Genomic DNA, 54,575 nt, shown 5'->3' on the forward strand with positions numbered 1-54,575 from the left:
TCCTCCGCCTTGCAGCTGCACGCACCAGCCCCCGCTCGGGTCGGCCGAAAAGCTCGCTCGGCTGGAGCGGCCTGATCCGAAAGACAGGCCCTAGTAGCCGTAGGCGGCGAGGGTCGTCTGGATAGCGGAGTTGCCGTTCCACTTGCTGAGCAGGTCCGCCCAGGCGGCCTCTGCGCCGGTGTTGCCGCCGTTCAGGGCGACGCCCCACTGCTGGATGTCGCCGTAGCCGGAGTACGCGCTCGGATCGACTTCGGTCCACGTGTTGGGATCATCGCCCGTGGTGCCGTTCAGCGAACTCGACGTCCAGCTCACGTGCATGATGTTCGACTTCGCGACAAGACCCAGCTGGGTGTTCCCGCCGGCATTCGCCGTCACCGCGCCACGCACCTGGCTGATCCCGGATTCCAGGCGCACCTTGCATGCCGTACCCGCGCTGTCGCACGCGCTTCCGGTGAACACGTTCTGGCCCGCCCCGCTGGTGACCCACGAGAAACCGTTCTGTGTCAACGCCTGCTTGGACGCCGCACCGAACGGCGCGGAAGCCGGGTCGGCTACCGCGATCCGGTGCCCACTCGTCGCGAGCCAGCTCACCAACCCCGACATTGTCGTGGGTGCACCGCCGGAGACCGGCGACGCGTCACACCGAGGCGACTGTGGCTTGCCGTTGCCGCTGCCATTGGCGTCCGCGCCGAACGCCAGCGGCGGACTCCCGGCGTTGGACGGGTCGTCACCGTGCGTCGAGCCCGCCCAGCTGCCGCTGCAGCTGTAGATCGCCAGGCTCCCGATCGCCACAGCGGTTTTGCTCGAGAGCACGCCGTTGCACTCGACGCTCCCGCTCGCCGTGCACGTCCCGCCGGCCGCGGTCGGGATGACCGCGTTCACGTTGGATTCGTCCGCCGACAGGAACGCGTCGATGTGCAACGGCCCGTTCACGCAGTTGTTCGACGAAGACGGATCGCACGTGGTGTAGGGGCCGGCGCTCTTCAGCTGCTGGCGCAGGCTTCCGGACGTGATCCCCCGCATCGTCGACGTATCGATCGCCGGCTTGTTCCAGAACCCGCCGGTCTGCGATGCGGCATTCGCCGTGAACGCCGTGAACGGCTCGATCGACTCGAGTGTGGCTTTCATGTCCTTCACCGCGGGATACATGTTGTTCGCGATCCCGACCTGTGAATTCGTCGTGGCGAACACCGTCGGTGCCGAGGCGGCGATCAGCCCCGTCGCGAGGGCACCCGCCACGAACGCGTTCCGTAACCGGCGCATCGCGGTGCGGCCGGAGCGCGGAGCGCTCCGAGTGCGTCTGGACCTTCGTTGCATCTGCTGCTCCTCGTCGATCCGGTTGGCGGCGACTGCCGCCCCGGCACCCTGCTGGCGGGAGCAGGCAAATGTCCGACAACTCCTCGGCATCTGCGAGGTTTCCCGGCGTGACGGTGCCTCACATGCCTAGATGGTGCTCACTCGGCCACCCAGTAGTCAATGATTGACAACCTGCCTTGCTGTGGATGTAATGCACGTATCCAGCCTGCAGTGGACCGGCGGGGGAACGCCGTCGGCCGGCTGCGGGACGCGAGGGAGGGGCCGGCGACGCAATGGTCAGAGGCGTGTTATGGCACTGTTGAGCAGACTGCCGCGCTCGCGCGTGATCAGGTGGGGTGCGTCGGTTCTCGCGGTGGTCGCGGTGGCGCTGGTCATTGTGGTGCTTGTGCGCGGTGGGTCGGATGCGGCCGCCCCGACCCAGAAGGCCGACCCCAAGTGGTGCACGCCGGGCACCCCGCGCAGCGCGCTGTGCCCACACGGCAAGGTGTTTGACGCGAAGGACTACGCCGTCCACGGCGACGCGTTCGAGTGCATCAATTTCGCCAGTCAGGCGGATGCCCAGGCGGTGCTGCGGGCCGACCCCGGCGATCCGAATCATCTTGACGACGGGGGCGGCGTCGCCTGTCGTGGACTGCCGGAACCGCGCGACACCAAACCGGTCGCCGGTAGCGCACAGCACTTCAAGTGCGGCCCTGACGACATTCGCAGCGCGCTCTGCCCGCAGCCGAAGCGGTCCTTCGACGCTCGCTACTTCCTGCGCTACGGCAATGACGCCTACGACTGCCCGGACTTCGCCAGCCAGGCGGACGCGCAGGCCGTCCTGCGTTTCGCGCCGGCCGACCCGAATCACCTCGATGACGACGGGAACGGCATCGCGTGTCCGGACCTGCCGAAACCGAAAGACGTCAAGCCGGTGCGGCGGGGAACACCGTGACGCGGCAAGGGCCCGCGCGTGCGCTCGGGCTGAAGGTGTCTCATCGATCGAAGGAAGCCCCGACTGCCATGACTTCGGATCATCGCCTGTTCTTGTTGCGTGTCAGACGTCAGGACGGTTTCACGCTGATCGAGCTGCTCGTGGTCATCGTGATTCTTGGTGTCCTTGCGGCCATCGTGGTGTTCTCCGTCAAGGGGATCGGTGACAAGGGTCGTAAGAACGCGGTCGCCGCGGATGCGGCTACTCTGCGGACGGCGGAGGAGGCCTACTGTGCAAAGCACGGTCACTACGGTACGACCGATGATCTGAAGGCTGACGGGCTGTTGTCGAGTGATCCGGTCTACAACATGGTGTCGGTCGGTGAGGAGAACAAGTGCGGCCGGGGTGAGAAGTCGTCGTTCGCGCTGTATGACACCTCCGCACCGACGGAGGCCGGGGCGGACGCGATCCCGGTGGGTCCGAATGCGACCGACGTCGCGGTCGACGAGAAGGTCAATCGTGTGTATGTCGTGGCCAGCGACAACAACAGCGTGACCGTGATCGACGGGAAGACCGACACCCCGGTCGGTGATCCGATCGACGTCTCCAGTGCGGTGACGAGTCCGACCCGTATCGCGGTCGACCCCGGCACGGGGCGGGTCTACGTCGGGGGCGTGGGCGGCGTCGCGATCATCGACACGACCAATGCCAATCAAGTGACCCGTGCAAGCGGCTTCACGGCGTCCGTCGTCGCCATGGCCGTCTCTCCCGAGAACGGCGACGTCTATGTCGGTGGCCGTGTGAATAGTGACGAATTGGCGGTCGCCTACATCGCGGCCGGCAGTTCGTCGGCGACGCCGATCCCACTGCCCGCCACAGCATCCGCGATCCCAGACCTGGACTTTTCCTTTGACACCGTGCACCACACGGTGTATTTCGCATACTCGTTCACCACGATAGGCCTCTTCGCTGTCTCGTCCCAGACCCACGACGCCAAGATCGCAGCGCAGCTCCCGACGACCTCGGTCTGCGGCCGCAACGCCGGGAACGTCCTCGTCATGAACAGCGTTCGTGGCACCACCGTCCTCGATCCCGGCCGCAACCTGGTCTACCTCCTTGCCAAGAGGTGCGCTCAGGATCCGGCAAAGCCCTCGGGCGTGTGGAAGGCCGTCGCGACGACGATCGTCATCAACCCCAGCGACGGCACTTCAACAGAGATCACCGACCCGGTAGGGACGCCCTACGGGACCCAAGTCGCGGTCTACAACTCCGCGGCAGGGGCGGTCTACGTCTACTTGTACGGTGGAACCAACTGCGGCGGTCAGGGGGGCCGCATCGACCGAATCGTCGGGACGAAGGTCACGGGGCAAGCACCAGCCTGCGCAAGCTCATCTCCCCTGGGGAACCCTGCGCACAAGGTCGCCGTGCTGAGAAACTTCAACAGGATCTTCGTCGCACAACAGAAGGGAGGCGCCCCCCAGGGGGGTGGCCCGCAGGGGGGCATCGGAGTGGTCGACGGCGGCACGCTGCTGCCGCAGTCTCCGCTCGGCACGCCTCGCCAGTTCTCCGCGATGGCCGTGAACAACACTACGGGGAAGCTGTATGCGGTGGATCAGGCGAACGCAGCGGTCGCGGTGTTCCGGACAGGATCGGCCTAGGATCATGCCGGAGCAGCCACGCAACTCCCGTAAGGGACAGGATCGCCGGCTACGACCGGGATGTCGTATCTCCCTCGCGGTGGTCGGTGTGATCGCGGCGATCACGCTGACCGCGTGCGGGGGCGACAGACCCCCGGAGCGTACGTTCGACGTCGCTCCGTACGTGCACAAGGGGCACGTGGTCGACTGCGACACGTTCAAGGCCCAGGCCGACGCGCAAGCGGTGCTGCGAGCGGACGCGCTCGACCCGAACGGACTCGACCGGGACGGCGACGGCATCGCGTGCCCGAACCTCCCCGAGCCGACGGACAAGAAGCCGGTCCACCGCGACTTCATGACCGACAAGGACGGCGCACCGATCATCGCGCCGGTCAAGCCGTCGCCGACGGGCAGTTGACAGAGCCGTTGGGCGGTGGCTCCGGGTGCGGCCGCCCGCGCCGGGGCCGGGCTTACATGTGGGCCGAGCCGGAGAGCAGCATGACCAGGACGTTGCGGACGTTCTGGATGGTGCGGAAGTGGCGGGCGCCCAGGACCAGTTCGTCAGATCGTGGCCAGGCCCTCAGTACCGGTCATGAAGCCGTCGGACTCGCTCTGCCAACTGCCGCTGTCGCTGGGGTTGATGAGCGACGGCGGCAGCGCGTTCTCGCTCCAGATGCCGTGCAGCGACGTCGTCGCGCAAGGCGGAGTTTCCGGTGCCGCACGCCGTTCGGCATCGCGCGGATGCCGCAGCTCGGCAGCGCTTTGCACGGAGCGCTTCAGCCGGCAAATCCTCGGAAGACGCCCTCGGGATCATTCCTGGCCGCATCGGCGAAATCGCCGAAGCCCAGGTTGGCGATCATCAGGTTCGCGTTCATCTCGTGAATCCCGGCCGGCGTCACGCGGAACGTGCCGCCGTACGCCTCGAACTCCTCCTCGCTCTCGCACTGATCCCTGGTCAGCAGGGACAACGCCAGCAATGTGACAGGGGTTTCCCGCATGGAGACACGGTCGGCGAGGTAGACGACGCCGTGGCCCTCTCCGTGCGCGGATGCCTCGGAGAGAGCCTGCGTGGGTGTGATTCCCGCCCACCGCGGATCGTCGACCACATGGACGTACGGCTCGAAGTCGTCGTGCTCTCCCCACGGCGTCATCAGATCCGCCTTCACGGCCGACCATGCTCGCTCGTCCGCATGGTCGGTCCTGATGATCAGCGCGGCGTCCTTGTCACGCCCCGCCGGCCACTCCATACGGTCACTCATGCCACTCTCCCCACCCATCCGTGCAGGCCGCTGCCCACGCTTTCGGCATGCACGCTACGGGAGGGCACCGACACACCTGCCGGCGCCGCAGTCGGCGAGGCCCGCCAACCGCGTCCCGCAGTCACCCCCTGGCGCAGGGCTGCCGGTGTCGACGTCGGTGAGGATGCCGAGCGGGGGCGTCGCCGGGCCCGCCCGGCGCGGGTGACGTCGGCGACGTTCACAGCTGTAGCCGTCTCAACTCCCGTCGGCGACCGGGCCGGAGAGACCCCAGGGGACGTGAGGCTTGTCGGGTGTTCCGCGGTTGGGCCACGCGATGTCGTCCACGGCGAGAAACTGCTCGTCGGCCACGGTCGCTGGGGTCGCCCCGGTGAACTCCATGACGTCACGATGCAGGTGGGACTGGTCGGCGTAGCCCGCGTCGGCCGCGACTCGGGCCGCGCCGTCACCTGCGACCAGGCGGTGGACGGCATGGTCGAAGCGGACCAGCTTCACGGCGCGCTTGGGCGGCAGGCCGAGCTGGGACCGGAAGCGGGACCAGAGCCGCTTACGGCTCCACCCGACCTCGGCCGCGAGCGCGTCGACCCGGGTCAGGCCATGACTGCGGGTGATCCGGTGCCAGGCCCAGGCCACCTCCCGGTCCACCGGAGGCCCCGCCGCGTGCCGACGGAGGAGCAGCGCGTCCGTCAACGCGAAGCGGTCCTGCCACGACGGGACTTCGCCGAGTCGCTCGCGGATTCGTGACGCTTCTCGGCCCCACAGATCGTCCAGCGACACGACGGTGCCGTCGAGTTCGGCAGGGGAGGCGCCCAGCAGCGCGCGTGCGATCAACGGGGACAGGCGCACCTGGACGCACTCGACGTTCTCGCCCCGCGCCCGGACCGCGCCACCGGAACCGAAACCGGGCCCGGCGACGACGCTTCCCCGCTCCCGCCGCCCGGCGGCCCAGTCGACGACGGGCGAGCCCGCGCCGAACTCCAGGAGCAGCGTCACGGCCGGGTGCGGGACCATCCGGAGCGCGTCCAGGTCACGGACCCGGAATCCGGCCATAGTGACACCCGCAACCCGGCTCGGCCGCTGCGGACACGCGACGTCCCATACAGCCGAACCATGCATGAAAGTCCGCACCGTTCCATGGTAGTTGAGTCGGCCGAGGGAACATTTATCCAATCCGTGGCTGGTCGCCGGCGGCGACAGTGAGCCCATGACTGCCTCCGACGACGGACTCGCAAGCTCCCCGATCCCGGGAGAGCCCTTGGGCGACGCACGCGGTATGGCCCACCACTCGCTCACCCGCGACGATGCCGGGCCGGTGGAGCGAATGAGAAGGAAAGGCGCCCCGCGGATTCTTGTCTCCGGCGCCAGTGTCGCGGGTCCGGTGCTCGCCTACTGGCTCACCAGGCACGGCTTCTCCGTCACCGTCGTCGAGCGCGCACCGGCTCTGCGCAGGACCGGTGGCCACGCGGTCGACCTGTTCCGGCCCGCGATGGACATCTCGGAGAAGATGGGTGTGCTCCCACGCGTCGAGGAGCGGGCCATCGCCACGAACCGGATGACCGTCCACCGGGAAGGCGCCCGGCGTCCCACCCGGGCGGACCTCTCCAAGATCTTCGGCGGCGCCTCCGACCGGCACGTCGAGATCATGCGCGACGACCTGAGCGAGATCTACCACGACGCCACGAGCGACGACGTCGAGTACGTCTTCGGCGACTCGATCACCGCCATCTCGCCCGACGGCGAGGTGCGGTTCGAGAACGCCGCGCCGCGCCGCTTCGACCTCGTCGTCGGCGCCGACGGCCTGCACTCCAACGTGCGCCGCCTGAGCTTCGGCGACGAGTCCCGCTTCAGTGCCTTCACCGGGGCCTACCTGGGGGTGCTGACCCTGCCGAACGTCTTCGGCCTCGACCGCGAGCTCCTGATGCACGTCGGCGTCGGCCGCACCGCCGGCATGTACGGTGCGCGGCACCTCGGCGACGCGCGGGCGTTGTTCCTGTTCCGGAGCGAGCGCGAGCTCGAATACGACCACCGCGACGTGCCCCGGCAGAAGGAGCTGCTGCGCGGCGCGTTCGCGGGCCTGCACGGCCATGTGGACCGCTGGCTGGACGAGCTCGACCGCACGCCGGCGTTCTACTTCGACTCGATCACCCAGCTCCGCATGGACACCTGGTCGCGGGGGAGGGTGACGCTCGTCGGCGACGCGGGCTACTGCCCCGGCCCGGCCGTCGGCGGCAGCACCAGCCTGGCCGTCGTCGGTGCGTACGTCCTCGCCGGGGAGCTGGCGCGGGCGGACGGCGACCACGAGCGCGCCTTCCCCGCCTACGAGCGCGCGATGGCGGAGCACGTGCGCGGCAGCCACGCGGCCGCGCTCAGCGCGGCGAAGACCCTGATCCCCACCTCGCGCCTCGGCGTGACAGGACTGGCCCGGGGCGCCCGCCTGATCTCCGCCCTGCCCGCAGGGCTCAGCCGGACCCTCCTGCGCCTCGTCACCAAGAGCGCACGCCTCTACGACTCCATGACCGTCGACGACTACCCACCGTCTCCCACCGCATCGCGCGCGGCCTGGTGACCCCCCACCGCGCTCCGGTGCCGATCAGCCCAGGAACTCCGCCAACCGGTCGTTGAGTTGCTCCGGCGCGGTGAGCGGCAGGGAGTGGTGGGTGGCTCCGGGGAGCAGTGCCACGTCGCTCTGCGGGAGCGTGCGGCGGGCCCTGTCGGCGACCTTGCCCGCGTGGTGGGCGCGGCTGTGCTCGGCGAGCAGGACCAGTACCGGCATGGAGAGGCCGGCGGTCCCGGGGCGGCCACCGGCGATCAGCTTGCGGCCGGGAACGGTGGTGGCCAGCGCGTAGAGGCGCTGCCAGGTCTCGTCCGGTTGGGTACCCGCCGTCTCCCAGGCCAGGAAGGCGCGGGCGCGGGCCTCGCTCGGGCGGAGCAGGTGGGGCAGGGCGCGCAGCAGGTAGCCGGGGCGGAACCCCGCGAAGACCTGGGTGGGGTCGACAAGGGCCAGGCGGTCGACCCGCTGCGGTGCGTGCAGTGCGTATCTGACGGCCAGCCAGGCGCCGTACGAGTGGCCGCACAGGTGCGTGCGGGCGAGCCCCAGCCCGTCGAGCAGCGCGTCCAGCCAGGCCGTGAGATCGTCCGCGCTCTTCAGGGGCGCGCCCCGGCGTTCGGTACGGCCCGCGTCGCCCAGCAGGTCGACCGCGTGGACCCGGTAACGCTCCCCGAGCGCCGGTGCGTTGGCGAACCAGGCCAGTCCGGTGGCGGAGCCGCCCGGCAGCAGCACCAGCGGGCGCCCGTCCGCAGGGCCGTACACATGGACGCGGGTACGCCCGTACGGCGTGGCGATGTCGCGTTCCTCGGTGAACTCGGGCCAGCGGGCGCGCAGTTCGGCGTAGGCAAGGTCGAATCGGGACGGTGGCACGGGTATCCCTCTCGGTGAGCGATAATCTCGTTCGGCGAGATAATACGCCGCAGGACGAGGGAGTACGCAATGGACGATCAGAGCCCGGCGATGCGACTGGTGCACCTGCTCCGCGCGGTCACCGTGGAATTCGACCTGCTCGGCGCCGAGTTCGCCGCGCGCCACGGGCTGCACCCCACCGATGTACGCGCGCTCATCCGCTTGCTCGACGCGGCACGGACCGGCACCCGCGCCACACCCGGCTGGCTCGGCGAGCAACTGCGCCTCAACTCCGCCGGGACCACCGCCCTCGTGGACCGGCTGGAGCGGCTCGGACTGGTCCGGCGCAGCAGGGACACGGCCGACCGACGCCGCGTCCTCCTGGAGGTGGAGGAGAAGGCCACGGAACTCGGGTGGAGCTTCTTCGGGCCGCTGATCGGTGAGGTGGTGGCGGTCTCGGAGGACTTCGAAGCAGGCGAGTTGGAGACCGTGGGCCGCTTTCTGGCCGCGGTGCTGGAGTCCGCCGGGCGGGCGCGTTCGGTCTGACGGGCGCAGATCGTGCCCGTGATCGCGCTGCGGATTGCGGTGGTTTCGCATGTTCCTCGGCCGAGGCTTCTCCGCAACCTTGATCTCTCACGGTCGCACATGGGTACGCTGTTCTTGAACACGTTCAATTCTGCGATCGGTGTGATGTCCATGGGCTTTCTGACCGGGTCTGCCGCTCCGGCCGCGCACCGCGCCGGTGCGTCCGGTGCTCCGCCTGCCGCGGATGCGCCCCCCGACGGGCGGCGAGACCGACCCGTAGTGCGAGGGTGGCAAGGGGTGCTGGCCCGTTGGGCTGTCGCTCTGGTGTGGTTCTACGAGGGCTTGTGGTGCAAGGTCTGGCCGGGGCGGGAAGACCAGCGGGCCATCGTCGGGGACGTTCCCCACATGCCGCCCTGGGCGGTGACGGCCGCGCTGATCGCCCTCGGTGTCGCGGAGGCGGCCGTCGGTCTGTGGGCGCTCTCCGGGCTGTGGGCCCGGACTGCCGCTGTCGTACAGACGGCGCTCGTGGTGGTGTTCAACGCGGGCGGGCTGCTGTTCGGCCTCGATCACATAGCGGAGCCGGGGCGGATGCTCACCCAGAATCTGGCGTTCCTGGCGCTGATCTGGCTGGTGGCGGGGACGTCGCCGAGAGCGGCGGTCCGGTGAGCGGCACACCATGGGCACGAGGCCGGATCATCAGCGGGTCGGGCGGCCCTCGCATTCTGTTCGGGCGGATGTACGAGGACTACGGGATCGAGCTCCGCGTCCTGCCCGGCTCGGGGGCCCGGGTGCTGTGCATCGCCTCTGCGGGCGACACCGCTGCCGCCCTGAGGCAGGCCGGCCACGACGTGACGGCCGTCGACGTCAATCCGGTACAACTCGCCTACGCGCGCGACCGGCTCGCGGGCGGAGCCATCACGGAAGGTTCCGCGGAGACGCTGATGCGGCTGGGCCGTGGAACGGCCGGCGCACTGCTGCCGGCCTGGCGCGGGCCCGCCCTGCGCGCCTTCCTGGCGCTCGACAACCCGGCGGAACAGGCCCGGCACTGGCGTACCGCACTGGACGGCCCGGGGCTGGCACGGCTGACGCGGCTCGCGCTGCGGCCGGGCGGGGCACTCGCGGTGGCGCTGCGCCCCTCGTTCGCGCACGTCGTCCCGGCGCGCTTCGACGAGGTGCTCAGACGGCGCCTGGGGCGAACCGTCGCCGGGCACCCCAATGCCCGTAACCCCTGGATGTGGCGGTTGCTCGCAGGTTCCGAACTGCCCGGCACGCGGCCGTTGTTCACGCCGGACGTCCGCCTCGTCCACGCCGACGTGGTCGACGCGCTGGAACAGGCGCCGAGGGGCGCCTACGACGCGGTGACCCTCTCGAACGTGCTCGACGGACCCGGACCCGCCTTCGCCGCCCGGCTGCGCGCCGCCGTGCGCCGTGCCGTGCGACCCGGCGGCATCGTCGTCCTGCGCAGCTTCCGCGAGCCCACGGCGACGGGACCCGGCTGGGCGGCGCGGGACCGATCCGCACTGTGGGGCGTCGTGCGCGTGGTGCGGCTGGGCGCGGACCCGACGGGCACCCAGGACCGAAGGATCGACCCGTGAGATATCTGATGCAGCGTCATCCCATGGCGATGCGCACGCATTTCGCGCACTCGCTCGTCCTGTCGTACGCCCTGCCCGCCGAGGTGCTGCGCCCGCTGGTGCCACCGGGCCTGGAACTCGACACGTACCGTCGCGGCGAACAGGGCGTGGAGTACGGCTTCGTGGCCGCCGCCCTGGTCGACACCCGTGCCCTGCGACCGGCGTTCCTGCCCGCCCGACTGGGCCGCGACTTCCTGCTGACCGGCTACCGCGTCTTCACGCGCTTCCGCACCCCCGGCGGGCGCACCATGCGGGGGCTGCGCATCCTGCGCAGCGACACCGACACCCGGTTGATGCGGCTGGGCGGCAACCTGTTCACCCGCTACAACTACCGTCTGGCCGACATCGGTTCGCGCGTCACGGACGGCACCCTGGAATTCCGGGTCGACAGCGAGGACGGGCACGCCGACCTGGAGGTGCGGGCCGACCTGAGCGGCGCCCCGGCACCGCTGCCCCCGCACAGCCCCTTCACCGACGCCCGCGCCGCCCGCCGCTTCGCCGGACCCCTGCCGTACACCTTCGAGTACGAACCCCGGACCCGCTCCGTGATCGTGGTCAAGGCGTTCCGTACGCAGTGGGACCCGCAGCCCGTCCGTGTCGATGTGCGTCGGCTGACTTTCTTCGACCACGGCCCGCTCGCCGGAACCCACCCCGTGCTCGCCAACGCCTTCCACGTCGCGGGCGTCGACTACGGCTGGCAACGCGGTGTGCGCCGTACCGAGAACGGCGGCATGCGATGACGCCCCGGCACTCCGGCGTCCGCGACGTCATCGCCTACAACTGGCCCCAGTACGCGGCGGGTGCGGCGACCGCGACGGCCGCCGCCCTCCTCGCTCCACACCTGCCCCGGACACTGCGCCCCCTCGCCCGGACGGGATCGGCCGCGGCACTCGCTCTCCTGTGCACCGCCACGGCGGCGAGTTGGCACGTCTACGACCGTTCCGGCCTGTACACCTACGACTGGCTGGAGTCGCTGCTGCCGCGCATCCCGTCGGAGTACGTGGTGATCGGCACCGGCCTGGACGAGGTGAGCGCACCGCTCGCCGCACGCTGGCCGAAGGCCCGGCAGACCGTCATCGACCTGTACGACCGGACCTTGACGGACGAGGGGTCCGTGCGCCGCGCCCGGCGCCGGGTGCCACCCCCCGCCCACGCCGTACCGGGCCGCCCGGGGGCGCTGCCGCACCCGGCGAACGCGGCCGACACCGTCCTGCTCGTCTTCGCCGCGCACGAACTGCGCCGACCGGAGGACCGGGAGCGGCTGTTCACCGAATGCGCCCGGCTGCTGCGGCCGGGCGGCACGCTTCTCGTCGCCGAACACCTGCGAGACGCGGCCAACACGGCCGTGTTCGGGCCCGGCGCCTGGCACTTCCTGCCGCGCCGGGAATGGCTGCGGCTCGCCGCCCACGCGGGGCTGGAACACAGCGCCGAGCGCCGCTTCGCGGGCCTGATCACGGCATTCGCCTTCACCAAGGATCGACGGTGACCCAACTCCTCAGCCTGACGGTCCAGTTGCGCCTGGTCGGCGTCGCCCTGATCCTCATGGGGCTGGTGCACGTCGCACTCCCACGCATCCTGGGCTGGCCCGCCGACCTGCGCTCCAGCAGCCTGCTCACCCGTCAAGTCTCCTACGCCCACCTGTTCTTCATCGCACTGACCTGCGCACTGCTCGGCTCCCTCCCGCTGGCCTTCGCACCGGCCCTGCTCACCGGCGCACCTCTGCCGACGTTCCTGCTCTGCGGCCAGACCCTGTTCTGGGGCCTCCGCTGGATCATGGAGTTCGCCTACTTCTCCCCCCGCATCTGGCGTGGCCACCGCTTGCGCACCGCCGGCCACGTCGGTCTGGCGGCGCTGTGGACCTGGGTGACGGCGGTGTTCGCTACGGCGACGGTGTATGGGCTGGGGTGAGGTGTGGTGCGGCAGTGGCTTGCCGGGCGACGACCGGCCCCGATTTCCGCGTCCTCGCCCTTCCTCGAAGCGAACCTGGGGCGACGCCGCTCAGCCCAACCCCAGCAGTTCGGCCAGGTTCCCCCCGAGCACCCGCTCCCGCACCTCCCCGCGTGGCGTCACCCGCTCCACCATCGTGCGGGCGACCACCGGATCGCCGTACGGCGCGTCCGAGCCGAAGAACGTGCGCGTGGGAAGCTCCTGGATCGCCAGCCGGACGGCGAAGGCGACCTGCGCGGTGGAGAGTTCGAGATGGAGGTTGGGTGTGTCACGGGCCAGCTCGATCGCGTCCAGCCAGTTCGCGCCGGCCAACTGACTGATCACCAGCGGAACATGGGGGTAGCGAGCCGCCAGCGCGGCCAGAGTGCGTACGTCCGCCGCCGTCGTGGGCGCGTATCCGTGGACGACCACCGGCAGACCGGGGTGGTCGTGAGCCGCCCGGAGGACGGGCTCGACGAGGTCCGCGCGGTCCGGGGGAGGGGTCAACTCCCCGATGCCGTACAGGCCGCGCCCGACCACGTCCCGCTCCACGGCGGCCATGGTCTCGTCGAGTGAACGGCCAAGCCGGACGGCCCCGAAGCCGATGAAGCGGTCGGGGTGCGCGGCGAGCGCCGCGTCGAACTCCCGCCACGCCTCGGCGTATCCGTCCGCCGCCCCACCGCTCAGCGCGCCCTCCAGCACGCTCATCTCCCGGCGGAGCGAAGCGGTATCCGTGGCCCGCTCCGGGTGCGGCCGGGTCAGGAAGAGGACGGCACGGTCCACCCCCGCGTCGTCCAGCGCGGACAACTGTGGGCCGAGCGGGTCGTGCACGTGGCTGTGGGCATCGAGAATCATGGGCACCTTCCTGGGGAGACCGCCGGAATGCGGCGCGGCCGGACCAGTGTTGGACCCTGACACCGTTGGAAGGTCAAACGAGAGGAACGTCCCGTGCTGATCGGGGAGTTGTCCAAGCACACCGGCACGAGCGAACGCCTGCTGCGCCACTACGAGCGCACGGGCCTCCTCCACCCCGACCGGCTGCCCAACGGCTACCGCTCCTACGGCCCCGAGGCCGCAGCCGACGTACACCGCATCCGCGCCCTCCTCGCCGCCGGGCTGCCGACACGCGTCATCCGCCAGGTGCTGCCCTGCACCACCGACACGGCCGCCGTACGACCCTGCCCCGGCGTCCTCGACACCCTGCGCGACCAGCTGCGCACGCTGGACCGGCGCGCCGAGGAGCTGACGGCGGCCCGCAGGCTGCTTCGGGAGACCATCGCGGGCGCGGAGAGCCGATAGGCGGAGCCGATGAGGGGTCCACCCCAGTCGGCCAGCCAGCCAGCCAGCCAGCCCGCCCGCACGCGCCGCCGTTGTCAGTGGTGCCTGTCACGATCTCCTCATGACGACGGAGACGGTGGACGGCTGGCGGCCTTTCCTCGAGCGCTGGAGCGGGGAATGGGCGGACGCGCAGGCGCCTGATGCGGGGAGCGGCGACGAGGAGGCCGTGCGGGCGCGGTGGCTCGGGTTCGCGCCCGCCTCCGAGGAGCGGATACGCGCCCTGGAGGAGCGGATCGGACACCGCCTGCCGCCCTCGTACCGGACCTTCCTCGCGGTCACCGACGGCTGGCGGCACGCGGGCGCCTTCGTCTGGCTGCTCGCCGGCACCGAGCGGGCCCGGCCGCACGAGGACGCGAGCGGCCTGTCCGAGTACTTCCCCGGCGAGTTGGACGACGACTCGACGCCCGAGGACGAGCTGCTCGCCGGGATGTGGCACCGTGCGCTGGAACTGCAGGTGGAGTCGGACGCCGTCTACGTCCTGCTCGACCCCGGGGACACGGGCGACGCGGGGGAGTGGGCCCTGTACACCTGGGCGCCGTGGCACGCCGCGCCGCCCGAACGGTACGCGTCGTTCCGCGCGTTCCTGGAGGCGATGTACCGCGAATTCCACCGCCTCCAGGGGGACCGGTCGCTGCGCGAGGGAAGGGAGTTCGTCAACGCCACGACGCGCGCGGTGGACGCGTCCGTCGAGACCGCCCGTCTCGACGCGCTGAGCGGACGGCACGAGGAGGCGGCAGCCGTGCTGGCGGACGCGGCGGAGTACGGCCGGCCCCGGGCAAAGGGGCTGCACGACCAGCTCCGCCGACTCCTCGGGGAGACCTCCCTGGTGAGCTTCGACGGCCTCGCGTCCGACCCGCTGTACGCGCCGGAGTTCCTGCCCGTGCTCCTGGCCGAAAGGGTGCGGACGCAGCGGAGCGACAGTGCGCTGGTGGGGATACCGGTCGCCACCAGAACAGCGCGGGAGTCGGCACAGGATCTGCTGCGGCAGCTGAGCGAGGGCACCTTTCGATACCTCGCCGACGGTCCCTTCGGCGAGGCCGTGGAGCGGGCGCGCGAGCAGGCCCGCTGGGGCGACACGGACGCCGCCTGGCACACCCTGCGCACCGCCCTGCCCGAATGGCGCCCGCTCGGCCCCGACCACCTCGCCCCCGTCGGCCTGTGCGCCGACCCGCTCCTCGGTCCCCTGATCACCCGGGAACGCGGCCGCGAACTGCTGGCCATACCCCGGGCAGCACGGGCAGGACAGGCAGGACAGCAGGGCGAACCCCCGGCTCCCACGGCCGACCTCGACCCACCGGGCCTGGCCTGGCTGGCCGACCAGGGCCCCGGCAGGTTCCTCTCCTCGTACCGTTTCGTCCTCGTGGAGGGCGTGGAGCCGGACGAGCTCCCGGGCCTGATCGGAGCGGAGGGCGTCACGGGTCTCAGCGATCCGGCGACGCCATGGGAGGCACGGCTCAGATCCCGTGGCGTGCGGCCGGACACCCCGTGGGCGGACGAGGCGGCGACCGTCGTCGGCCGGGCGGGTCCCGGATGGAGCTTCGCCCTGGAGCCGGGGCCCGGCGCACACCTGGACGAACGCCGCCTCGTCCCGCCGGGCATCGTCGCGTCCCGGGGCAGGCGGGCGGTGACGGTGTGGAGCGCGGCCGGCGGCGGTGGGCTCTCCTCCGGCGTCTTTCACCTCTCCGTCGCGGAGGACGGCGAGGAGCGGTACGCGTTCACGGTCCGGGGCGCCACGAGGACCAAGCGCGGCACCGTGCCGTACGAGCTGGACCCGGACCGCCTTTTCGCCGGTGGCGAGTCCCCGGAGGGCCGCCTCGGCGAACGCCGGACCCTTGAGGTGCTCGGAGACCGACTCGGCGTTCGCCTGCCCCGGTTCGCCCTGGAACACGGCCGTCTGCACAGCTTCCGGACCCGCCCCTGGAACCGCGCCCCGGGCCCCGGCGAGGTGTACCTGACCGTCCGGATGACCCCGCTCCGGCCGTAGGGACCACGCCGGACGGTACGGCCCGTTCAACACCCGCACGTCACGGACCCGACCGGCGCGGTCAGCCGGTCGACCGCGTGCCGTTCGACCCCGGCCGCCGTCTCCACCGGGAACCCCTCCCGGATCCAGTACTCGACGCCCCCGATCATCTCCTTGACCCGGTAGCCGAGCCGGGCGAGAGCGAGTGCCGCGCGGGTGGCACCGTCACAACCGGGCCCCCAGCAGTAGGTGACGACCGGCACCGAGGGGTCCAGCAACCCGGCGGCGCGCGAAGGGATTTCGGCGCCGGGCAGATGCACCGCACCCGGAATCCGTCCCTGCTCCCAGCCCGCCACGCCACGCGAGTCGACCAGGACGAACCCCGGGTCGCCGGAGTCGAGCGAGGCGTGCACATCGGAGACGTCCGCCTGGAAGGTCAGACGTGCGGTGAAGAAGGCGGCGGCTTCGGCGGCGGACGCGGGCGGTACCCGGAGAGCCGGGCTCGTGTCGATGTTGTTCATGGGAAGGACCCTACGGAGCGCCCCACCGGGCCGGAACCGACGAACCACGGCATGACAGGCCCTCACCCGGGAATCCCGTGGCGATAATTGCCCATGACCGTTGAATCCCTCGACGACACCGATCTGCGCATCCTGGCCGCCCTCCAGCGCGACGGGCGGGCCAGTTACGCCGAGCTGGCGCGGGCCGTCTCGATGTCCGCCAGCGCCGTCACCGAGCGGGTCCGCAGGCTCGAAGAGACCGGCGTGATCCGTGGCTACTCCGCCGTCGTCGACCCGGAGCGCCTCGGCCTCGGCATCCTGGCCTTCGTCCGACTGCGCTACCCGACCTCCCACTACAAGCCCTTCGAGGACCTGCTCGCCACGACCCCGGAGATCCTGGAGGCCCACCACGTCACCGGCGAGGACTGCTTCGTCCTGAAGGTCGCCGCCCGCTCCATGCGCGACCTCGAACGGACCACCGGCCGTATCGCCGGCCTCGGCTCCGTCACCACCAGCGTCGTCTACTCCAGCCCGCTCCCGAACCGCCCGGTCACGGCGGTGAGTTCATAGCGACACCGCCGCCGCGCCGCCCGCCCACTTGGTCCGGTCCTTCTTAAGCGCGGGTTAATCGGCCCTTAAACATCCTCGGACGCGGCACGCAATTGCCCAGGTAACCGCAGCTCAAGGGGATTTGGGCCCCGCGCTCCGGTTGGCCGGGGCAATGGAACGTGCGTATGGTCAGGGCCCACCGGCGGGCGCCCCCGCACACACTGGAGAGCGCTCTCAGGTCCCGGTTGGACCACGCGCCCGGTGTGCACCGGTACGACGCCCGAAGCCGCAAGCACCCCCAGGGCGGCCCGGACAGGCTTCCCGTGAACAACCCCCGACAAACAGCTCCCCCCAAAACAGTTCCCACAAGCGACTCCCCCCACAGACAAGGTGTGTCCCCGCCATGGCCGCTCATCGCGCACGCCGATGGTCGTTCGCAGGACTGGTGTGTCTGAGCACCGCCGCTCTCGCCTCGGCCGTCCTCTACACCACGACCGGTCCCGCCGCGCACAGAGCCGACGCAGCCCCCGCCCTGACCTGGTCCGACGACTTCGACGGCGCCGCGGGCAAGGCGCCCGACTCGTCCAAGTGGACGCTGGAGACGGGCGGCAACGGCAACGGCAACCACGAGTTGCAGTACTACACGAAGAGCACGGACAACGCGGCGCTCGACGGCAAGGGCAACCTCGTCATCACCGCCCGCAAGAACACCGACTCGGGCCTGCAGTGCTGGAACGGTCCCTGCCAGTTCACCTCCGCCCGGCTCAACACCGCGCAGACCTTCACCCAGAAGTACGGCCACTTCGAGTCCCGCATCAAGATCCCGCGCGGCAAGGGCATGTGGCCCGCCTTCTGGATGCTGGGCGACAACCTCGGCAGCGCCGGCTGGCCCAACAGCGGTGAGATCGACATCATGGAGAACGTCGGCAACGAGCCCAACACCGTGCACGGCACCATCCACGGCCCCGGCTACTCCGGCGCGGGCGGCATCGGCGCCCCCTACAACTCGCCCGACGGCAAGGCGTTCGCCGACGACTTCCACGTCTACGCGGTCGACTGGAGCCCCAACTCCGTCACCTGGTCCGTCGACGGCCACGCCTACGAGACTCGCACCCCGGCCGACGTGAACGGCAACAAGTGGGTCTACGACCACCCGTTCTTCATGATCCTCAACCTGGCGGTCGGCGGTGACTGGCCCGGCGGCCCCGACGGCAGCACCTCCTTCCCGCAGACGATGACCATCGACTACGTCCACGTCTCCGCCTCGGACCAGCCCGCCTCCGGCGGCGACGGCACCGCCCGCACCGGCGCCATCAAGGGCATCGGCGGCATGTGCGTGGACGTCGCGGGCGCCTCCGACGCCGACGAGACCCCGATCCAGCTGCACGACTGCAACGGCGCCGACGCCCAGAAGTGGACCCTCGGCACCGACGGCACCGTACGCGCGCTCGGCAAGTGCCTCGACGTGAAGGGCGCTTCGACCGACAACGGCGCCGCCGTCCAGCTCTACCGCTGCAACGGCAGCAAGGCCCAGCAGTGGGGTTACAGCTCCGCCCGCGACCTGACCAACGTCGGCGCGGACAAGTGCCTTGACGCGAAGGACGGTTCGTCGGCCGACGGCACCCGCCTGCAGATTTGGACGTGCGGCGGCAACGCCAACCAGAAGTGGACCGTGGGCTGAACCGAGCGAGCGACTATCGCTCGGCCGCCAACCCCCGTCTTTCCGGCGCGACTTCATCTCCCCCCACCGAGTACCCGGCCTCCGGGCCGGGCCCCTCACCGCAAGGAGCCCCTCACATGACGCCTCGTCACCAGCGCAACCTGACCCGTCGCAAGCTGATGATCGGCCTCGGCGGCGCCGCCGTCGCCATCCCGGCCGCGGCCGCCATCGCTCCCTTCGCGCTCGCCGACCAGCCCGCCAACAGGACCAAGGCGGCCTCCGGCGCGCTCCCGGTGACCGTCGTCAACAACACCGGCTCGTTCGACAACGCCAACATCCACGTCTACGTCGTCGGCAACCAGGACGGCAAGCAGGTCCGCCTCACCCCGGAGGGCACCCTCGCCCCCATCGCCGTCTCCGACAACGGCGCCGACGGCTTCACCGACTACGCGATCTCGCTCTCGGGCACCGAGACCAAGCTGTCCCTGCCCTTCATGTCGGGCCGCATCTACGTCTCGCTCGGCGAGAAGCTCAAGTTCAAGGCCGTGACCGACGGCAACGGCAACGCCGCGCTCCAGTTCCCGGCCGGCTGGGTCAAGTCCGACCCCAACTTCGGGATCCTGCACGACTGCGCCGAGTTCACGTACAACGCCAGCGGCATGTTCTGCAACACCACCATGGTCGACATGTTCAGCGTGCCGATGAACATCCGCCTCACCGGCGACAAGGACCAGACCACGGGCGCCATCCGCGACGGCGGCCGCGCCGCCGCCTTCGCCGCCGTCAAGCAGGTCGAGGACTTCGCGGGCCTGGTCATCGACGACAAGCGCATCATCGCCCCCGGCCACGGCCTGGACGCCGGCATCTTCGCCAAGGACTACTTCGCGCCGTACATCGACGAGGTGTGGTCCACCTTCACCGGCAAGGACCTGAAGATCACCACCAACGCCGGTACGTTCACCGGCCGGGTGCGCGGCGAGAAGTTCACCTTCGACGGACCGGCCTCGGTGTCCTTCGACAAGCCCTCCACCCGTGACGTCCTCTTCTGCGACGGCAAGCTCGCCGCCCCGAACGACGGCACCACCGGCCCCGTCGCCGCCGTCCTCGGCGCCGGGTTCAACCGCTCCACGCTGCTCACCGACACCGCGCAGCCCAGCACCGACGCCGCCGCCTTCTACAAGGCCGAGCTGACCAACCACTACTCCAAGGCGATCCACGAGGCCACCAAGGACGGCAAGGCCTACGGCTTCGCCTTCGACGACGTCGCCGACTTCGCCTCCTTCATCCAGGACACGTCCCCGTCGGGCTTCACCCTCACCCTGACGGCCTTCTGACAGGCCCCGCGCCGCACCCGACGGCCGGAACCCCGCACCCGGGGTTCCGGCCGTCCCCCGTGTCACTCGCCCCTGTGTCACTCCCCCTCGTGCCACAGCCCCCGGGCGAGCGCCGCGTCCAGCTCCCGCTGCAACTGGATCGCCTGCACGATGCTCCCGGTCAGCGTCCTGCGCAGGACCGGATCGGTGATCCCCCAGGCGTTCATCGCCTCGTCGGGGGAGAGGGACGCCAGCGCCGAGAACACGGCGGGGGAGAACGGGTCGATGCAGGGCCCCTCGTGCACATGGGGTGTCTCGACGTGGGACGCCTGGACGGCGGATGCCCGGACGTGGGACGCCGCCTGCCGATCCCCGTGCTCGGCGTCACGCGGTCCGCGCTGCGCGGGGATGATGCCGCTCTCCAGCAGCATCCGGCCGTGATCCAGGTTGAGTACGGCCGCCCAGGTCGCCAACTGCGCGGGCAGCGGCAGGGTCTTGCCGTCCAGCGTCCGGCTGATCGTCGTCAGGCTCAGCCCCGTCACAGCCGCCAACTGCGCCCGCCCGCCCTGCCGTCGGCGTACGTCGTACCCGGCCGCCGTCGCGACCGCGGTGAGGTACGCGCCGACGCGCCGCGCCTGGGCCTGCCGCCCGCCCCGGCTTCCGTGGAGATCCTCCGTGCTCCGCATGTCGGGAGGGTAGCGCGCGGGCGCGTGGGGCCCCGCGAGTTGCATGCGTGCACTTTCGCAGGTCAAGGACCTAGATCGACATTTCCGCAGGCCACAAGGTCAATCTCGCATCTGTGTGCGAATCAGAATGCCCTTGCGTCACGTGAGTTGGGCAACTTGCATACGTTGCGTGCGCGGGGGCCAGCCGCGCGGCGCACGTCCCTGAGGGGGTCGTTTGACCATGCTCCGTCTCCATATGACCAGACTCCTCGACAAGGCGGGGGAGTTCGGTGACGCGAGTGTCGCCGACGTGGCACGGCGCACCGGCATCAGCAGGTCGACGCTCCACCGCCTCGCGGCCGGGACCAAGCAGCCGAGCCTGCCGACGCTGTGGACGCTGCGCGGCGTCTACGGCGTCTGCCTGGACACCCTCGTCTACGACGACCCGCACCCGTCGCAGGAGCCCCCCGGCGCACCCCCGGCCGCAGCGACCGCCCAACTTACAGATCCGGGAGCAGACTTTGACCACTTCCCCCCAGACCGGCCCCGCCCCCGTCTCCCTCACCCCCAAGGAGCCGGCGCTCATCACCCGCGCCCGGCACGGTGATCCGGAGGCGTTCGGCGAGCTGTACCGATCGCACCGCGGTGTCGTCGCCGCGTTCATCGGCCGCCGGGTCAGATCCAACCCCGCCCTTGCCGAGGACCTGACCTCCGACGTCTTCGTGAAGGCCTGGTCCAAGATCTCCACGTTCCGCTGGACCGGCACCCCGATCCGCGCCTGGCTGTGCACCATCGCCCACCACGTGGTCGCCGACCACTTCAAGGTGGCCGCGACCCGCCGCCTGACCTTCGTCGACCAGATCACGCACATCGGCGACACCTGGGCCGTCCCGGTCAGTACCGCCGAGGACACCGTCCTGTCCACCCTCGACGTCGACGGCCTCCTCGACGCCCTCGCGGGCATCACGCCCCGCCAACAGGCGGTGATCCGGCTGCGGTTCCTGGACGAGATGTCGATCAGCGAGACGGCCCGCACGCTCGGTACGACGGACGGCGCGGTCAAGACGCTGCAGTGGCGCGCCCTGGGCTCGCTGCGCAAGGCCTACACGGGAGCGGCGGCATGACGGGCGGCTTCGACTTCAGCGGCGAGGACGGTGTCGAGCGGGAGCTCGCGGACCGGCTGGCCCGCCTCGCGCGCGCGTTCGTGGCCGAACTCCGGGCGGACGGACGGTTGGTGGAACCCGGTGCCGCGGCACTGGATGCGGGGCGCCGATTGGAACGGCCGCCTGAGCGGGTTGTTCCCCTGACACCGCGTCAGGGACCGGCTCATCTTCAATCGGTCGTGTCCGGCGCGGAGTTGGGGGTCGCGCAGCCGGAGGTCCGGCTCGCTGCCGATGCGGCATCGCCGGGTGTGCCCAAGGTGACCGATCAAGGGGCCGAGTCCGTCTCCGAGTTGGTGTCGCCGATCGTGTCCGCGGGCCACGATGCCGTGTTCGTACCGGACCCGGCCATGCCGGCGGACTCCGTGGACGGGCCCGTCCACGACACGGCGGTGCCGGTGGGGGTGCCGTACTTCGAGCCCGTTCCCGCCCCGGAACCGGCCGTACCGGTAATGGCCCCGGCGCTCGCAGCGGAGGCCCCGCCCGATCCGGCGGCGCGGCTGGAGCCGGTTCCGGCGCCGCCTGCCGGGATGTTGCGGGGTGCGATCACGCTTCCGCACACACGCCGCCACGCGCCTGCTCCGCCGTCGGAGGACCCGGCGCCGCAACCGCAGGCCGTGTCGGACCACCCGCTGCCCGAGCCGGTCACGGTCACCGACGACGACGTGCTCCCGGTCCCGGAGACCGTGGAGCGGGCCGGGGGACCGGTCCTGCTGGCCGCGCGGCTGAGGGTGGAGAGCGCGGGGCGCCTGGAGGTCACGCAGATCACGGCGGACGCGAACCGGGTGGGCGTGCACATCCACGCGCTGGGGCTGGCGGACTGGGAGTACTGGCTGACGGTGATCGGCGTGCCGCCGGACGTGCGGACGCTGCGGGTGGGTGACGCCGAGGTGGTGACGGGCCGTATCGAGGGGACGGAGATCCGCCTGACGGCCCACGAGGTACCCCGCCTGCTGGACGACGCGTCCCGCACGCTGGTGACCCCGTACCGGCTCGGCGGCCGCGTCTACGACCTGGCGCGCGCCCTGGCCGACCGTCATGGCCGGTCGTGGCGGTACCTGGGCCGCGACGGGGAGGACGGCATGCCCCTGCTGGCCCTGTCGGGTACGGACGGTCCGCCGATGCCGCTGGGCACGCTGGTGGCGACGCACGGCCCGCTGACCTGAGCCCGCAGGCGGGGAGGCCCGGTTCCCGAGCGGTCGCGGGGAACCGGGCCGGGCCCGGGCGGCGGGACGGCGTCCGGCCACCAGGTCAGCGGGTCAGCGGGCCGCCGGAGGCGCCCCTCCCTCACCGGTTCCGCCGGTTTCACCGGTCTCCTGGTCGAGGCGGTTCATGCGGGCGGTGACGTCGTCGACGAGTCGTCCGAGGAGTCGTCCGAGGTCGTTGCGGTCCTGGTCCGACCAGTCGGCGACGGCCTCGGAGAACCAGCCGACGAGGGAGGCGGCGTAACGGTCCGCGGCGTCGGCGCCGTCGGGGGTGGGTTCGACGAGGCTCGCGCGCCGGTCGTGGGGGTCGCCGATGCGCCGTACGAGGCCGCGCCGTTCGAGTTCCTGGACCTGGCGGGTGACGTGCGGGCCGACGACCTGCATCCGCTCGGCGATCTCGCCGATGCGCAGCGGCCGGTCCGCCATGTGGAGGGTGACGAGCACTCCCACGGCGGGCCGGTCGAGGGAGAGCCCGGCGGCCGCGGTGGCGCGTTCGGCCAGGCGGCCGCGGCTGAGGGCGTTGCTCAGCTGTGCGAGCCGCGGCATGACGGCGAGCACGTCCGCCGACGGCGTGCCCGAGGGTTCGGCGTTCACATCAACTCCACTTGCATACCTAAGTTAGGTATCTATATGCTCGGACCCGAAGGTGTCCCGGGGGTACCTGCACCCTCTAAAAGGATACCTAAAGTACGCATCTTTGGTTTGTTCCGGAAGGACCCCCGCAGTGAACCACTCCGCGAACCGCACCGTCCTCGTCTCCGGCGCCAGCATCGCCGGCCCCGCCCTGGCCTACTGGCTCGACCGCTACGGCTTCGACGTCACCGTCGTCGAGAAGGCCCCCGCCGTCCGGGGCGGGGGCTACGCCATCGACATCCGCGGCACCGCCCGCGAGGTCGTCTCCCGCATGGGCCTCCTCCCGCGTCTGCGCGAGGCCCACGTCGACACCCGCGAGCTGTCCTTCGTCGACGCCGACGGCACCCCGATCGCCTCCCTGCGCCCCGAGTCTCTGACCGGCGGCGCGGAGGGCCTGGACCTGGAGGTGCGCCGGGGCGACCTGGCCGACGCGCTGTACACCCCGATACGCGACCGGGTCGAGTTCCTGTTCAACGACTCCATCGCCACCCTGGACGACCGGGGCGACGCCGTGGACGTGGTCTTCGACAGCGGCAGCCACCGTACGTTCGACCTGGTCGTCGGCGCCGACGGCCTGCACTCCCACACCCGCCGCCTGGTCTTCGGCCCGGAGGAGCGGTTCCACCGCTACCTCGGCTACACCTTCGCCGGTTTCACCCTGCCCAACGACTTCGGCCTGGCGCACGAGGGCGTCATCTGGAACACGCCGGGCCGGGCCGCGGTCCTCTACGCCCACGAGCCCTCGGACCGCCTGCACGGCTTCCTCTCGTTCACCCAGGCCGTCCCGCCCTACGACGCGTTCCGCGACCCCGGCGCGCAGCGGGCGCTGGTGGCGCGGACGTTCCCGGAGCGCGTCTGGCATCTGCCCCGGCTGGTGGAGGCGATGGGGGAGGCCGAGGACCTGTTCTTCGACATCGTCAGCCAGATCCACATGCCGTCCTGGTCGCGCGGACGCGTGGCCCTGGCGGGAGACGCGGCCCACGCGACGTCGTTCCTGTCGGGTCAGGGTTCGAGCGTCGCCCTGGTCGGCGCGTACGTCCTGGCGGGCGAACTGGCCCGCCACACCGACCATGTGGCCGCCTTCGCGGCGTACGAGCGGCTCACCCGCGGTTTCGTCGAGCAGAACCAGGCCCTGGCCACGACGGGCGGCTCCTTCGTCGCCCCCAGCACCCCCGAACTCCTCGCCGCCCGCAACGAGGCCCTGCGCGACACGTCGGCCCTGACGGGCGCGGAGGGCCGGGCGGCGAGTACGGCGCTGCGGCTGCCGGAGTACGCGGCGGCGGGGTGACGCGGAAGGCCGATGGGCCGCGTTCGCCGGCGCTGTGGGGGCGATGGGCCCCGGCGGAACGGGTGTGCCGTTCCGCCGGGACCCCGTCGGGGCTCAGCGGACGGTGGTGACCCGCTGCTCCTTCAGGGAGGCGCAGTTGGAGCCGGTGACCTGCACGTAGACGTTGCGGATCTGGCCGCCCCAGTCGACGCAGTGGCCCTTGCCGTAGACGTAGGTGGGCCCGGCGTAGGAGGTGTACTTCCCGTAGTCCTGGTCGTAGACGTCGGTGTCGGGGACGTAGATCCAGGCGGCCATGTCGGTCGCGGTGCCGGGGGTGCTGCGGATGGTGACGACGCAGTTCTTACCGTTCGCCGAGTTGTAGGTCAGGTAGACCGTGCCGAGGGAGCCGACGGGCGCCGAGTTGACGGTCTTGTAGCTGGAGCCGCAGACCTTCTGCGGGGTGGTGTTGGGCGCGGCCGACGCGGGCGAGGCCAGGGCGGTCGTGGCCCCACCGGCCAGGGCCGCGACGCCGACGGCGGCCAGCGCGGAACGGCTGAATCGCATATTTCCCCCTTGTGTTAGTTGGAGTTCGTTGCTCCTGCCTGGTGTGACTCACGGCACATGCGGATGGTTGTACCGTCACTCCCTCGTACGGCGTGGTGTCGCTCAGGCGCCGAGCGCGGTGGGGCCGAGGCCGGACGGCAGTTGGCGTACTGCCACCTCCACGGCCTCCCGCGACGTATCGAATTGCCCGAGGTCCTGGCTGATGAAGCCGCGGCCCACGCCGTACGTGCCGTCGCTGTTGGCACTCAGGCACGGTCCGACGACGGTCAGGCGCGGGCGGGTGGTCGTCGAGAAGCGCAGTGCCCAGTGGCTCGTGAAGGGGTAGAGGGCGCACAGCGCGGGTTCGGCGTACGCCGCCTCGATCAGGCTCTGGTAGGTCTCCCGCCATGCGTATTCCAGCTCGGCCGCCTCCCGGCGCATGCCCTGCCATTCGGATTCCGTCAAGCGTGCGGGATCATCGTCGGGCACCTCGAACCGGCCGGTCAGGCGCACGAAGGGGGCCGCCTCGCGGATGCCGTCCAGGGGCGACCCGTCGCACCAGGCCCGGGCGGCCCTGGCGACCTCCGCCAGGTCGTCCGTGCTGCCCTCGATGAGGGCCATGCCCTGGAACGACTCCTCGCCGCGGATCGACCACCGTCGTTCATACGACCAGGCGCTGATCGCCAGCGGCTCGCGGTGCGGCAGGGTACTCGCGACGGCCGCGTGCCCCAGCGGAGCGAAGTCCGGGGACGTAGGGGAAGGGGCCCCGAGGCAGCTGCCCGCCTCGGCCAGGAGCGCGGCGGCGAGGCTGCCGCGGGCCGCGATGTCGGGGTACAGGACGGAGAGTTCGGGGGGAGTGGGCATGGCCCGTGATTGTGCCCGAGTCACCGATTCCCGGGAGAATGCGAAGCGGCGGCCCCGAGCGGTACAGCGCCTCCGACCTCCAGCACGTGCCCAACTGACCACATGGCAAAGGGTGTTGCGGACCGGCAGGCGGCGAAGGACTCAACCCGAGCCTGCCCCTGTGGCACTCCGGTCGCGACCCTCGCTGCGGACTGTTACGGGCCCTACGAACTGCACCTCGACCCCGTCCGGACGCGCACGCTCTCCCAGCGGGCCCACGAACGACCCCGGCCCGCCCGAAGCCGTCGGACAGCCCATCGCCACATCGGACAACCCATCGCCGCAGATGACAGACTCCACCTCGTGGAACTACTTGACGTCCTGGCCGAACTCGCCCAGGCGGGACACCTCGGGGCGGTTGAGAACGGCGCGGCCTGGAACGAGGTCACCGCGGCGCTTGGGGAACCATGGGAAGTGTTCGTCGACAGGCGTCGTCGGTCATGGCCACGCCTGTTCGCGTACGGCGACCTGGAACTCAGCGTCTGCCGCTGCCAGAAGATCATCCTCATTTGCCTCCAGACCTGGCACGACGTCATCGACCTCCCTGTCGCTCTGGTCGGCAGGGAGAAGTTCCCCGGCCAACCCGAGTACGCCGACGTGATCGCCTCCCTGGAACGCGCCGGTTGCGCCTGGCAGCCGTACACACCCCTCACCTTCGGCAATCAATGCGCGATTCAGGCCACGTCCTCCGGCGTCGTCTTCGTCTTCGAAATCCCGGACGGGGAAGGCCCGGTCCTGAACGTCGTGGGACCCCCACCTCATCAGCATGAGTGCCCGCCGCTACCGGGGTCGTCGTAACCCGCTGGACCGGCTTCGGGGGGGGCAAGGGGCAGGGGTGGCTCGCCGAGAGTCTTGACGGCGCTTGACGGCCTGTCCGGCTGCGGCCCCGGTCCTTGCCGCGCCGGACTGCCCAGTGGCCTCAGACATGAGGCGGCAGGACTTCGATGATTTCGGCGAGGCCGACGACGGATTGAGTCTCGTGCATGGTGATCACATCACCACGCCTCAGATGCCGCCACTGCTCGGGCTGCAAGGGAGCCAGGCGAACGTCGGCCGTCTCTCCTGGTCCGAACTCCGGCGCGAACTCCACCCAAAGCCGCGCGACGTTCAGACCCTGTCGCCCGTCCGCGCTGCGGTTACCGATGTCCCACAGAGGCCGGAGCCGACCGTCCCCCGAGAAGGCACCCTGGCGGCCGCCCTCGTCGGCTCCCAGCAGAGTCAACGTCGCACGGATCGTCCCGTGTTCGACTTCCCAGCCCCGCCACTCGCACCAACGCCGGCTCCGGTCCAACATCATCTGCCGAGCGGCCTCGGCGAGCATCTCCCAGAAGCCGACGGGCACCGGATGGACATCCGCGATCTCGATGAGCATGCCGAGCGCGACCTCCCATTCCTCGAACTCGATGTCCCCGCGAACATCTCCGGCCGTCTGGCCGTTCTCCGCCACGGCGTCCTCGGGCAGCAGGTTGACGGCCTGCCGAAGGAGTGTGAACGCGTCATGCATGCGCTGCATTGTCGCCCGGTCCGGGACGCCGTGTCACAGGGGCACTGCAGGACATGACGGTGTGCACGTCAGCGAGGTATCGCCCCGCTCCCGTTGGAGTGAAGAACGCGATGTACCGCCGCCGTTCACGCCTCGACACGTCATGGTTCTCCTGAGGCGATAAGTACCGAAAGGGGCAGATCATGCGTATGAGGCTTGTCGGAGCAGCCCTGAGTGCGGCAGCACTCACCGTGCTCACCGTTCCGGCGAACGCCCACGCCGCAGCAATCGCCTGCGGCGGTGGCGTGTCGACCGGTCGCGTGGCCGTCAACGGCTGCATCAGCGCCCAACGCGGCAAGGAGGGCAAGGTCTACACCCGGGAGATCACGGCGCACGTCAAGCTGCGCAACGCGGGGACGAGGGCGGTGAACGTCTCCTACGAGGCGTTCTTCCGCGTCGTCTCCGGCGGCCACTGGGTGAAGCTGGGCAGCGGTCGTGCCTACGTCCCGGCGCGCGCGACCGTCGGCCCCACGGAGGTGGGAAGCTCGACCCGGGTGTGCGGCCCCGTGAGGGTCGAGATCCGTGTACACGCCCGTGCCGCCGGGGGCGCCTGGAGCGGCTGGTCCACCGCCGGTACGGCGCAGTGCCAGACCTGAGCGGCTGAGCGGGGGCCCACCGGGTCCAGCCCGTTGTGCTGGGCGCGGCCGCCGGCTGCTGAGGTCAGCCATCGCCGACCGGCTCACGGTCGACGGCACCGCCAGCGAAACCGGCGAAGGCCGGCTGACCTCTGCCGAGGCAGCAGGTTAGTCGGCGTCGGCTGATCTGTCCGTCCGGCCCGGCACACTCAGCCTTCAGGCGACCTGATCAGGCCGGGCGAGCTCACCGTGTCGAAGCCCGGTGCAGCGGCACCGTCCCTCAACGTCAGCGAGGAGCGAGGAGACAGAACTCGTTGCCCTCAGGGTCGGCCAGAACCGTCCAGGAGATGGTGGACTGGTCGAAACCGGGGTCGGTGGCACCCAGGGCGCGCAGTCTGGCTGCTTCGGCTGCCAAGTCGTCACCGGGGTAGGGGCGGACGTCGAGGTGGACGCGGTTCCACACGCTCTTGGTGTCGGGGGTGCGGACGAACTCCAGGTAGGGGCCGACCCCCTTGGCGGATCGCATGGTCGCGTGGCCGTCGGTGACCTCGTGCAGCGTCCAGTCCATCGCCTCGCCCCAGAACTCGGCCATCCTCCGTGGGTCGGCGCAGTCGACCACCACCGCGGCGATCGGCCCGGTGTCCTGGTAGACCGGACGGGGCTCCAGGACGCAGAACTCGTTGCCCTCCGGGTCGGCCATGACCGTCCAGGGGACGTCGCCCTGCCCCACGTCGGCGAGCGTCGCGCCGAGGTCCTGCAAGCGCGCGACCAGCTTCTCCTTGTGGGCGGTCGAGGTCGTGGTCAGATCAAGGTGCACCCTGTTCTTCACCGTCTTGGGTTCCGGGCGGGCGATGATGTCGATGCAGACGGCCACGGGGTCGGGGTAGGAGAAACCCACAGGTTCGAGGTTGGTGACGCCGGGTCCCTCGCTGTCGACACCCCAACCGAGTACGTCCGCCCAGAACCGGCCGAGCGCGGAGTCGTCCTGGGCCTTCATGTTGATCTGCACGAGTCTTGTGGCCATGCCGCGGATCTTAATCAACGGCCAACACGATGAGGAGAGCTGTTGGTGGGGGATGAGGTAGCAGGTGATTTGCCGAGAAGCCTCGACCACCCACCGGGACGTTCCCGGCCCAGTGGCGTGCCGTGCCGTCCCGCTCCGCGCCGGGTGAGCGGGGCGGTGAGCCCGTCTCGTCAGAGCCCCGACGAGTGACTGGAAAGCCAGTCGGCATGCCGATCGCGCGTCTGATCCCGTTCCCCGGGCGCAGCCAGAAAGACATCGGCGCCGCCGTCGTAGGGGTGGTAGACACGCCGCATCCGGGTGTCGGTGACGAGGACTCCCGCCACCTTGTCGTCCGCGATTTCACGGAGCAGCTCGTCGAGGCAGCCGTATCGCCAGGGGTGGCGCGCGGCGAAGAGGTGGCAGTAGGTACGGAACTCCGTGTTTGGATCGTCCTCCACCAGCAGGGTCTGCCAGTAGCGGGCGTCTGGCCGGAATGGCGGAACCTCGGCTTCGGTCGCCCAGATCGGAGTGATCACGTAGACATCTTCACCGGCGAACAACTCGTCAAGGACGGTGTTGTACCGCTCCAGGACGACGGTGTACTCGCTCTCGTCCTCCGCGTATCGCTTCGACTCCGGCAGACTGTGGAAGCGCACCCAGCGATCCCTGTACGGGTCGCGGAGCTTGTACCCGACCGGAGGGCAGTCGGGCCAGTGCCGCTGCCACAGCTCGGTCAAAGCCGTTTGTACGCCGCTGGACATGTGCCGCACCCGTCCTCCCGCCATGGGCTTCCGTCGGCGACCATGATGCCCGGCACCGATCCACCAGCAGAAACGACGTCTTGGACCGGCCACCCGCAGGCACCGCAGAGTCGGCGGAAGCACGGGTCCATGTGAACCCTCCCTGAGGGCAGTGCAGGGTAGACCCATGACATGGACAGCACCGCCGGTCGAACGCGCCAAGCAGCTGAGCACCCTGGGTACCGTAACCGAGCGTCAGATGCTGGAGGGTTGGCTGCGCTGGCACCGGGAAACGTTGCTGGCCAAGTACGCCGGGCTGGAGCCGAGTCAATTGGCGCGGGCGACGGTGGAGCCGTCGAACCGGTGACTGAGCTTCGCACTCGGACCGGTTCGACAGCTCCGCGAGGGTCGGTGACAGCTCACTGGATCAGGTCGGTGTGCGGATGCTCGGGGGAGACGGGGCAGACGTAGAGCTGCATGTTGTCGGTGCTGCCGACTTCCACCTCGGTCGGCTGCGCGGGGTCCTGGCCGGCGCGATGGCCGGCGGCGTGGGCGGCGGCTTCGTCCTCGTACGGTGCCCAGCCGCGCCTGCCGTAATCCCATTCGAAGGAGGCGATGGTCAGCAGCGGGACCATCTGCACTTCGCAGACACCGCAGTATCGGGGGTACGGGTCGGTGCGGCCCCACGGGGGCCAGCCGCCGACCTTCCAGCCGGGAGCGTTCGCCAGATTGCCGTCGTAGAACTCCGCCGGACAGCTCGCGTACGAGCTGTCCACGTCGGCGTCGGCCGCCTGCCATCTGCTCCAGTCGGCCAGCGCCAGCCGCGTCTCAGGGCTGAGATCGAGGCTGTTGGGGTACTCGGTGATCGCTTCCGGCGCCAGTCGACAGGGCTCCGGCACATAGCCGTCCCAGTCCGCCTCGTACGGCTGGGGCGGCGCGGTGAGGACGTCGCCGACGTCCGCCGCGGACCGCCAGAACAGCGCGGTCGCGGGCTTGGCATCCGGTTCATGGTCGTAGGGACACCACAGCACTTGGAGTACGTCGGCCTGCCCGGGCGGCCGCAGGAGCGGGACATCGCGCACGTACAACTGGGCGACGGGCAGCATGGGGACCGGACTCTCCGCGGGCCAGGGAGGGCCGGCCTCGAGCCGCTCCATGAACGTCGCGGCGTTGCGCTCATGGATCGCCGTCTCCTCCGGCGTGTAATGAGGACCCTGGGGATCACGGTGAAGCCGGGCTCGTCGACGCCTCTCGAGTCGTATCTCGGCCGGTGACTTGCACCGTCCGGTGCCGGGGTGCATGGCTTCGCAGTGCGGCCATGGCTCCCCGGCGGGCCACAGCAGTGGGCCGCCCGCAGAACTGTCCCGGACCGAGGGCGACCCGGCACGAGGATGCAGCCGAATGGCCGCTCGCGCCAACGGAGTCAGCTCAGGAAAGACCGCGGTGACGTCGACAGGCCGTGGGGGAGTAGTACGTACGAACACCATGTCGGCGATCTTGCCACCAGCCACTGACAGTCCCCGGGCTGTGGGGCAGCTGTCGTGCTTCGGCAAGATGTGGACCGGCCCCGCACGCGGACCGTCACAGCGCTCCGGCGTCCCGGGCCGTCCAGACGCTCGGGTAGATCGGCCGGAAGCCGAGTTCCCGGCGGATGCGCTGGTTGGACATGATCCCGAACCACGGGTCGGGGTCCGGGAGTTCGTGGAGCCCGGCGGGCACCTCGACGCCGTTGAGCTGGTACAGCTCGACCGTCGTGACGGGTGCGTCGTCGGCGATGTTGTAGATCCGGCCGGCGATACCCGGCGCGTACAGCAGACGCATCAGACCTTGGGCGACGTCCGCGTGGTGGGCCATCTGGAGGCGCTGGTGCGGCGCCCAACGGGCTGCCCAGTGAAGAGAGTTGGCGAGGTGCGGGTCGCCCTCGCCGTAGACGAAGGGGAGCCGTCCGACGCGGACGTCGAGGCCCTCCAGCGCGAGCAGTTCGCGCTCGGCCTCGGCCTTGGACTCGGGGTACGCGCCCCACATCTCGCCGCCCGGCCTGCTCTCGTCCTCCTCGGTCAGCGGGCGGCCCCGTCCGACGCCGTACACATTGCCGGTGCTGACCTGCACGAACCGCTCCACGTCGGCGGCCCGCGCGGCGCGTCCCAGGGCCACCGCGGCGTCCCGGTTGACGGCCCACGCCTCCTCGTCGGGCACCCCGCGGAAGGAGGCGGCGACGTTCACGACGGCGTCCACACCGGTGAGCGCCTTGCCGAGTGTCTCCTCGTCGCGCATGTCCCCTACGGCGACCTGGGCGCCCAGCTCCGCGAAACGCTCGCCACGGGCCGCGTCCCGCACCAGGACCCGCACCTGCTCGCCCGGCTGCCGCTGGGCCAGCAGCCTCGGCACGAAGCGGCGTCCGACCTGTCCCGTTGTACCGGTCACCAATGTCAGCATGTTGTGCTCCTCCCGCACTCTGTCGCCAGGCGACTGTCGACTGTCACCTGGCGCCTGTCGTCGACCACCAGCCTCGGCCGGTGCGGGAGCGACCGGGAGAGACCTCCTCATCAGGGGATCGGCAGTCCCTGGATAAGGCTGCCGCCGTCCCGCACCCTGGAGAGGTGAACCGTGCCGAACTCGCCGACTTCCTGCGCCGCGGGCGCGCCCGCCTGGCCCCCTCCGACGCGGGCCTCACGGCCGGAGCCCGCCGCCGTACGCCGGGGCTGCGCCGCGAGGAGGTGGCCCAGCTGGCCGGCATGTCCGTGGACTACTACACGCGGCTGGAACAGTCCCGGGGCCCGCGCCCGTCCCGCCAGATGCTCACCGCGCTGGCCCGCGCCCTGCGCCTGACGGAGGACGAACGCGACCATCTCTTCCACCTCACCGGTGAGGAGCCGCCGCGCCGGAATGCGACCAGCACGCACGTGCGTCCGGGTCTGCTCCTGGTGCTGGACCGGCTGCACGACACCCCGGCGATGGTGGTGACCGACTGCGGCGAGGTCCTGGCCCAGAACGCGCTGTCGCGGGCGCTGACCGGAGACGTCCTCGCCCGCCCGCCCCGGGAACGCAACATGATCCGCCGCTTCTTCCTGGACCCGGCGGCCCAGGAGCTGTTCCCGCCCGAGGACCGCCCGGAGCGGGCCCGCGAGCAGGTGGCCGGTCTGCGAGCGGTGGCCTCGGCCCGCCCCACGGACCCCGAACCCGCCGCCCTCGTCGCCGAACTACGCTCCGCGAGCGCGGAGTTCGCCCACCTCTGGGCCGAACACGAGGTCGCCGTACGCCGCGCCTCCACCAAACGCTTCCGGCACTCCGCGATCGGCACCCTCGAACTCGACTGCGAGGTTCTCGTCAACACCGACCACAACCAGCAGCTCGTCATCCACACGGCCCGCCCGGGCACGGAGTCGTACGAGCGCCTGCGGTTGCTGCGGGTGGTGGGCCTGCAGGACCTGACGCCGACGAGCCCGGCACGGGATGGCGCGACGAGCGGTTCGGCAACGGGCACGGGAGCCGGCAGGACGGAACGCCCCTCCGCCGGAGGCTGAAGCCACCACGACCAGAGCCTGCCTCCTTGACGGCAGACTCGTCCTGGACGGCAGACCTGTCACTCAGCGGCCCTTCTGCCACCGGTTCCGCGACCAGCGGCTGGAGGGGTGCGCGGCCGTGGACGTTCTCCCTGCGGCCCGAACATGATCAGATACTCGACCGGCCCGTCGGATCCGGCGTTCGCGACTCCGTGGGGGGTGCGGGTGTCGAACTCGACGACGTCCCCGGCGGTCAGGACGAGGTCCTGGCTGCCCAGCGCGAGCCACAATCGGCCGTACAGGACGCACAGCCACTCGTAGCCCTCGTGGGACATCTGCCGGGGCCGCCCGGGCGGCCCCGAGACGGCGGGCAGGACATGCTTGTGGGCGTGCAGGCCGCCGACGTACCGGGTCAGCGGCCACACCGCCTTGTCGTCCCCGAAGCCGCGCGGCGCCGTGCCGCGGGGCTCGGCCGCGGGGGCGGTGCCGGCCAGCTCGTCCAGGGCGACGCCGTACTCCTTCGCCAGCTGCAGCACCACCTCCAGGGTGGGCTTGCGTCGGCGGGTCTCGATCCGCGACAGCGTGCTGGGCGAGATGCCGGTCGCGCGGCTGACATCGGTGAGCGTGACGCCACGGCGCTCGCGTACGGCCCGCAGCCGGGGCCCCATCGCCGCCAGCGTCCGGGCCACGTCGTCACCTGTCACCGTCCCGCTCCTTCCCACCGTGCCGCTTCACCGCCCTGTCCTGCGAGTTTGCCAGAGTGGCAACGGTGATCGCGCCGAGTGGCCGCCGCGTCGCATGATCGATGGGTACCCGTCGGACGCCCGCGAACCGAGGAGAAGCCCATGCAGCCCGAGCCGACCGCCGAGCTCCGCCACCGCACCGTCGAGTCCCCGGCCGGACGCCTGCACCTGGTCGAGCAGGGCACCGGCCCGCTGGTCCTGCTCGTGCACGGCTTCCCCGAGTCCTGGTACTCCTGGCGCCGCCAACTCCCGGCCCTCGCCGCGGCCGGATACCGGGCAGTGGCGATCGACGTACGCGGCTACGGCCGCTCCGCCAGGCCCGCCGCGACCGACGCCTACCGCATGCTCGATCTGGTGGAGGACAACGTCGCCGTCGTACGCGCCCTCGGCGAGGAGAGCGCGGTGATCGTCGGCCACGACTGGGGCTCCAACATCGCCGCCGCTTCCGCCCTGCTCCACCCCGAAGTCTTCCGCGCGGTCGGCCTGCTGAGCGTCCCGTACGCGCCGCCCGGCGGCCCCCGCCCCACCGACCTCTTCGGCCGGATCGGCGGCCCCGAGCAGGAGTTCTACGTCTCCTACTTCCAGGAGCCCGGCCGCGCCGAGGCGGAGATCGAGCCCGACGTGCGGGGCTGGCTCGCAGGCTTCTACGCGGCCCTGTCCGCCGACACCATGCCGGCCGAGGGGGAGCCCGCCCCGCACTTCGTCTCCCGCGGCGGCCGACTGCGCGACCGTTTCCCCGCCGGCCCGCTTCCGGCCTGGCTGAGCGAGGAGGACCTCGACGTCTACGCGGGGGAGTTCGAGCGCACCGGCCTGACCGGCGCCCTCAACCGCTACCGCACCATGGACCGCGACTGGGAAGACCTGGCCCCCCACCGCGGAGCCCCGATCAAGCAGCCCGCCCTGTTCATCGGCGGCGCACTGGACGCCTCCACCACCTGGATGGCCGAAGCCATCGACGCCCACCCCTCCACCCTCCCCGCCCTGTCCGCCTCCCACCTCCTGGACGGCTGCGGTCACTGGGTGCAACAGGAACGCCCTGACGAGGTCAACCGTCTGCTGACCGACTGGCTCGCCACGATTCGGGGCTGAACCGGGCGGGCCGACCGGGTTGCTCGGGCAGCTTGGCGGCGTGTTTCGGGTGGGCGGTGCCGAGGGTGGGCCGTGTCGAGGTGTGCCGAAGCACGACAGTTGGCACCATCGGCGGCCATTGACGTGCGGCTCTGGCGCGAATGAAGCTCGATCGTTGTCAGCAGGTCAGCACGCTGCTTGGCACCGGCAACGCGGACAGCATCGTAGTTGTCACCGGCTCCGGTGGCCCGTCGGACCGCTGAGCTGCATGGCACCGTGGCAGCGCCAGTTGGCCACCTTGCGCATCACGATTGGCGGAGGGCAGCGATCTGGCCTGCGTTTCGTTACGCGGCGGACAGAATCCATGTCCCGGCCGAGCGCACCTGGTAGTAGCCGGGGCCCGGCCACTGGAACGGGTGCTCCCCGGCGCTGCCCTCGGCCACCGTCACCCGGTAAGCGAGCCGGTCGTCCAGAACCTCCAACTGAATCACGCTCGGTCCCTCATACCTCAGAACCCCCGGCCCCGGCTCCCCTCGATAGTGCACGACATCGGACCCGGTGCCGTGGATCTCAGCGTGGAAGCGGGGGACTTCTCGCAGTGGTACCGCGGTCGCTGTCCACGGCTCCCGGCCGTCGGAGGCGAATACCCGAAAGGCGACTGCCTTCTTCACTTCGGGCAGCGGAACCCGGGCGAGGACGGAGGTACCGTTGCCCGACAGCCGGTAAAGCCGTGAGGAACGCCCCGTACTGTCCTCGAAACGCAGGTTGACCCGGGCCCGCCCAGTCGTCGAGAAGACCATGAGGGCCGGCCGGTACGACGGCATTGCCAGCTGATGCGTCTGCGCGTCGCTGCTTCCCTTCCCGCTGACCTGTGGCTGGGGCGCGCTCACCGGCGTCGTCCTGGGGAACTCGGCCGTACGCGGCTGTGCGCCGGAGAGCCTGCTGACCGGCACCGGCACCGGCCGCGGAGTGATCGGGCTCGGGTCCTCCGCAAGGCGCACCATATCCGCTGCGCACACGGCGATGTCGCGGGCGATGCCCTGGGGCGGCGCCCACCTCACCTGCCGGACGGCACGTCCATGCCGGGCGTCGAAGAAGCACAGCGGCATACGCTCGGGCAGCGGCCTGTCGGCGAGCAGGGCATCCAGACACGCCAGCGCGTACCTGCCCTCGTCCAGTGCGCGCAGGACATCGCCTGCGTCCGCCCCGGTATGGCCGCCGGCGAAGTCCCGCTTCGCCTGCTCGTACGCATCAAGGGCACGTGCCAGCTCGGCACGCATCGCATCTGTGGCACCGGGCTGGCCCGGGCTGAAGGAATGAGCGTTCAGGGCCTCACCGAAAGCGGTGATCTCGGCGTCGATCTCGGCAAGCGCAGACTCGTCGCGTGCGCGCCACGGCCACAATCGGCGGAGTCCCCCGCCCACTCCTCTACGCATGGCCGCCATCATGCCGTACGACTCGGCAAGCGTCGGCTCACCCGCAGGCACCCCCGGCGGGCAGTTCTGCCCGCCCGATCTGTGATCGTGGTGACGGCAAGCCTGCCTTTGTGGCAACCATCGTTCTTCGGCTCATGACGGGCAGAACCGGGCAACGCGGCCTGGCCGTCATCACAGGTCGAACTCCAGGTGTTCGATGTCCGTGAAGCGGACCTCTTCCAGGCTTCCGGCGCGGCGCCCGCTGTCCTGGAAGTAGACCTCCTTGAGTGCTTCGGCCGCGATCTCCTTGAGTTCGCGTTCACCGGCACCGGCTTCTCGGGCGTCGAAGAGGCGGGCGGCGTAGGCGGGTGGGAGGGCGATGGTCAGGTGCCGGATGCGGTCCTGGTCGGTGGATCCGATGGGTGCGGTGTAGCCCATGCGGGCGCGGGTGTCGATGACGATGCCGCCCGTGGTCGCCGCTTTCTGGCGGGCCCTGGCCCTGATCTGCGGTTGCCACCGCTTCTTCACCTCGCGTTCCAGGCGGGCGGCGAGGTCCGGGCGCGGTTTCCTGATCTGGTCCTTCACGTACCGTTCGACGGTGCGCTGGGAGATGCGCAGCATCTGGGCGACGGCCCTGGTGCCCCCCAACTGCTTGACCAGGTACCGCATTTGAGGGCCCGCGGTCTTGGGTGCCGGGCGGGTGAACGCCTTCTGTACGGCGGCGTCCAGGCTGTCCCCGAACAGGCTCATCGTCGCCTTCCCCTACTCTCCGTTGTCGACGTCGGTGATGGTGCCGTCCTTGATGTAGCGGGCGAGGTTGAGGTCCGGGGCGTCGAACCGCTCGCGGACCTCTTCGCCCCACAGGACGGACTGGGTGCCCTCGTGCTTGACGAGGCCGGGGTTGATGCCGAGCTTGAAGCCGCCGGGCAGCGGCTTGCCCTCCCGGTACGGCAGGAAGTCCAGCGGGCTCGGCCCGTTGGCGGCGTAGACGACGCAGTCGGAGAGGATCGCGACCGGGTACTGCCCGGTGAAGGCGGCGTGCTTGACGATCTTGCGGTGCAGGTTGATGCGGGTGCGGGAGATGACGGCCGCCCGGATGTCCGGCCGCCACGTCGGACGGGACAGGGCGCGCCACGGCTCGCCCGGCCGCCAGCCCTCGCCCCGGGGCCGCTCGCGCAGCTTGCCCAGACCGCCCTTGACCGTCGCCTTGACTGCGGAGACGACGATCGCCAGCTCCGGATCGCGCGCCTTGTAGCCGTCCATCGCCGCGAGGAAGTCGGCCGGCTCCGCGTCGGCGTGGACACCGAGGTCGGCCATCGTGGCGAGGTAGGCGTCGCGCAGTCGGCTGTACCAGCCGTCCAGGTAGCGGCCGTTGTCCTGCCGCACCCACGCCTCCACCGGCCGCACCTCGTAGCCGAGTTCCACCGCGTACGCCACGGTGGGCGTCGCGTACCAGGCCGGCCCTTCAGGCCGCTCGCCCTTCGGTGTGAACGGGCTGGGCAGCAGCGAGCCGTCCAGCTCCACCCACTCCTTGCCGGCCTTCACGTGGGACAGGTCGACGTGGGAGAGGTCGACCAGCCAGGAGCCGGGCAGCTTCGGGTCGAAGACCGGCGCCGTGACGTGCGTCGGGGCTCCGAGGCCGACGGTCAGGCCGTTGGCGCCCGCGGCGAAGGCCATGTTCACGTCGATGCCGACCAGGTGGCGCAGAGTGCACTCGGCATCGGTCATCGGCCGCGCCCAGTCGTACGCCTCCTCGAACAGCTTCTCGCCGGGGCCGCGCACGTGGAACCGGGGCAGGTCTTTGAGGACCGGGTGGCCGTCGGGGGCCTCGCACGGCGCCGGGTCCACCGGCTCGATGCCCAGGGAGCCGGGGTTGTGCGCGGAGTGCCGTTTGCCGTCGGCGTCCGGCTCGGAGGCGCGGGTCGGCGGGTGCAGCGCGGTCATCAACTCCAGGCCAGTCACGGCGGTCGATCCGCGCGGCGTCATCACACGGGACGCGTACACCCCCAGCACGCGGGCGAGTTCGGCCGGCGGGAGCTGCCCGGCCTCGCCCCAGTGCCGGGCGTCCAGCGCGTGCCAGGACGGGATGCACAGCTGGACACAGGCCCGCTCCGCACCCTGCGCCGGGCGGTAGATCCGCGCCCACGGCCCGAAGCCGCGCTTGGTCAGCTTCCACTCCGCACGCGCGAGCTGCTTGACGACCTTGTGGCCCTCCGGCAGGCGTCCGGCGAGCCGCTCCTCTTCGGTGAGAGTGGCGGGCAGACCGTAGCGTTCCAGCACGGCCTCGGTGAGCACGAGCAGCGGGTCGGCGTCCTTGCCGGGGCCGGAGAGCTTCGGCTGACCGAGCCGCGCCTCCCGCAACGTCCAGTCCACCAGGGCCGGGATGCTCTTGGCGGGCACGTCCAGGACCAGGCCGCCGGTGCAGTACGCCAGCACCTGCCCGTCCTCGACATCGACGACGGCCAGCGGCCCGTTCTCGAACCGCGGATCGGCGCCGCCCGCCGAGGGGCCGACCGGGGTCGCCTTCCGTGTGCCAGGACGACGCGACGCCGCCGACGTCCTGGTGACGGGCGCCGGGTGCGACGCGGCCGCCGAAACGGGGGCAGGGGGGCGACTGTCCTCGGCCGCAGGTACGACCGCAGCCTCGGCGGCCGGACCTTCAGCCACCGCCTGCGCCCGCACCGAGTCGGCCGCGCCGACCAACGTGACGAGCGTCGGAGCGGTCGGCTCCGGTGGCGCGGGATAGAGTGCCGCGAGCTGCTTCAACAGGCGCGCGTACGCCTCGCGCTCCGGACCGCGCGGCTCGGTCGGCTTCTTCGCCGACTCCCAGCCGGACACCGTCGCCCGCCGCACCTTCAGCGCGGCCGCGACCTCGTCCAGCGTCAGGCCGTGCGCGGTACGCAGCCGCTTGCGCTCCTCCGCCGACGGCAGCGAGGAGCGGGACGCGACCAGCGCGTCGACCGCATCGAACAACTCGGACATGGGACACCTCCGGCGTCCCAACCTATCTCAACAGTCGTACGGATGGCGTTCATTTGCCGTACGGAGTGCGTACGTATCGCGGACGGGTGGGCTAGGGGTGGGTCGGTGGTCGAGTTCTCGGGTCGCTCGCAGCGAAGGTCGACGCCGGGTCTTCTCGCCGAAGGTTGAGTGATCGTTCGGGCTGAGTGTCCGGGGATGCGGTGGGGGGACTTGACCCTGCCCCAAGGGCAGGGTTCGACGATGCTTCGCATGAACAACAACGCGCTGCACTCCGTCGAAGTCCACATCCGCGAGCAGGCCGCCGCGTACTGCGAGTCCAACAACGTCCCCGGGTACGTCGCAGGCGTCCACCATGCCGGCGAGCAGATCGTCATGGCCCACGGAACCGGCAACGTCGCCACCGGCGCGCCAATGTGCGACAACACCGGATTTCTGTTCGGTTCTGTCACCAAGATCCTGACCACCACGCTGGTCATGCGGCAGGTCGACCGTGGACTGTTGGACCTCGACATGCCCGTGGTGAAGTACCTTCCGGAATTCGCCCTGACCTCACCGGGAACGGCGAACAAGATCCTCGTTCGGCACCTGATCTCACACACCAACGGCATCGATGCCGACCTGTTCTTCCCCGACGCCAAAGGCCGCGACGCACTCAAGATCTACGTCGACGGCCTCGCGAGCAACTGCGGTGCTTTGTTCGAGCCCGGTGAGCAGCTCAGCTACTCCAACGGCGGCATGATCGTTGCGGGCCGCCTGCTGGAAGTGGTGACCGGCATGCCTTTCCCCGAGCTGCTCAGGCGTGACATCTACGCGCCCGTCGGCATGAAGGACTCCTGCGCCTCGGCGGAGGAGGCCATTCTGCGCAGCACGGCCGTCGGTCACTTCCTCGACCCCGAGACCATGGTCGCCACGCCCACCGGCATGTTCATGCTGCCCGACACCTGGGGTCCGGCCGGCGGCACGCCGATCGGCACCGTCGCCGACCTGCTCGCCTTCGGGCGCACCCACCTGGCGGGCGGCATCTCCCCGTCCTGCACTCGCGTCCTGTCTGCCGGGGCGACCGCGCTGATGCAGCAGGTGTCGTACGACATGGCGACCCCGAACGTCCCCCCGATGGGCTTGGGCTGGGTGCGGTACCCGTTCGGTGACACGACCGTCCTGGCCATGTCGGGCGCATCGCCCGGCGGAGTGTCCATCTTGTGCGTCGTGCCCGAACACGACCTGGTCTTCACTGCCTTCGGGAACACCTCGGCAGCGATCATGCTGCACGACCAGATCCTGCAGTGGCTCCTGAGCGAGCATCTTGGTCTCCAGATCCCGACTCTGGTCACCGGAGGGGAGCAGGACGTCGACCTCGCCCCGTATGTGGGCACCTACCGCTCCAACCAGCTCCGTATCGACGTCAGCATCGTCGACGGCCGGCTCGAGGAGCGGACGACCTACGAACCGGCGGACGAATCGCAGGGACTTGTTTTCACTCAGTTCGCCGGCGGCATGACCTCCGCTCCGCCGCGGCGCTACGTGCCGATCAGGCCAGGCCTTTTCGCGCCATCCGGGTACCCGCTGGAAACGTTCGACGGATATCTGCGACTACTGCTCGTCTCCTACCACGATGTCCGCGACGGCCAAGCGCGCTTCCGTAACGGTGGCGGCCGCCTGACCCGACGGACTTGACCGTTCCGACTGACCGTTCCGACTGACCGGCCCGGGTGGAAGGATGGCGGGCATGCTGAAGATCGGCCAGCTCGCGGACTACGCCGGAGTGACCATCAAGGCCATACGCCACTATCACCAGCGCGGCCTGCTCGCCGAGCCCGACCGCGACCCCTCCGGCTACCGTCGCTACACCGCCCAGGACGCGGTCGAACTCGTCAAGATCAGGACCCTGGCCAATGCGGGCGTGCCACTGGCCCGCATCAAGGACCTTCTCGACGCCGACCCGGACACGCTCACCGCGGCCGTCACCGAGATCGATCACGACCTGGAAGACCGCATAGCGCAGTTGCGGCGAACCCGCGACCAGCTTGCCCAACTGCGCGGTGGAGACCGGCTGTTCGTCTCCCCTGAGGTTGCCGACTACCTCGATGTCCTGCGTGGACTCGGCGTCAGCGAGCGCCAGAGGGAACTGGAACGCAACGGCTGGATCCTCATGCAAACGGCCTCCCCTGGGGACGTCTCCCTATGGATCGCCGAAAAGCGCGAACTCATGAACGATCCCGAGTTCCGCGCCCTCTACCTCGACCATGACGCCGCCCACGACTGGTCGCCCGAGGATCCCCGCCTCGCTGCCCTCGCGGCCCGCACCAGGAACTGGTTCACCAACCACCCCAGCCGGTCCGAGGCCCGCCCCGTCCGCAGTCCCACCATCGTCCGGTTGGCCGCGCAGTCCCAGCCCTCATCTCCAGCGTGGAACCGCCTCGCCCAACTGACCAGCGAGGGAGATGAGCGCGAAAACCAACGGTAGGTAGCGGGACGAGCGCGATTAGTCGCGCCCTTCAGAACCGCTCCTTAAAGTGGCAACGGGCGGCAGGCGAGGTCCGGCCATGGACGTCCTACCTCTATGACGGCCACGGCACTACCCCATGAGCGGCCGAAAGGAAGAGTACGAGCGCGAAGGGCGGTGGTCCGCTGGCCGGCCGACGCGGCCGGCCATGACGGCGCCCCGACATGCTGCTCGCCGACCGAGGCTATGACCACGACGAGTTCCGCCGCCCCGTCCGGGTCAGGGCGGCAAACCGGTCATGGCCCGCCGAGGCCTCTCACGCGGCTCCGACCTGGGAATTCACCGGTGGGTCGTCCAGCGGACGATCGCCTGGCCGCACGGCTTCCGACGCTTACGCGTCCGCCGGGAGCGGCGCGACGAGGATGGCTCTCCGCTCGAGGCTCTGCTTCGGGACCGATCCCGTGGGTCGTGGCCACTGCCGCTGTTCTGTCGGGTGTGGCGACGTGCTTCTTGTTCTGGCCGGTCCGGCTGGCTTCGTTGCGCAAGCGGATGTATGCGTTGTGTTGGTGCGGCGGTGATGGTGGTCATAGGGGGTGGGTCACGTCCTAGGGCGGGTCGTAGACAGGTCTGCGTCCTGACCGGCCCTGTAACCGCCAGATCGGGACATTTCGGACATTTCTCCGCGCTGGGGTAGTAGGTCACATGCTTGCGCAACCGTTTGTCCAGCTTTAATCATGTTTGTCGTCGCCGGATGACAGGCCGGACCGGGTGATTTCCCCGGTGTGCCTGTGTCTGTCCCGGCGGCCGCGGGGCCTCGCCCCGACGCCCACAGGTTCTCGGTCCATCGCGGCCGGTGCCTCAACGACGTCTACTGGAGAGACCCTCTTGACTGCGATCTTTGCTGCCCGCCGTTCTGCCCGCCTGCGTAACCTCGTCCTGACCGGCCTCGCCACCGCGGGTGCCGCGGCCGGCGCGGTGACGATGATGCCGTCGTCCGCCTCCGCCGCCGAGATGCCCCAGACCGCCCAGCACGCCCCCGCCGTCTCTCACCAGGCTCACACCGCCCCCCAGGCCGCCTCGGCCGCGTCGGGGAACCTGGACGGCTGGATCCGGCAGTCGCTGGCCATCATGAAGGCCAAGCACATCCCGGGCAGCTACGACGGTCTGAAGCGCAACATCATGCGTGAGTCCAGCGGTAACCCCAACGCGCAGAACAACTGGGACGTCAACGCGCAGAAGGGCATCCCGTCCAAGGGGCTGCTGCAGGTGATCGACCCGACGTTCAACGCCTACCACGTGGCCGGGACCGCCCAGAGCATCACCGACCCGGTGGCGAACATCACTGCGGCCGCCAACTACGCCGCCCACCGCTACGGCTCGATCGACAACGTCAACTCCGCCTACTGAGCGGAACTCTCGCACCCGTACGCGTAGCGGTAGCGGTAGTGGCCCCCCGACCAGACACGGTCGGGGGGCCACTACCGCTACGTTGCTGCTTGTGCTCCTGGTTGCGGGCCCTTGAGGTATTGAGCTGTGCGTCCGCTTTGCGGGCGGCGGGAGCGGGCGCCGCTGGTGCAGTTCGCCTCTGTGTACTACCGGCACGCGGCTGTGTGCACCGGCCTGGGTGACGGCGGAAGACGTGGTGGCGGCGTGGCGTGGCGGTAGTCGGCGCCGTCGACGGGCCGGGACGTGGCGGCGCCCGTGGACCGGCACCCGGTACTGCCCCGCGCCCACCTCGCTGATCCGGACCCGTCCGTGACGTCCTCGCGCAGCTCCCCGTCCGTACGGAGGACCGCACCGGCGTACTGAGGACCGTACTGGTTACCAGCGTGACCTCTTCAAGCGCTGGGCCGACGCCGATCGCGACGGCTGCGACACCAGAGCGGAAGCCCTTTGGGAGAAGCCGCTGTCGCTCCGGAGCGGACCGGAACCTGCACCCTCACCAGCGGCGAGCGCCCCCCGGGTACGACGAGCGCTGCACTCAGGGCCGCCGCGGTCTCGATATCGACCGCCTGGTTCCGTTCGCCGACCGATACTTCACCGTCGCCGAGATGGCCGCCCTGTGTGTTTCCCCGGGCGCCCCGGACCGGATCGAGTTCTACGAGTACATCCTGGCCGACGAGCCGGTGGCCGCCCGCGTCCGTACCGGGCGTCGACGCTGCGTCTTCCGTGTTGTGCTGAGCGGACCCCGCACACCGGGCGCGGTTGCCCCGTCGAACCCCGTACTCGACTGCGCACACTCGCCGAGGTCGTAGACCACCTCGGCCCCCAGCCGGGCCGGCGCGAATCGCCGGTACCGGCTTCGCCGCCTGACACCCCAGGACGGTCCGAATCGTCCCCGCAGCCGGAAACCCCCGTCACGCGTCAGCGCGCGACGCCCCCGGCCTTCCATCCCCAGGCGGTGAGCAGGCCGGCCGACAGCGCGGCGCAGTCGTCGCAGTCCAGGTACCGCAGCGCCGCGTCCATTCCGGCATCGTCGATCTGCCCGGTGGCGAGCATCGCCTGTCTGCTGCGTTTCCATGTATCAGCCCAGAAGCGGCTGATGGGGCTGCCGGGCAGCAGCGGCGGGACATGGATCTCGGCGGCGACGGATGCCAGACCCGCCCCACGCAGCAACCCCGGGTATGACACCACCCAGGACACATCGGTACCGATGACGGCTTCCAGTCCCTGCCACATCGCCCGCATCGCCACGGTGTACGGCGTCACCGGCGCATGGTCGCTCGTCGTGTCCACCGCGTCGCCGAGCACCAACACCCCACCAGGCTCCACGAGTTCGGCCAACTTCGCGATCAAGCGCTCGTGCTCGGGCAGATGCATCAGCACGAAGCGCGCGTGCACCAGCCGGAAGCGCCCCGGATCGAAATCCGGATCGGTGATGTCGGCCTCCAGCACCTCAAGCCCCGGCACCCCCCGCTCGCCGAGGAAACGCACATCCCGGTCGACGGCGAGCACGCTCGCCACCCCGGCCTCCTCCAGCAGCCGACGGGAAACGGTCCCCGTACCCGCCCCCACGTCCAGACAGCGCCACCCGGGCCCCACGCCCAGCGTCCGCAGCCGCGCCAAGGTGAACTCGTCGTACGCCAGGGCGCCGTAGTCGATACGTTCGCCTTCGCCCGCCGCCTCGGGCCGGAAGACCGCCTCGCCGTAGCGCCCGAAGCCCCCTGCCCCACCCGGCCCGGCGATCACGCCGCCGCTCCCCGCGGGACGCCGTAGCGTCCGAAGACGAACACCATCACGCCGAGCGCTCTCATGACCGAACCTCTCCACACGCCAGGGAGTCGGAGACGGCGCAAGCCGGCACGCCGCACCGCACCGATCCTCCACCGGCGCCCACTCGCACAACCGAGGCGCGCCGCACACCTGCCGAACGGCCCAAGGCTGGCGAGGGCACGAACTCGAGACGAACCCGGGGCAACGGGGGAGCGCGCAGCTCATCCGCACGCGGATGGAGGATGTCGTCGCGGACCTCCCAACGGCTCCGCAAGCGGCGGAACCAGTGCAGGTGGGCGAACGCGCTCTCCCGGACCCGGCGTTGGGTGTCCAGGCCGGAGCCGCATTCGGTGCCGCGGCGGTCGATCAGTGGCTTCGAGGTCACAGACCAGGCCGCCCAGCCTCATGTCCGGGTCAGAAGCCGGGCGGCTCCCGAAATCGGAGTGCGGGATCGCATCGCGCTGCGATACTGCACCGATGATCAACGTGCCTACCGCTGTGCTGGATTCGCTGCACGGGCTCGCCTTCGGCGACGCCTTCGGCGACCGCTGGTTCGGCATCCTGCGCAGGCACGGTACGGCAGCCCTGGAGGCGCGGGCGCTGCCCCCGGAACCGCTGTGGCGATGGAGTGACGACACCGCTCAAGCGCTGGTTCTGGTCCGGGAACTCGTCGAGGGCGGGGGCATCGTCGACCAGGACCGCCTGGCCCGGCGTCTCGCGACGGCCTACGCCGAGGACACGCACCGCGGCTATGGAGCCTCGATGCATGACGTGCTGCGCCGGATCGACGCGGGCGAGCCCTGGCAGGAGGTGGTCGTCGGACAGTTCGGCGGCCAGGGCTCCTGGGGCAACGGCGCGGCCATGCGCGCCGCCCCGCTCGGTGCCTGGCACGGCGCCGACCTCGATGTGGTCGCCGAGCAGGCCGCGCGGCAGGGTGCGGTCTCGCACCACCACCCGGAGGCGGTCACCGCAGCGGTGGCGGTCGCCCTGGCCGCGGCACTGGCGACCCGCAGCCGGGGCGGGCCAACCCCGGCCAGATCGGACTTCCTTCAGGCAGTCGCCGAACGGCTCCCCGACAGCGATGTCCGGTCGGGAGTGCGGATCGCGGCCCGGATGCCGGAGCGCACCTCGGTCCGGCACGCCGCGGAGGTCCTGGGCTCCGGCTACCGGATGTCAGGGCCCGACACCGTCCCGTACGCCCTGTGGTGCGCGGCGGGGCACCTCGACGACCTGCACGAGGGCCTGTGGGTCACGGTCGCCGGGCGCGGCGACATCGACACCACCTGCGCCATCGCGGGCGGGGTCATCGCGGCCCGCACCGGCGTCGCCGCCCTTCCTCCTGCATGGCACGCGGCCCGTGAACCGCTGCCCCCGGTCGTGACGTAGTACGAGCTCTTGCCGGGATGAATTCCGGCGCCGCCGACTGTCGAGTGCCTCGTCGAGGCGGGGGAGGGCGCCGGGGCTGTGGCTTTGCTGTGCGCTGTGCACGTGGCTGCCATGACCGGCACCGGCACCGGCATCGCCGTCGACGGAGGCTGGACTGTTCGCCGAGGCGGGCTCCCGGTGATGAGGGGACCGGCTGGGTGTCGGTCGCGCCGGGGGAGACGGTGCCGAGGGACGTCCCGTACGGCCCGGCCCTCGTGCGCCGACCGCGGTCAGCTGCTCGGCCGGCCCGTGCGGGCGGTGTACGGTCCGGTGCCTGGAACCGGCCGCACGGCGTCGGTGCCGGTGCCGAACAAACGTCGGGGTTCCGCGCGCGGGACTGCGAGACGGGTCCCGTCACCGGGGGGCCTTGGTCGGACGCGGACTGAGCGTACCGCGCGTGCCACAGCGCGTAGGCTGCGCTCGTTCGGCTGTCCTTCGACGAAGAGCTGGGGATGACTGAGAACCCGACCGCGCCCGGACCACGCCGGGACCTGGTGGTGCACAACGACTGGTGGGCCTCGGGCTGGGAGCATGTCCTGCCGCGCCAAGGTTTTCCCCTGATGATGCTGATCGGGACCGCGAGCCGGCCCGGCTTCACCGGCTCCCTGGACGATCTCCTGCGCGAGATGTTCGACGGCCACTGGCGCATGATCGGCGACGGTCTCGACGGCGCGCTCACGTTCTCGTGGCCCGACGAGGAGTGGGACGAGGAGGCGGCGCCCGAAGGCCGCGAGGCGAGCGAGGAGAGCCGCTGGAAGGACTTCGGTGCCCTGCTCACGGCGGCCGGGTACCCGGTGCCCGCGACCGTGCGCGACCTGTCCGAGCTCTACCTGGCATGGGGCCTGGCCAGCCGTGAGGAGACACCGGAGGGCACCCGGTGGTCGATGCCCGCCGTACTGCCGCTGCCCGGTGACCTGCTGCCCTTGGACGCCGGACTGACCCGGCGGCTCGACCGGATGCGGTGGAGCATGCGCACCGAACCTCTCGTCACCCGACTCGTCAACCACCTGGTCGACCAATTGGGTGAACCGCGGGAGATTCTCACCTCCCTGGACCGCCTGGCAGCCGCCACCAGCCAGGACGCCGAAGACCTTCGTATCGCCGTCGCAGCGCTCGTGGCATCCGGCGACGCCCGGGTGCTGCGCGGACAGGAGCCGGCCGACGCAGAACGCCTCGAAGCCCATCAGCGCTTCTGTCTGGTCATGGACTGGAACCACTTCCACGAGACCCACACGGGGCTGCGCATCGCGGACGAAGACGAGTAGCCGACCCCGACCCGTAGCCGATCCCGACCCCGACCGCGTGCCGTCCGACTCCCTGGAACCTGTCCTTCAGAAGAAGGCCCCAGGTTGAGTCCCGGCCGGGTGCGGGCGGCGGTACAACGCGGCCCGCACTCGGCTACGGGCCGAACGGCGAGCGGCCCCCATCGACGACCAGGCACCAGCCGTTGATGGGACCGGCCCTGGTGGCCTGATCGGGACCGGCCCCGACGGCCTGATCCCGCTGACCTACAACTGCATCCCGCACCTGTGCACCACCTGGCCTCGGCCTGTCCACGGCGCGGCCCCTTGGCTTGGCCGGTCCTCCCGCTGGCGACGACGCCCCAGGGCAGCTCCTGCACCGGCCGCTGCCCGAGGTGAACCGCCCAGCCATGACTGGGCGGTTCGTCCGGCGGGTTTTCGTCCGGTACGACCCTCTGCATCCGATCCGGATCATCGCCCGCACAGGGGTGGGTCACCCGGCGGCCAGGCGGCGCAGAAGCTCTTCCTGCGAGACGTCTTCGAGAGTCGACCGTCCGATGGTGATCTCGGCGTGCAGAATTCCGCTGCCCGGAGCGGGGATCCTGAACTGCTCGACGGCGCCGAACGCACGCTGGTAGAAGTCGATTGCCGCTGCGGCGTCGTCGACCATGATGTGCGGGATCACGGCGTAGCGGTAACGGTCGGGGATCTCCATGCGGGTTGTGCGCTCGGTCACGGCGAACCTCCTTGAAAGGGCACCGCTGGTTGGTTCCTGCGGCTCTGGAAGGAACCTAGGAAATCAAGCTTGGTTGAGGTCAAGAGCCGGTGTGCCTGCCCCTCGCAAGTGCCTGCCCGCAGGCTCCTGGGTCGTGTGCCGGAAGTTCTCCGAGTCAGCTCACCACCCGGCCTGCCTTGCGGATCGGCAGCCCGAGAACCCCGTCGACTTCCCCGGACACGGCGTCGAGGAGTTCCTCTCCGAACAGGCAGAGAGACCCTTCCCATGGGTGGCCAAAGTTGCCGAAGCGGAAATCTTCCGCGAGGTAGATGACGTAGTCACCGTCGGGGTACGGGCTGAGCGGCCAGGCCGGTTGCCCCCCACCGCCGACCTTCCACGGCGCGAAACGATACGACGGTGCTGCCAGTCGAGGGCAAGCAGTGTCTCTGCTGGGCCGACGCACGCGGTCAACCCCTGCTGGACCACCGCGACCAAGCGGTCCAGACGCTCGTTGCGCGGATCGTCATCAAGTGCCGAAAGTGTCCAGGTCGCCGATGCACAGGGCTCCTGGTTGGCCGACCATTTCGATGCACTCATACTCGGCCGGAAATCGAAAGCCTCGTAGAAGCGGTCCCACGCACGTCTGTATTCCGCCTCCGGCAATACCGCCAGATCTTCCATCATGGCGCGATCCTAGTGATCCACCTCAATGGTGGTCGCTGAGCGGACCGCTCATGGAAAGGTGGACAGAACCATGTTCGGGAGCCCTGACGTGCACGGGCTGTAGGGCACAGCCACTCCTTGATCGCTGCAATGAGAACAGTGGCCTCGTAGCGGACCGCGCGATGGTGTGAGCACGGTTCCTGGAAACGACGGCCGGACCGAACCGGCTTACTCCACTCTCGCCCGAGTCCGACGCAAGCTCAGAAACCTCCGCCCGGCTTTGTCCTGTTCGGCCCGGCCCCATCAGGCCGCCCGCCCGCCTTCAGGAACCAGCAGCCCATCACCCGCTTCGACATGCGCAAAACAGCCAGACGTCCCGAGACCATCATCGGACGCGGGCGGGCCGGATGCTGACGAGTGTCGTGGGACTCATTGGGGCTCTACGTGTCAGGTCGCGGTGGGGATGTGGCGGGCTGCTGCGAGCCTGGCCATCGTCCGGAGTCTCGCGAAGTAGCAGGCGTAGTACTCCGAGCTGATCAGGGGCACCGCCTTGTCGAGGTTGGCGATGCAAGCCCAGAGTATGGCGATGCCGCGGAAACTGTCCGGATACGGGGCACGCCGGTGTTCCTCCCACAGCCGGGGGAGCCGGTCTTCGGGCTGCGTTCCGTTCGTCTCGACGGCCGTCACGCTTGCCGCGGCTGGTGGGTGAAGGAGTAGGGAAACAGCATCGAAGACGGCCTGCACCATGGTGATGGCGCTGACCAGGCCGAGGGCGGCACTTGTCACAGTGTCCTGCGTGAGCTTGTCGCGCAGGGCTCGGCCGCGGTCGAGCTCGGCAGCGAGTCCGGCCGGGATGAGTCCGGCATCGGCGGCCCGCCCGATGAGGTCCTGGACCGGTTCGTGGACGGTTAGACGCCAGGCAAGGACGTGCTCCAGGGCTACCAGGGAATGAGTGACGGCGACCGTGGCGAACTCGTACCGGTAGTAGGAGTGCCGGATGAGCTCGCGGGACGTTTCCATCACGCTCATGACGTACATCGACGCGTCGCAGGGCACAATCAGGTCGGCCACCAAGGCGTTCATGCCCGCGTAGCCGAGTACGACGTCGCGGGCACGCGGGTCCGGCACGGGCAGAGGTGTGGGCCGTGCAGCGGCGGCAGGGCGTCCACCAGCGTAAGTCTTGTGGTCCCAAGGCTCTGGGTGCCAATGGTTTTGCCCGGAGCGGTCGGCGATCCAGTGCCGCACACCGCCACTGGCCTGGCCTGGCTCGTCGAAACGGCCTCGATGCCGGCTGTATCCAGCTCCCGCAGGTGCACCGTCGTGCCACACGTCATGGCGCGGTACCTCGGAGCGAATCATGTTTCGGCCGTGACAGCCCGTCGTGACAGCCCGTGCTCCCGAAGCGTCTGGGCCTCCTCGTGGGCGCCGCGCAGGCCCTGCGCTTCTGCCGGCCGGGGACGGATGCCCTCCCTGGGGTGTTCGTCAGTCGTGGAGGGATCGTTGCGGGCGCGGATCACGTCCAAGGGGTGAAGGGGGTCGGCATGGTGTTGCACGTGCGCGGGGTGGTGCTTCCCGAGCGGGAGGAGCGGAGCTTCTGGGTCGACGGGGATGTGCTGCGCTGAGCCCGTTGCCGGTGCCGAGACCGTTGTCGACGGTGGTTGGCTGGTGCCGGGGCTGGTCGACACCCATACCCACCTAGGGGCGGAGTCGCTCGAACGACCGTTCAACGAGCATGACTTGAGGCGGCACCTCGTTCAGCACCGCGACGCCGGGTGCTGCTCGTGCGCACCCCGGGGACCGCTGCCCGGATGTCCGGTTGGGTGGACGAGGATGCCGGGCTGCCCCGGGTGCGGTCGGCGGGGCGGTGGCTGACCACACCGGGGCGGTTCTTCCCCGGGTTCGGGCGGGACGTCGGGTACGACGGGCTGGCGACGGCCGCCGTCGAGGAGGCCGTCGCCTCCTCCGGCTGGTGCAAGGTCATCGGCGACTGGCGCTGGAGCGAACCCCCTGTGCCGCTCGACGTGTTGCGCGCGGCCGTCGACGCCGTGCATGCCGTCGGCGGCAAGGTGGCCGTGCACTGCCAGACCGCCGAGGGCAGCCGCAACGCCGTGCTGGCCGGGGCCGACAGCCTGGAGCACGGCATGCCCTCGACCCGGCGCTGCTCGACCGGATGGCCGCGCAGGCACCGCCCTCGTCTCCCCTGTCGGTGTTCGCGGCAAGCGCGAAGGACCGGTACGCGTCCGAGCCCGGACCCACCCGCGACTGGTGGAGCTCCGGCTAGGAGGGCATGGCGACCACTGTCCGCGCCGCGCACGAGGCCGGGGTCACCGTGCTCGCCGGCACCGACAGCCACCCCTGCGGCACCGTCGCCGACGAGGTGGCCTGGCTGCACCGCTCCGGCATACCCGCCGACCTCGTTGCGTACGACACCGACCCCACCCTCACCCCGCAGGCGCTACCTCACCCGAGCCGGATCATCCTCCGCGGCCAGATCGTCCGGTGAACCGCCCGACTTTCGTAGGACTGTTGGCCCGGCCGTCCTGCCCCGCTCGGCGGCGGCCACCAAGGCCAGGACCGAACATGCCCGACGCCCTGTCGGCGCCCAGGACAAAGCGGCTCCTGACGGACGATTTTCTCCGCGGACAGCCGCCCACGGCTGACGCGAGTCTTGCGAACACACGACACACCAGCCCATGGACCTGCGACTTCAAGCTGACAGAGACTTACTGGACGGAACCGCCTGACCGCGCTAATCATCCCCGGGCGGCCAGGCCAGAATGAAGCCTCATGAACGACGGATCGAGCTGGCCCGTGGACAAACTGAGCGCACTTCGCCTCGGCAGGAGACTCGTTGCGGAAGTTCCAGCATCGAGGCCGGGCCGCCAGGCCTTTGTGGACGTCCGACCCAAGAAGAGCCATCCCGACGCTCAAGCACAGGGCGAGGGATGGGTTCGCAGCGACGCTGAACGCAGTTTCCACCTTGAGCACTGGGAGTACGACCGCGCACGCACCGGCGGCTTCGACTACGACATCGGAGCAGTCCTCATCGGATCCGCCGACGCCACGGACGAGTCCGAACTGATCACTGTGCTCAATGCATGGGGGGTCCGTCCTGGCCTTTTCGTCCACCCCTGGGAGAGCGAGGACCCCAAGTAAGAGGACGGAGAGGCGGTCAGTTCATGCAGACGATCAGCGGGCGTTGCCCAGCCGAGCGTCTTGCGGGGGCCGATGTCCGCTGACACCTCTGAGTCGAGGTGTTGCAACGACCGTTAGAACCCGGATGGTTGGCTGACCGCGCCCTTTTGTCCCGCGCGTCGATGGTGCGGGGCCGGTTGGATGTGAGGCGACTTCCGATCCGACCGCTGGAGGTGCGGTGGCCGAGCCTGTCCGTGTGCGCAGACTGACCGACCAGGAGGGGCAGAAGCTGCAGCAGATCGTGCGCCGGGGCAGCACCACCTCGGTGCGCTACCGGCGCGCGATGATGCTGCTGGCCTCGGCCGGCGGAAACAGGGTCCCGGTGATCGCCCAGCTCGTGCAGGCCGATGAGGACACTGTCCGCGACGTGATCCATCGGTCCAACGAGATCGGCGTGGCCTGCCTGGACCCTCAGTGGGCGGGAGGCCGTCCCCGCCAGCTCAGTCCGGACGACGAGGACTTCGTCGTCCAGACGGCCACCACCCGCCCGACCAAGCTCGGCCAACCCTTCACCCGCTGGTCCCTGCGTAAATTCGCGGCCTTCCTGCGGAAGGTGCACGGCCGGGTGATCCGCATCGGTCGCGAGGCCCTGCGCTGCCTGCTCACCCGACGCGGCATCACCTTCCAGCGCACCAAGACCTGGAAGGAATCTCCGGACCCCAACCGCGACGCCAAGCTTGAGCGGATCGAGGAAGTGCTGGAGCGCTTCCCGGACCGGGTTTTCGCATTCGACGAGTTCGGGCCGCTCGGCATCCGCCCCACCGGCGGGGCCGGCTGGTCCGCCGCCGGTCACTCCGAGCGGCACCCCGCCACCCACCACCGCACCCACGGCGTCCGCTACTTCCACGGCTGCTACTCGGTCGGCGACGACACCCTGTGGGGCGTCAACCACCGCAAGAAGGGTGCCGCAAACATCCTGGCCGCGCTCAAATCGATCCGATCCGCCCGCCCGGACGGCGCCCCCCACCTACGTGATCTTGGACAACCTGTCCGCTCACAAGGGCGACAAGATCCGGGCCTGGGCCAGGAAGTACCGGGTCGAGCTGCGCTTCACCCCGACCTACGCGTCCTGGGCCAACCCGATCGAGGCCCACTTCGGCCCACTGCGGCAATTCACCATCGCCAACTCCAACCACCGCAACCACACCGTGCAGGCCCGGGCCCTGCACGCCTACCTGCGATGACGCAACGCCAACGCCCGCCACCCCGATGTCCTCGCAGCCCAGCGCAAGGAACGCGCTCGCATCCGCAGCGAAAAGGGCATCCGCTGGGGCGGACGCCCACTCACCACCGCAGCCTGATTCGCCCTGTCCGCGAACAGCCGAACCTGACGTTCAGATCCCCTGGACGATCAGCCTCTTGCTGTCCGTGTTCCGGATGCGCAGAGGTGCGATCGCCTGATATTCCGCCGACTCGTTCCAGGCCCGTGCGGCAGCCAAGCCCGGGAACTCCACCAGGATTATCTGCCCTGGTTCCCAGGCACCCTCAACGACGTCGACCTCGCCGCCCCGGGCGAGGTACCTGCCGCCGTACGGCTCAAGCGTCGCAACCACCTTCGATCGGTACTCGGCCAGTTCCTCGGCATCACCAGTCAGCTGCACGTCTGCGATCACGTAAGCGGTCATGGGGCCGACCCTATCCAGAACTCCCGGAGCCGTGATCAAGACCGCCCAACCCGGCGAGCCTTCCTGGTCAGAGCACTAGCGTCCCGACCGCCGCCGTCACCCGGATGTGCTCCAGGAGATGGTGAAGCCGCCTGGTGGGGTGGGTGTGTTGATCGGACGGCGCGGTTACGTGGGGAGGG

Annotated in this window: 55 protein-coding genes and 4 pseudogenes; 33 read left to right on the plus strand and 26 right to left on the minus strand. The window is 70.3% G+C overall.

The annotated features are described in order from the left end of the window. Nucleotides 1-90 precede the first annotated feature (90 nt). Complete coding sequence (locus tag AB0E91_RS30040; protein ID WP_361788323.1) at nt 91-1,239, minus strand: hypothetical protein; 1,149 nt, start codon at nt 1,237-1,239, stop codon at nt 91-93. A 367-nt stretch (nt 1,240-1,606) separates the two neighbouring features. On the opposite strand from AB0E91_RS30040, the gene AB0E91_RS30045 reads away from it, so the two are divergent. The 3 genes from AB0E91_RS30045 (at nt 1,607) to AB0E91_RS30055 (ending at nt 4,285) form a co-directional block, all read left to right on the plus strand. Further along, a complete protein-coding gene (locus tag AB0E91_RS30045) occupies nt 1,607-2,251 on the plus strand; it encodes a hypothetical protein (protein WP_361788325.1) in 645 nt (214 codons plus the stop codon). Nucleotides 2,252-2,319: 68 nt separating this feature from the next. Further along, a complete protein-coding gene (locus tag AB0E91_RS30050) occupies nt 2,320-3,888 on the plus strand; it encodes a prepilin-type N-terminal cleavage/methylation domain-containing protein (RefSeq protein ID WP_361788327.1) in 1,569 nt (522 codons plus the stop codon). An 88-nt stretch (nt 3,889-3,976) separates the two neighbouring features. Beyond that, complete coding sequence (locus tag AB0E91_RS30055) at nt 3,977-4,285, plus strand: excalibur calcium-binding domain-containing protein (RefSeq protein WP_361788329.1); 309 nt, start codon at nt 3,977-3,979, stop codon at nt 4,283-4,285. Between the two features lie 143 nt (nt 4,286-4,428). Here AB0E91_RS30055 and AB0E91_RS30060 read toward each other — a convergent pair whose 3' ends face one another. From AB0E91_RS30060 to AB0E91_RS30070, 3 genes are all read right to left on the minus strand, one after another. Beyond that, nucleotides 4,429-4,635 carry a hypothetical protein gene (locus AB0E91_RS30060; RefSeq protein ID WP_361788331.1) on the minus strand — a complete coding sequence of 69 codons (207 nt, stop codon included), beginning with the start codon at nt 4,633-4,635 and terminating at the stop codon, nt 4,429-4,431. A gap of 8 nt (nt 4,636-4,643) precedes the next feature. Continuing rightward, nucleotides 4,644-5,126, minus strand: a complete 483-nt coding sequence (locus AB0E91_RS30065) for a hypothetical protein (RefSeq protein WP_361788333.1) — start codon at nt 5,124-5,126, stop codon at nt 4,644-4,646. A 234-nt stretch (nt 5,127-5,360) separates the two neighbouring features. Continuing rightward, nucleotides 5,361-6,251: a helix-turn-helix domain-containing protein gene (locus AB0E91_RS30070; RefSeq protein WP_361788335.1), complete on the minus strand. Its 891-nt coding sequence runs from the start codon at nt 6,249-6,251 to the stop codon at nt 5,361-5,363. Nucleotides 6,252-6,327: 76 nt separating this feature from the next. Between AB0E91_RS30070 and AB0E91_RS30075 the strand changes: the two genes are divergently transcribed. Continuing rightward, nucleotides 6,328-7,689, plus strand: coding sequence for an FAD-dependent monooxygenase (locus AB0E91_RS30075; RefSeq protein WP_361788337.1), 1,362 nt, complete (start codon nt 6,328-6,330; stop codon nt 7,687-7,689). Between the two features lie 24 nt (nt 7,690-7,713). Here AB0E91_RS30075 and AB0E91_RS30080 read toward each other — a convergent pair whose 3' ends face one another. After that, nucleotides 7,714-8,541, minus strand: a complete 828-nt coding sequence (locus AB0E91_RS30080; protein WP_361788339.1) for an alpha/beta fold hydrolase — start codon at nt 8,539-8,541, stop codon at nt 7,714-7,716. Between the two features lie 69 nt (nt 8,542-8,610). Here AB0E91_RS30080 and AB0E91_RS30085 point away from each other — a divergent pair, with 69 nt between their 5' ends. From AB0E91_RS30085 to AB0E91_RS30110, 6 genes are all read left to right on the plus strand, one after another. Next, nucleotides 8,611-9,066, plus strand: coding sequence for a MarR family transcriptional regulator (locus AB0E91_RS30085; protein ID WP_361788341.1), 456 nt, complete (start codon nt 8,611-8,613; stop codon nt 9,064-9,066). Between the two features lie 276 nt (nt 9,067-9,342). Further along, a complete protein-coding gene (locus AB0E91_RS30090) occupies nt 9,343-9,711 on the plus strand; it encodes a DoxX-like family protein (protein ID WP_361788343.1) in 369 nt (122 codons plus the stop codon). Nucleotides 9,712-9,779: 68 nt separating this feature from the next. Next, the gene (locus tag AB0E91_RS30095) at nt 9,780-10,640 is read left to right on the plus strand and encodes a hypothetical protein (RefSeq protein WP_361788345.1); all 861 of its coding nucleotides are present in this window, start codon (nt 9,780-9,782) and stop codon (nt 10,638-10,640) included. Next, nucleotides 10,637-11,419 carry a DUF2071 domain-containing protein gene (locus AB0E91_RS30100; RefSeq protein WP_361788347.1) on the plus strand — a complete coding sequence of 261 codons (783 nt, stop codon included), beginning with the start codon at nt 10,637-10,639 and terminating at the stop codon, nt 11,417-11,419. Before AB0E91_RS30095 ends, AB0E91_RS30100 begins: the two co-directional genes overlap by 4 nt. After that, the gene (locus tag AB0E91_RS30105; protein ID WP_361788349.1) at nt 11,416-12,165 is read left to right on the plus strand and encodes a methyltransferase domain-containing protein; all 750 of its coding nucleotides are present in this window, start codon (nt 11,416-11,418) and stop codon (nt 12,163-12,165) included. The genes AB0E91_RS30100 and AB0E91_RS30105 overlap by 4 nt, the downstream gene beginning before the upstream one ends. Then, complete coding sequence (locus AB0E91_RS30110; RefSeq protein ID WP_361788351.1) at nt 12,162-12,587, plus strand: hypothetical protein; 426 nt, start codon at nt 12,162-12,164, stop codon at nt 12,585-12,587. Before AB0E91_RS30105 ends, AB0E91_RS30110 begins: the two co-directional genes overlap by 4 nt. A 90-nt stretch (nt 12,588-12,677) precedes the next feature. Here AB0E91_RS30110 and AB0E91_RS30115 read toward each other — a convergent pair whose 3' ends face one another. Further along, nucleotides 12,678-13,460 carry an amidohydrolase family protein gene (locus AB0E91_RS30115; RefSeq protein ID WP_361788353.1) on the minus strand — a complete coding sequence of 261 codons (783 nt, stop codon included), beginning with the start codon at nt 13,458-13,460 and terminating at the stop codon, nt 12,678-12,680. Between the two features lie 93 nt (nt 13,461-13,553). Between AB0E91_RS30115 and AB0E91_RS30120 the strand changes: the two genes are divergently transcribed. Both AB0E91_RS30120 and AB0E91_RS30125 read left to right on the plus strand, forming a co-directional pair. After that, complete coding sequence (locus tag AB0E91_RS30120; RefSeq protein ID WP_361788355.1) at nt 13,554-13,904, plus strand: MerR family transcriptional regulator; 351 nt, start codon at nt 13,554-13,556, stop codon at nt 13,902-13,904. 100 nt (nt 13,905-14,004) lie between these two features. Beyond that, nucleotides 14,005-15,927: an SMI1/KNR4 family protein gene (locus AB0E91_RS30125; RefSeq protein WP_361788357.1), complete on the plus strand. Its 1,923-nt coding sequence runs from the start codon at nt 14,005-14,007 to the stop codon at nt 15,925-15,927. A 26-nt stretch (nt 15,928-15,953) separates the two neighbouring features. Here the strand turns inward: AB0E91_RS30125 and AB0E91_RS30130 are convergent, their stop codons facing one another. Beyond that, on the minus strand, nt 15,954-16,427 hold the full coding sequence (locus AB0E91_RS30130) for a rhodanese-like domain-containing protein (protein WP_361788359.1): 474 nt from the start codon (nt 16,425-16,427) through the stop codon (nt 15,954-15,956). A 93-nt stretch (nt 16,428-16,520) separates the two neighbouring features. On the opposite strand from AB0E91_RS30130, the gene AB0E91_RS30135 reads away from it, so the two are divergent. The 3 genes from AB0E91_RS30135 to AB0E91_RS30145 all read left to right on the plus strand — a co-directional run bounded on the left by AB0E91_RS30135 (nt 16,521) and on the right by AB0E91_RS30145 (nt 19,949). Continuing rightward, entirely contained in the window at nt 16,521-16,976 is a 456-nt protein-coding gene (locus AB0E91_RS30135) for an Lrp/AsnC family transcriptional regulator (protein ID WP_361788361.1), read from the plus strand. Nucleotides 16,977-17,358: 382 nt separating this feature from the next. Beyond that, complete coding sequence (locus AB0E91_RS30140) at nt 17,359-18,636, plus strand: family 16 glycosylhydrolase (RefSeq protein WP_361788363.1); 1,278 nt, start codon at nt 17,359-17,361, stop codon at nt 18,634-18,636. A gap of 116 nt (nt 18,637-18,752) precedes the next feature. Beyond that, nucleotides 18,753-19,949, plus strand: a complete 1,197-nt coding sequence (locus AB0E91_RS30145) for a beta-1,3-glucanase family protein (RefSeq protein WP_361788365.1) — start codon at nt 18,753-18,755, stop codon at nt 19,947-19,949. 77 nt (nt 19,950-20,026) lie between these two features. Here AB0E91_RS30145 and AB0E91_RS30150 read toward each other — a convergent pair whose 3' ends face one another. Beyond that, nucleotides 20,027-20,614 carry a transcriptional regulator gene (locus AB0E91_RS30150; RefSeq protein WP_361788367.1) on the minus strand — a complete coding sequence of 196 codons (588 nt, stop codon included), beginning with the start codon at nt 20,612-20,614 and terminating at the stop codon, nt 20,027-20,029. 235 nt (nt 20,615-20,849) lie between these two features. Between AB0E91_RS30150 and AB0E91_RS30155 the strand changes: the two genes are divergently transcribed. The 3 genes from AB0E91_RS30155 to AB0E91_RS30165 are packed head-to-tail and all read left to right on the plus strand — an operon-like array spanning nt 20,850 to nt 22,919. Further along, nucleotides 20,850-21,200: a helix-turn-helix transcriptional regulator gene (locus tag AB0E91_RS30155; protein ID WP_361788369.1), complete on the plus strand. Its 351-nt coding sequence runs from the start codon at nt 20,850-20,852 to the stop codon at nt 21,198-21,200. Further along, entirely contained in the window at nt 21,115-21,717 is a 603-nt protein-coding gene (locus tag AB0E91_RS30160; protein WP_361788371.1) for a sigma-70 family RNA polymerase sigma factor, read from the plus strand. The genes AB0E91_RS30155 and AB0E91_RS30160 overlap by 86 nt, the downstream gene beginning before the upstream one ends. After that, nucleotides 21,714-22,919: a BN159_2729 family protein gene (locus tag AB0E91_RS30165; protein WP_361788373.1), complete on the plus strand. Its 1,206-nt coding sequence runs from the start codon at nt 21,714-21,716 to the stop codon at nt 22,917-22,919. Before AB0E91_RS30160 ends, AB0E91_RS30165 begins: the two co-directional genes overlap by 4 nt. A 93-nt stretch (nt 22,920-23,012) precedes the next feature. On the opposite strand, the gene AB0E91_RS30170 is transcribed toward AB0E91_RS30165, so the two are convergent. Then, nucleotides 23,013-23,504 carry a MarR family transcriptional regulator gene (locus AB0E91_RS30170; RefSeq protein ID WP_361788465.1) on the minus strand — a complete coding sequence of 164 codons (492 nt, stop codon included), beginning with the start codon at nt 23,502-23,504 and terminating at the stop codon, nt 23,013-23,015. 178 nt (nt 23,505-23,682) lie between these two features. On the opposite strand from AB0E91_RS30170, the gene AB0E91_RS30175 reads away from it, so the two are divergent. Further along, the gene (locus AB0E91_RS30175; RefSeq protein ID WP_361788375.1) at nt 23,683-24,879 is read left to right on the plus strand and encodes an FAD-dependent monooxygenase; all 1,197 of its coding nucleotides are present in this window, start codon (nt 23,683-23,685) and stop codon (nt 24,877-24,879) included. Between the two features lie 93 nt (nt 24,880-24,972). Here AB0E91_RS30175 and AB0E91_RS30180 read toward each other — a convergent pair whose 3' ends face one another. Together AB0E91_RS30180 and AB0E91_RS30185 are read right to left on the minus strand one after the other, a co-directional pair. Continuing rightward, the gene (locus AB0E91_RS30180) at nt 24,973-25,422 is read right to left on the minus strand and encodes a spore-associated protein (RefSeq protein ID WP_361788377.1); all 450 of its coding nucleotides are present in this window, start codon (nt 25,420-25,422) and stop codon (nt 24,973-24,975) included. Nucleotides 25,423-25,524: 102 nt separating this feature from the next. Beyond that, on the minus strand, nt 25,525-26,265 hold the full coding sequence (locus AB0E91_RS30185; RefSeq protein WP_361788379.1) for a DUF6193 family natural product biosynthesis protein: 741 nt from the start codon (nt 26,263-26,265) through the stop codon (nt 25,525-25,527). A gap of 342 nt (nt 26,266-26,607) precedes the next feature. Here AB0E91_RS30185 and AB0E91_RS30190 point away from each other — a divergent pair, with 342 nt between their 5' ends. Next, nucleotides 26,608-27,102, plus strand: a complete 495-nt coding sequence (locus AB0E91_RS30190) for a hypothetical protein (protein ID WP_361788381.1) — start codon at nt 26,608-26,610, stop codon at nt 27,100-27,102. Between the two features lie 121 nt (nt 27,103-27,223). Here AB0E91_RS30190 and AB0E91_RS30195 read toward each other — a convergent pair whose 3' ends face one another. Then, on the minus strand, nt 27,224-27,808 hold the full coding sequence (locus AB0E91_RS30195) for a hypothetical protein (protein WP_361788383.1): 585 nt from the start codon (nt 27,806-27,808) through the stop codon (nt 27,224-27,226). Between the two features lie 182 nt (nt 27,809-27,990). On the opposite strand from AB0E91_RS30195, the gene AB0E91_RS30200 reads away from it, so the two are divergent. Further along, the gene (locus tag AB0E91_RS30200; RefSeq protein ID WP_361788385.1) at nt 27,991-28,443 is read left to right on the plus strand and encodes a hypothetical protein; all 453 of its coding nucleotides are present in this window, start codon (nt 27,991-27,993) and stop codon (nt 28,441-28,443) included. A 265-nt stretch (nt 28,444-28,708) separates the two neighbouring features. Here AB0E91_RS30200 and AB0E91_RS30205 read toward each other — a convergent pair whose 3' ends face one another. Both AB0E91_RS30205 and AB0E91_RS30210 read right to left on the minus strand, forming a co-directional pair. Then, nucleotides 28,709-29,446 carry a VOC family protein gene (locus AB0E91_RS30205; protein ID WP_361788387.1) on the minus strand — a complete coding sequence of 246 codons (738 nt, stop codon included), beginning with the start codon at nt 29,444-29,446 and terminating at the stop codon, nt 28,709-28,711. A 170-nt stretch (nt 29,447-29,616) separates the two neighbouring features. After that, on the minus strand, nt 29,617-30,186 hold the full coding sequence (locus AB0E91_RS30210) for a hypothetical protein (protein ID WP_361788389.1): 570 nt from the start codon (nt 30,184-30,186) through the stop codon (nt 29,617-29,619). 166 nt (nt 30,187-30,352) lie between these two features. Here AB0E91_RS30210 and AB0E91_RS30215 point away from each other — a divergent pair, with 166 nt between their 5' ends. Then, on the plus strand, nt 30,353-30,532 hold the full coding sequence (locus tag AB0E91_RS30215) for a hypothetical protein (RefSeq protein ID WP_361788391.1): 180 nt from the start codon (nt 30,353-30,355) through the stop codon (nt 30,530-30,532). Between the two features lie 52 nt (nt 30,533-30,584). Here AB0E91_RS30215 and AB0E91_RS30220 read toward each other — a convergent pair whose 3' ends face one another. Both AB0E91_RS30220 and AB0E91_RS30225 read right to left on the minus strand, forming a co-directional pair. Then, a complete protein-coding gene (locus tag AB0E91_RS30220) occupies nt 30,585-31,652 on the minus strand; it encodes a hypothetical protein (RefSeq protein WP_361788393.1) in 1,068 nt (355 codons plus the stop codon). 94 nt (nt 31,653-31,746) lie between these two features. Beyond that, complete coding sequence (locus AB0E91_RS30225; protein WP_361788395.1) at nt 31,747-32,601, minus strand: NAD(P)-dependent oxidoreductase; 855 nt, start codon at nt 32,599-32,601, stop codon at nt 31,747-31,749. Between the two features lie 164 nt (nt 32,602-32,765). On the opposite strand from AB0E91_RS30225, the gene AB0E91_RS30230 reads away from it, so the two are divergent. Next, entirely contained in the window at nt 32,766-33,689 is a 924-nt protein-coding gene (locus AB0E91_RS30230) for a helix-turn-helix transcriptional regulator (RefSeq protein ID WP_361788397.1), read from the plus strand. Between the two features lie 59 nt (nt 33,690-33,748). On the opposite strand, the gene AB0E91_RS30235 is transcribed toward AB0E91_RS30230, so the two are convergent. Next, entirely contained in the window at nt 33,749-34,372 is a 624-nt protein-coding gene (locus AB0E91_RS30235; protein WP_361788399.1) for a helix-turn-helix transcriptional regulator, read from the minus strand. A gap of 141 nt (nt 34,373-34,513) precedes the next feature. Here AB0E91_RS30235 and AB0E91_RS30240 point away from each other — a divergent pair, with 141 nt between their 5' ends. After that, nucleotides 34,514-35,500, plus strand: a complete 987-nt coding sequence (locus AB0E91_RS30240; protein WP_361788401.1) for an alpha/beta hydrolase — start codon at nt 34,514-34,516, stop codon at nt 35,498-35,500. Between the two features lie 323 nt (nt 35,501-35,823). On the opposite strand, the gene AB0E91_RS30245 is transcribed toward AB0E91_RS30240, so the two are convergent. The 3 genes from AB0E91_RS30245 to AB0E91_RS30255 all read right to left on the minus strand — a co-directional run bounded on the left by AB0E91_RS30245 (nt 35,824) and on the right by AB0E91_RS30255 (nt 39,876). Then, entirely contained in the window at nt 35,824-36,915 is a 1,092-nt protein-coding gene (locus tag AB0E91_RS30245; RefSeq protein WP_361788403.1) for a hypothetical protein, read from the minus strand. Nucleotides 36,916-37,086: 171 nt separating this feature from the next. Continuing rightward, the gene (locus AB0E91_RS30250) at nt 37,087-37,644 is read right to left on the minus strand and encodes an XRE family transcriptional regulator (protein ID WP_361788405.1); all 558 of its coding nucleotides are present in this window, start codon (nt 37,642-37,644) and stop codon (nt 37,087-37,089) included. 12 nt (nt 37,645-37,656) lie between these two features. Further along, nucleotides 37,657-39,876 carry a helix-turn-helix transcriptional regulator gene (locus AB0E91_RS30255; RefSeq protein WP_361788407.1) on the minus strand — a complete coding sequence of 740 codons (2,220 nt, stop codon included), beginning with the start codon at nt 39,874-39,876 and terminating at the stop codon, nt 37,657-37,659. Between the two features lie 249 nt (nt 39,877-40,125). On the opposite strand from AB0E91_RS30255, the gene AB0E91_RS30260 reads away from it, so the two are divergent. The 4 genes and pseudogenes from AB0E91_RS30260 to AB0E91_RS30275 all read left to right on the plus strand — a co-directional run bounded on the left by AB0E91_RS30260 (nt 40,126) and on the right by AB0E91_RS30275 (nt 43,726). Further along, nucleotides 40,126-41,550 carry a serine hydrolase domain-containing protein gene (locus AB0E91_RS30260; protein WP_361788409.1) on the plus strand — a complete coding sequence of 475 codons (1,425 nt, stop codon included), beginning with the start codon at nt 40,126-40,128 and terminating at the stop codon, nt 41,548-41,550. Nucleotides 41,551-41,602: 52 nt separating this feature from the next. After that, nucleotides 41,603-42,340 (plus strand): MerR family transcriptional regulator, encoded by a 738-nt coding sequence (locus AB0E91_RS30265; protein WP_361788411.1) that lies wholly within the window; start codon nt 41,603-41,605, stop codon nt 42,338-42,340. A 161-nt stretch (nt 42,341-42,501) separates the two neighbouring features. Continuing rightward, nucleotides 42,502-42,740, plus strand: a pseudogene (locus tag AB0E91_RS30270) (IS5/IS1182 family transposase); the annotation flags it as partial. A gap of 464 nt (nt 42,741-43,204) precedes the next feature. After that, the gene (locus tag AB0E91_RS30275; RefSeq protein ID WP_361788413.1) at nt 43,205-43,726 is read left to right on the plus strand and encodes a transglycosylase SLT domain-containing protein; all 522 of its coding nucleotides are present in this window, start codon (nt 43,205-43,207) and stop codon (nt 43,724-43,726) included. 957 nt (nt 43,727-44,683) lie between these two features. Here AB0E91_RS30275 and AB0E91_RS30280 read toward each other — a convergent pair. Together AB0E91_RS30280 and AB0E91_RS30285 are read right to left on the minus strand one after the other, a co-directional pair. After that, nucleotides 44,684-45,508, minus strand: a complete 825-nt coding sequence (locus tag AB0E91_RS30280; protein ID WP_361788415.1) for a class I SAM-dependent methyltransferase — start codon at nt 45,506-45,508, stop codon at nt 44,684-44,686. A gap of 265 nt (nt 45,509-45,773) precedes the next feature. Beyond that, nucleotides 45,774-45,917: pseudogene (locus tag AB0E91_RS30285) on the minus strand (IS5/IS1182 family transposase); the annotation flags it as partial. Between the two features lie 92 nt (nt 45,918-46,009). Between AB0E91_RS30285 and AB0E91_RS30290 the strand changes: the two are divergent. Both AB0E91_RS30290 and AB0E91_RS30295 read left to right on the plus strand, forming a co-directional pair. Next, entirely contained in the window at nt 46,010-46,918 is a 909-nt protein-coding gene (locus tag AB0E91_RS30290) for an ADP-ribosylglycohydrolase family protein (protein ID WP_361788417.1), read from the plus strand. Nucleotides 46,919-47,409: 491 nt separating this feature from the next. Beyond that, complete coding sequence (locus AB0E91_RS30295) at nt 47,410-48,222, plus strand: DUF6042 family protein (RefSeq protein ID WP_361788419.1); 813 nt, start codon at nt 47,410-47,412, stop codon at nt 48,220-48,222. 469 nt (nt 48,223-48,691) lie between these two features. Here AB0E91_RS30295 and AB0E91_RS30300 read toward each other — a convergent pair whose 3' ends face one another. From AB0E91_RS30300 to AB0E91_RS30310, 3 genes and pseudogenes are all read right to left on the minus strand, one after another. Next, nucleotides 48,692-48,934 (minus strand): VOC family protein, encoded by a 243-nt coding sequence (locus AB0E91_RS30300; RefSeq protein ID WP_361788421.1) that lies wholly within the window; start codon nt 48,932-48,934, stop codon nt 48,692-48,694. 154 nt (nt 48,935-49,088) lie between these two features. Next, nucleotides 49,089-49,597 (minus strand): annotated as a pseudogene (locus tag AB0E91_RS30305) (DUF2716 domain-containing protein). A 426-nt stretch (nt 49,598-50,023) separates the two neighbouring features. Then, the gene (locus tag AB0E91_RS30310; protein ID WP_361788423.1) at nt 50,024-50,704 is read right to left on the minus strand and encodes a hypothetical protein; all 681 of its coding nucleotides are present in this window, start codon (nt 50,702-50,704) and stop codon (nt 50,024-50,026) included. Between the two features lie 1,159 nt (nt 50,705-51,863). Here AB0E91_RS30310 and AB0E91_RS30315 point away from each other — a divergent pair. The 3 genes and pseudogenes from AB0E91_RS30315 (at nt 51,864) to AB0E91_RS30325 (ending at nt 54,072) form a co-directional block, all read left to right on the plus strand. Next, a complete protein-coding gene (locus tag AB0E91_RS30315) occupies nt 51,864-52,079 on the plus strand; it encodes a hypothetical protein (protein WP_361788425.1) in 216 nt (71 codons plus the stop codon). A 284-nt stretch (nt 52,080-52,363) separates the two neighbouring features. Beyond that, nucleotides 52,364-52,732, plus strand: coding sequence for a hypothetical protein (locus tag AB0E91_RS30320; RefSeq protein ID WP_361788427.1), 369 nt, complete (start codon nt 52,364-52,366; stop codon nt 52,730-52,732). 217 nt (nt 52,733-52,949) lie between these two features. After that, nucleotides 52,950-54,072, plus strand: a pseudogene (locus AB0E91_RS30325) (IS630 family transposase). A gap of 33 nt (nt 54,073-54,105) precedes the next feature. Here the strand turns inward: AB0E91_RS30325 and AB0E91_RS30330 are convergent. Then, the gene (locus tag AB0E91_RS30330; RefSeq protein ID WP_361788429.1) at nt 54,106-54,396 is read right to left on the minus strand and encodes a DUF1330 domain-containing protein; all 291 of its coding nucleotides are present in this window, start codon (nt 54,394-54,396) and stop codon (nt 54,106-54,108) included. Nucleotides 54,397-54,575: the final 179 nt, after the last annotated feature.

The sequence above is a fragment of the Streptomyces sp. NPDC026659 genome (assembly GCF_040638245.1).
Lineage (GTDB): Bacteria > Actinomycetota > Actinomycetes > Streptomycetales > Streptomycetaceae > Streptomyces.

Excerpts from the sequence above, each read along its gene's own strand:
- AB0E91_RS30220 (WP_361788393.1), bottom strand. The coding sequence starts at position 31,652 with ATGGTGTTCGTACGTACTACTCCCCCACGGCCTGTCGACGTCACCGCG.
- AB0E91_RS30215 (WP_361788391.1), top strand. The coding sequence starts at position 30,353 with ATGACATGGACAGCACCGCCGGTCGAACGCGCCAAGCAGCTGAGCACC.
- AB0E91_RS30165 (WP_361788373.1), top strand. The coding sequence starts at position 21,714 with ATGACGGGCGGCTTCGACTTCAGCGGCGAGGACGGTGTCGAGCGGGAG.
- AB0E91_RS30240 (WP_361788401.1), top strand. The coding sequence starts at position 34,514 with ATGCAGCCCGAGCCGACCGCCGAGCTCCGCCACCGCACCGTCGAGTCC.
- AB0E91_RS30045 (WP_361788325.1), top strand. The coding sequence starts at position 1,607 with ATGGCACTGTTGAGCAGACTGCCGCGCTCGCGCGTGATCAGGTGGGGT.
- AB0E91_RS30205 (WP_361788387.1), bottom strand. The coding sequence starts at position 29,446 with ATGGCCACAAGACTCGTGCAGATCAACATGAAGGCCCAGGACGACTCC.
- AB0E91_RS30125 (WP_361788357.1), top strand. The coding sequence starts at position 14,005 with ATGACGACGGAGACGGTGGACGGCTGGCGGCCTTTCCTCGAGCGCTGG.
- AB0E91_RS30260 (WP_361788409.1), top strand. The coding sequence starts at position 40,126 with ATGAACAACAACGCGCTGCACTCCGTCGAAGTCCACATCCGCGAGCAG.
- AB0E91_RS30195 (WP_361788383.1), bottom strand. The coding sequence starts at position 27,808 with ATGCATGACGCGTTCACACTCCTTCGGCAGGCCGTCAACCTGCTGCCC.
- AB0E91_RS30265 (WP_361788411.1), top strand. The coding sequence starts at position 41,603 with ATGCTGAAGATCGGCCAGCTCGCGGACTACGCCGGAGTGACCATCAAG.
- AB0E91_RS30200 (WP_361788385.1), top strand. The coding sequence starts at position 27,991 with ATGCGTATGAGGCTTGTCGGAGCAGCCCTGAGTGCGGCAGCACTCACC.
- AB0E91_RS30250 (WP_361788405.1), bottom strand. The coding sequence starts at position 37,644 with ATGAGCCTGTTCGGGGACAGCCTGGACGCCGCCGTACAGAAGGCGTTC.
- AB0E91_RS30095 (WP_361788345.1), top strand. The coding sequence starts at position 9,780 with ATGTACGAGGACTACGGGATCGAGCTCCGCGTCCTGCCCGGCTCGGGG.
- AB0E91_RS30130 (WP_361788359.1), bottom strand. The coding sequence starts at position 16,427 with ATGAACAACATCGACACGAGCCCGGCTCTCCGGGTACCGCCCGCGTCC.
- AB0E91_RS30145 (WP_361788365.1), top strand. The coding sequence starts at position 18,753 with ATGACGCCTCGTCACCAGCGCAACCTGACCCGTCGCAAGCTGATGATC.
- AB0E91_RS30075 (WP_361788337.1), top strand. The coding sequence starts at position 6,328 with ATGACTGCCTCCGACGACGGACTCGCAAGCTCCCCGATCCCGGGAGAG.
- AB0E91_RS30155 (WP_361788369.1), top strand. The coding sequence starts at position 20,850 with ATGACCAGACTCCTCGACAAGGCGGGGGAGTTCGGTGACGCGAGTGTC.
- AB0E91_RS30290 (WP_361788417.1), top strand. The coding sequence starts at position 46,010 with ATGATCAACGTGCCTACCGCTGTGCTGGATTCGCTGCACGGGCTCGCC.
- AB0E91_RS30150 (WP_361788367.1), bottom strand. The coding sequence starts at position 20,614 with ATGCGGAGCACGGAGGATCTCCACGGAAGCCGGGGCGGGCGGCAGGCC.
- AB0E91_RS30135 (WP_361788361.1), top strand. The coding sequence starts at position 16,521 with ATGACCGTTGAATCCCTCGACGACACCGATCTGCGCATCCTGGCCGCC.
- AB0E91_RS30295 (WP_361788419.1), top strand. The coding sequence starts at position 47,410 with ATGACTGAGAACCCGACCGCGCCCGGACCACGCCGGGACCTGGTGGTG.
- AB0E91_RS30315 (WP_361788425.1), top strand. The coding sequence starts at position 51,864 with ATGGCGACCACTGTCCGCGCCGCGCACGAGGCCGGGGTCACCGTGCTC.
- AB0E91_RS30245 (WP_361788403.1), bottom strand. The coding sequence starts at position 36,915 with ATGCGTAGAGGAGTGGGCGGGGGACTCCGCCGATTGTGGCCGTGGCGC.
- AB0E91_RS30085 (WP_361788341.1), top strand. The coding sequence starts at position 8,611 with ATGGACGATCAGAGCCCGGCGATGCGACTGGTGCACCTGCTCCGCGCG.
- AB0E91_RS30210 (WP_361788389.1), bottom strand. The coding sequence starts at position 30,186 with ATGTCCAGCGGCGTACAAACGGCTTTGACCGAGCTGTGGCAGCGGCAC.
- AB0E91_RS30105 (WP_361788349.1), top strand. The coding sequence starts at position 11,416 with ATGACGCCCCGGCACTCCGGCGTCCGCGACGTCATCGCCTACAACTGG.
- AB0E91_RS30185 (WP_361788379.1), bottom strand. The coding sequence starts at position 26,265 with ATGCCCACTCCCCCCGAACTCTCCGTCCTGTACCCCGACATCGCGGCC.
- AB0E91_RS30320 (WP_361788427.1), top strand. The coding sequence starts at position 52,364 with ATGAACGACGGATCGAGCTGGCCCGTGGACAAACTGAGCGCACTTCGC.
- AB0E91_RS30180 (WP_361788377.1), bottom strand. The coding sequence starts at position 25,422 with ATGCGATTCAGCCGTTCCGCGCTGGCCGCCGTCGGCGTCGCGGCCCTG.
- AB0E91_RS30225 (WP_361788395.1), bottom strand. The coding sequence starts at position 32,601 with ATGCTGACATTGGTGACCGGTACAACGGGACAGGTCGGACGCCGCTTC.
- AB0E91_RS30115 (WP_361788353.1), bottom strand. The coding sequence starts at position 13,460 with ATGATTCTCGATGCCCACAGCCACGTGCACGACCCGCTCGGCCCACAG.
- AB0E91_RS30050 (WP_361788327.1), top strand. The coding sequence starts at position 2,320 with ATGACTTCGGATCATCGCCTGTTCTTGTTGCGTGTCAGACGTCAGGAC.
- AB0E91_RS30255 (WP_361788407.1), bottom strand. The coding sequence starts at position 39,876 with ATGTCCGAGTTGTTCGATGCGGTCGACGCGCTGGTCGCGTCCCGCTCC.
- AB0E91_RS30140 (WP_361788363.1), top strand. The coding sequence starts at position 17,359 with ATGGCCGCTCATCGCGCACGCCGATGGTCGTTCGCAGGACTGGTGTGT.
- AB0E91_RS30330 (WP_361788429.1), bottom strand. The coding sequence starts at position 54,396 with ATGACCGCTTACGTGATCGCAGACGTGCAGCTGACTGGTGATGCCGAG.
- AB0E91_RS30065 (WP_361788333.1), bottom strand. The coding sequence starts at position 5,126 with ATGAGTGACCGTATGGAGTGGCCGGCGGGGCGTGACAAGGACGCCGCG.
- AB0E91_RS30170 (WP_361788465.1), bottom strand. The coding sequence starts at position 23,504 with ATGCCGCGGCTCGCACAGCTGAGCAACGCCCTCAGCCGCGGCCGCCTG.